This is a genomic window from Pseudomonas sp. Z003-0.4C(8344-21) (assembly GCF_900104975.1).
In the GTDB taxonomy this organism is placed as follows: Bacteria; Pseudomonadota; Gammaproteobacteria; order Pseudomonadales; family Pseudomonadaceae; genus Aquipseudomonas; species Aquipseudomonas granadensis.
Genome location: NZ_LT629756.1, coordinates 3,187,472 through 3,245,142, shown reverse-complemented (window position 1 = coordinate 3,245,142; position 57,671 = coordinate 3,187,472). Strand labels below are relative to the sequence as shown.

Below are 57,671 nucleotides of genomic sequence, written 5' to 3'. Positions count from 1 at the left end.
TAGCGATTACGCCAAGCGCAACGGCGGCAACTTCGAGGTCAGCGCCAAAGTCGATGGCAAGGACGTCAAACTGACGGTGACCGGCGTGTCCGCGCACTCCTCCGAACCCGAGTCCGGGGTCAATCCGGTGGCGCGCATGCTCGACTTCATCAATAGCGTTGATGGCAAGGTCGCGCTCAAGCACAACCACATCACCGACGCCGCCCGTTACCTCGCCGACAACTGGGGCCTGGATTATCTCGGCAACAAGCTCGGCGTCGGTTTCTCCGACGCGTTCATGGGGCCGCTGACCACCTCGCCGACCTTTGTTGGCATGGACGACGAGACCTTCAAACTGGCGGTCAATCTGCGTGTGCCGAAAGGCAAATCGCCGGAGAAACTGAAAACCGAAATCGCCGACAAACTTGCCGCCTGGAGCAAGAAAACCCACGTCGCGGTGGCGTTCGATTATTCGGTCGCGGCGCCGATGTACCGCAACCCCGAGGGTGAATGGGTCAAGGCGTTGCTGGCGGTTGCCACGGAAAACCTCGGCATGAAACACGAATTCGGCACCTCTGCCGGTGCAACGTCGGTGCATGAACTGCCTAACGGCGTGCAGTTCGGCCTGGCCATGCCTAACGTGAAATACACCGGCCACACCGATGGGGAGTTCAAGACCGTCGAGCAATTCCAGCTGGACCTGCAAATCGTCACCGAAATGATCGGCCGCATCGGCCAGTTGCCGAAACTCTGACCGACCTGCCGAACCCGCCGCAATGGTGGGTTCGGCGTTTTAATCGCCGCGTAAACCTGTGGGAGCCAGCCTGCTGGCGATGGCGGTGGGTCTGGCAATGGAAGTGCCGCCTGTGGGGACGCCATCGCTTGCAGGCAAGCTCCCACATCTGATCGCATTGTGTCAGTTGGAACCCGGATACCTGTGGGTGCCAGCCTGCTGGCGATGGCGGTGGGTCTGGCGATGAAAGTGTCCCAGTGCGGCCGCCATCGCTTGCAGGCAAGCTCCCACATTAGATCGCATTGTGTCAGTTGTAACTCGGATACCTGTGGGTGCCAGCCTGCTGGAGATGGCGGTGGGTCTGGCGATGAAATTGTCCCAGTGCGGCTGCCATCGCTTGCAGGCAAGCTCCCACAGGGATCGCGTGCACCACCAGGCCAGCAATCGAAAATCAAAAGCCCCTCACCCTAGCCCTCTCCCGGAGGGAGAGGGGACTGACCGTGGTGGATGCGAGAGCTATGCCGACGTGAGACACCGAGTCGTACGTAAATTCCAAATCCAACCCAAATCGGCCCCCTCTCCCTCGGGAGAGGGCTGGGGTGAGGGGCGAATCCACCACAAATCCCAAAGCCATGCGGCGCTTCTCACCACTCAACAATGAGCGCCAGCTCGAGTGCTTTTGATCTTGATCTTGCCTAACCAGCGACATCGGAAGGCTGAGTGTAGGGATTGATCCGGGCGTGGGAGCGCAGCGACCGTACGACGAAGTCGTAAACAGCGGAAGGAGGTGCAGCGAAGCAAACCGTAGCCGCTGCGCCCGGATCAATCCCGGAGCGAAGGGACCCGAGCCTGCGAGGGCCGAACGCAGGAGCAAGCGTTTTGGGTTACCTTTTTGGCGTTTGAAAAAGGTGACCCGCCGTAAGGGCGGAACCCTAAGCCGCCGTTACCGCAGCAACGGATATGTACCCAAACCAAAAAACTCACCGCCTGAAAGAAAGCCATCGCTTGCAGGCAAGCTCCCACAAAAATCCAATGCCCCCCTAACCGCGATCGTTGCACAAAAAGCAAAAGATCATTGCCCACAAACCTATTGATAGCCCCCTAACGAAAGGCGCACGCTAGAGGGCTGACTCGGGTCTTATATCATTCCGAATGATAGTTACCTTTGCTTCATTCGATTCGTGCCATCACACCCCGCCGAGCATCATCCGCCCATCTTCAATACTTTGGCGGATGCATCCATGGAACATTCACTCAAACATTTGCGCTTCCCGATGGCCCTGTTGGCCGTACTGGTGATGAGCGCCTGCGGCAAAACCCCGGAGACCACCGCTGCCATGCCCCCTGCAAAAGTCAGCGTGGCCAAGGTGCTGGAACAACCGGTCAATGAGTGGGACGAATTCACCGGGCGCCTCGAAGCGCCGGAAACCGTTGAAATCCGTCCACGGGTCTCCGGCCAGATCGATCAGGTAGCCTTCACCGAAGGCGCATTGGTCAAGAAAGGCGACCTGCTGTTCCAGATCGACCCGCGTCCGTTCCAGGCCGAGGTCCGCCGCCTCGAAGCCCTGGTCGCCCAAGCCCGCGCCACCGCCACCCGCAGTGAAAACGAAGCCGCTCGCGGCGAACGTCTGCGCACCAGCAACGCGATCTCCGCCGAACTGGCTGATTCGCGCACCAGCGCTGCCCAGGAAGCCCGCGCCGCCGTTGGCGCCCTGCAAGCGCAACTCGATCTGGCCAAACTGAACCTGAGCTTCACCCGCGTCACCGCGCCAATCAGCGGCCGCGTCAGCCGTGCCGAGATCACCGCCGGCAACCTGGTCACCGCCGACACCACTGCCCTGACCAGCGTCGTCTCGACCGACAAGGTCTACGCCTACTTCGACGCCGACGAGCGTGTATTCCTCAAGTACACCCAACTGGCCCGCAACGGTCAGCGCGGTACCACGACCCCGGTGTACATGGGCCTGTCCAACGAAGACGGCAACCCGCACCTGGGTCAGATGAATTTCGTCGACAACCAGGTCAACCCGAAAACCGGCACCATCCGTGGCCGCGCGGTGTTCGACAACACTGACGGCACCTACACCCCGGGCTTGTACGCACGGCTGAAACTGGTCGGCAGCGGCACCTACAACGCCATGCTGATCAACGACGAAGCCGTCGGTACTGACCTGGGCAAGAAGTTCGTGCTGGTGATGGATGCGGACAACAAAACCGCGTACCGCCCTGTCGAACTCGGGCCGAAAATCGAAGGCCTGCGCATCGTCCGCACCGGTCTGCAAAAAGACGACACGATCATCGTCAAGGGCCTGCAGCGGGTGCGTCCCGGCTCGCCAGTCACCCCTGAAGTGATTCCGATGGCCAGCGAGCAGACCCTCGCCGCCCTCGCCCAACAACGTCAAGCGCTGGAAGCCAGCAACCTGCCCAAAGTCGCCCCTGCCAAGGGTGCGTCGGGTTCGGCTGCGAAGCTGGCTGCTACGACCCCACGCGGTTAAGGGACGACAACTCCGATGAATTTTTCCCAATTCTTCATTTCCCGGCCGATCTTCGCAGCGGTGCTGTCGCTGCTGATCCTGATCGCCGGTGCGATCTCGCTGTTCCAGTTACCGATCAGCGAATACCCGGAAGTCGTGCCGCCCACCGTGGTGGTGCGTGCCAACTTCCCGGGTGCCAACCCCAAGGTCATCGGTGAAACCGTGGCTGCGCCGCTGGAACAAGCCATCACCGGCGTCGAGAACATGCTGTACATGTCTTCGCAATCGACCGCTGACGGCAAGATCACCCTGACCATCACCTTCGCCCTGGGCACTGACCTGGACAACGCGCAGGTGCAGGTGCAGAACCGCGTGACGCGCACCGAGCCGAAGCTTCCAGAAGAAGTGACGCGCATCGGTATCACCGTCGACAAGGCCTCGCCCGACCTGACCATGGTTGTGCACTTGACCTCGCCGGACAAGCGCTACGACATGCTCTACCTGTCCAACTACGCGATCCTCAACATCAAGGATGAGCTGGCTCGTCTCGGCGGTGTCGGTGACGTGCAACTGTTCGGTATGGGCGATTACTCGCTGCGTGTCTGGCTCGATCCGAACAAGACCGCTTCGCGCAATCTGACCGCAACCGACGTGGTCACTGCGATCCGCGAGCAGAACCGTCAGGTCGCTGCCGGCCAGCTCGGCGCGCCCCCTGCCCCGACCGCGCAAAGCTTCCAGCTGTCGATCAACACTCAGGGCCGTCTGGTCACTGAGGAAGAGTTCGAAAACATCGTGATTCGTGCCGGCGACGACGGTGAAATCACCCGCCTCAAAGACATCGCCCGCGTCGAACTCGGTTCCAGCCAATACGCTTTGCGTTCGCTGCTGAACAACCAGCCGGCCGTGGCGATCCCGATCTTCCAGCGTCCGGGCTCCAACGCCATCGATATCTCGAACGAAGTTCGCGGCAAGATGGAAGAGCTGAAGAAAGGCTTCCCGCAGGGCATGGACTACAGCATCGTCTACGACCCGACGATCTTCGTGCGCGGCTCGATCGAAGCGGTGGTTCACACCCTGTTCGAAGCGCTGATTCTCGTGGTGCTGGTGGTGATCCTGTTCCTGCAGACCTGGCGCGCCTCGATCATTCCGTTGGTGGCGGTGCCGGTATCGTTGATCGGTACGTTTGCGGTGATGCACCTGTTCGGTTTCTCGCTCAACGCCTTGTCACTGTTCGGTCTGGTACTGGCGATTGGTATCGTGGTGGACGACGCCATCGTGGTGGTGGAGAACGTCGAGCGAAACATCGAGCTCGGACTGACACCGGTCGAAGCGACCAAGCGGGCGATGCGTGAAGTGACCGGCCCGATCATTGCGACGGCGCTGGTGCTGTGTGCGGTATTCGTACCGGCAGCGTTCATTTCCGGCCTCACCGGGCAGTTCTACAAACAGTTCGCCCTGACCATCGCCATCTCGACGGTGATCTCGGCCTTCAACTCGCTGACCCTGTCGCCAGCGCTGGCCGCCGTCCTGCTGAAAAGCCACGACGCGCCGAAAGACCGCTTCTCGAAAGTGCTCGACAAAATCTTCGGTAGCTGGCTGTTCCGCCCGTTCAACCGCTTCTTCGATCGCGCCAGCCATGGCTACGTCGGCACCGTGCGCCGGGTCATCCGTGGCAGCGGCATCGCCCTGCTGCTGTACGCAGGCCTGATGGTGCTGACGTTCTTCGGTTTCTCCAGCACGCCGACCGGTTTCGTCCCCGGCCAGGACAAGCAATACCTCGTGGCCTTCGCGCAACTGCCGGACGCCTCGAGCCTGGACCGTACCGAAGACGTGATCAAGCGCATGTCTGACCTGGCGCTGAAACAGCCAGGCGTGGAAAGCGCCGTAGCGTTCCCGGGCCTGTCGATCAACGGCTTCACCAACAGCCCGAACGCCGGCATCGTTTTCGTCACCCTGAAACCGTTCGACGAGCGTAAAGACCCGAGCATGTCTGCCGGGGCAATCGCCGGGGCCTTGAACGGCCAGTACGCGAACATTCAAGAGGCGTACATGGCGATCTTCCCGCCACCGCCGGTACAGGGTCTGGGCACCATTGGTGGTTTCCGTCTGCAAATCGAAGACCGTGGCAACCTCGGTTACGACGAGCTGTACAAAGAAACCATGAACATCATCAACAAGAGCCACAACGTGCCGGAACTGGCCGGCCTGTTCACCAGTTACACCGTGAACGTGCCGCAGGTCGATGCTGCTATCGACCGCGAGAAAGCCAAGACCCACGGCGTGGCCGTCAGCGACATCTTCGACACCCTGCAGATCTACCTGGGTTCGCTGTATGCCAACGACTTCAACCGCTTCGGGCGCACCTATCAGGTCAACGTTCAGGCCGAACAACAGTTCCGCCTCGAATCCGATCAGATCGGTCAGCTGAAAGTACGCAACAACAAAGGCGAAATGATCCCGCTGGCGACCTTCATCAAGGTCAGCGACACCTCGGGTCCGGACCGCGTGATGCACTACAACGGCTTCATCACCGCAGAAATCAACGGTGCCGCTGCCCCCGGCTACAGCTCCGGCCAGGCCGAAAAAGCCATCGAGAAACTGCTCAAGGACGAACTGCCGAACGGCATGACCTACGAGTGGACCGACCTGACCTACCAGCAGATTCTGTCCGGCAACACCGCGCTGTTCGTGTTCCCGCTCTGCGTACTGCTGGCGTTCCTGGTGCTCGCTGCACAGTACGAAAGCTGGAGCCTGCCACTGGCGGTGATCCTGATCGTACCGATGACCCTGCTGTCGGCCATCACCGGTGTGATCATCTCGGGCGGTGACAACAACATCTTCACCCAGATCGGCCTCATCGTACTGGTGGGACTTGCATGCAAGAACGCGATTCTGATCGTCGAGTTCGCCAAGGACAAACAGGAAGAAGGCCTCGACCCGCTCGCCGCGGTGCTGGAAGCCTGCCGTCTGCGTCTGCGGCCGATCCTGATGACCTCCTTCGCGTTCATCATGGGTGTGGTGCCACTGGTGTTCTCCAGCGGTGCCGGTGCCGAGATGCGTCACGCCATGGGTGTGGCGGTGTTCTCCGGGATGCTCGGGGTGACCTTCTTCGGTCTGCTGCTGACGCCAGTGTTCTACGTGCTGATCCGTAACTTCGTTGAACGCAGTGAGGCCCGCAAGGCGGCCAAGGCGCACAACCTTCCAAAGCCACTGGAGGCGCATCAATGAGTCTGAAAGTCTTCCTGCCGAGCCTGTTGGTGCTGGCCCTCAGCGCCTGCGCCGTCGGCCCCGACTACAAGACCCCAGCCACGGAGGCGGCCAACATCACGGCCGCCACCGACGGCGCCGCCGGGCAAAAGAACTTCGACCGGTCGAAATTCGAAGGCATCTGGTGGCAGCAATTCGATGACCCGACCCTCAACCAGTTGGTCACGCAATCGCTGCAAGGCAACCGTGAACTGCGCGTAGCGTTCGCCCGCTGGAAAGCCGCTCGGGCGATCCGCGACGATGCCAGCAACGACGCGATGCCGACCATCACCAGCCGTGCCAGCAGTGACCTGGGCAAAGGCCAGATTCCCGGCCAGACCACCGACCGGGTCAACAGCGAACGCTACGATCTGGGCCTGGACATGGCCTGGGAACTGGACCTGTTCGGGCGCATCCAGCGCAATCTGGAAGCCAGCGACGCCGACCAGCAGGCGGCCGAAGCCGACCTGTATCAACTGCAAGTCACCATGATTGCCGAACTGGTCGACGCTTACGGGCAACTGCGCGGTGCGCAACTGCGCGAGAAGATCGCCGTGGCCAACCTGAACAACCAGGTAGAGTCACGCAAGATCACCGTCAGCCTGCGTGATGCCGGTGTCGGTGATCAGCTCGACGTGGAACGCGCCGATGCGCGCCTGGCCAACGTCGAAGCGACCGTGCCTCAATTGCAGGCGGAACAGGTGCGGCAGAAAAACCGCATCGCCACCCTGCTCGGTGAGCGCCCGGACAAGCTGACTGTTGACCTGAGCCCGAAAGACCTGCCAGCGATTGCCAAGGCCTTGCCGATCGGCGATCCGGGTGAACTGCTGCAACGTCGCCCGGACATTCTCAGCGCTGAACGCCAACTGGCCTCAGCCACGGCGCGCATCGGTGTGGCCAAGGCCGATCTGTTCCCACGCGTCAGCCTCAGCGGCTTCCTCGGTTGGACCGCCGGGCGCGGCTCGCAGATCGGCTCGTCGGCCGCCAACGCCTGGGCCCTCGGCCCGAGCATCACCTGGGCTGCGTTTGACCTCGGCAGCGTGCGCGCCCGCTTGCGCGGCGCCGATGCCGAAGCCGAAGGCGCCCTGGCGACCTATGAGCAGCAAGTGCTGCTGGCACTGGAAGAATCGGAAAACGCCTTCAGCGATTACGGCAAGCGTCAGCAACGGTTGATCTCGCTGATCCGTCAGAGTGAATCAAGCCGCAAGGCTGCCGACCTCGCTGAGATCCGCTACCGCGAAGGCACCACCGACTTCCTCGTACTGCTCGATGCACAGCGCGAGCGGCTGAACGCCGAAGACAGCCAGGCCCAAGCCGAAGTCGACCTGTATCGCGGCATCGTCGCGATCTACAAGGCCCTCGGCGGCGGCTGGCAGCCGGAGACCGTTGCCAGCAAATAACCGTTGTAACTGAGCTCCTTTGGTTGGCCGCAACCAACCAATTTTTTTGCCCCGCGTATCATTCGGTCGCGGGGTTTTTTTATGGTTTTTTTCAGCTGTTGTGATTTTGCTGGAGGTCGTGGTGGGTCAGTTTCAGTGGTGTCGGCTGACCGGCCGCCATCGCTTGCAGGCAAGCTCCTACATTTTGATCGCATTCTTTCAGTTGGGATGCGGTCGACCTGTGGGAGCCAGCCTGCTGGCGATGAACGATAACGCGGTAGGCCTGCAGATCCCCTCACCCTAGCCCTCCCGAAACGTCGGACCGCCCGTAGGGAGAGGGAACTGACCGGGGTGGATGAAAGAGATGCGCCAACGCGCAACACCGAGTCGAACTCAGGATTTGAACGGCCCCCAAATCGGCTCCCTCTCCAGGGGGAGAGGGCTGGGCGGGCGGCGTTCCGATGAGGGGCAGCCACACCACCAATCCAAAGCCGAACAACCGCTTCTAACCACTCAACAATGAGCGTTAGCTCGAGTGCTTTTGATCTTGATCTTGCCTAACCAGCGACATCGGAAGGCTGAGCGGAGGGATTGATCCGGGTGTGGGAGCGCAGCGACCGTACGACGAAGTCGTACACAGCGGAAGTAGGTGCAGCGCAGCAAACCGTAGCCGCTGCGCCCGGAGCGATCCCGCAGCGAAGGGACCCGAGCCTGCGAGGGCCGAACGCAGGAGCAAGCCTTTTCGGTTACCTTTTCGGCGTTTGGAAAAGGTGACCCGCCGTAAGGGCGGAACCCTAAGCCGCCGTGACCGCAGCAACGGATATGTACACAGCAACCCAAAAAACCAGCGCCTGAAAGAAAGCCATCGCTTGCAGGCAAGCTCCCACATCTGGAATGCATTCATCCCGGCAAACCCATGACTGCCTGACAAGCAGTATTCCTGTGAAACCTATTGCTGCCTGAAATGCAGTCCCCTGTGGGAGCCAGCCTGCTGGCGATGAGGCCGACGAAAAAGAAGAAAATCTGCTACCAATCCACTCCGCCGATTACTCCGCACGCTGCTTGGTGTTAAATAGGCGCCAGTCTTAACCTTGTCGCCTGAAGCCGTGCAACGAGAACTGCCATGAACAGCTATTGCTACAACGCCCAACCGCAAACGGCGGTGCGCGCATGATCGAAGTCACTGAAGTGTCCATTGCGCAATTGCGCGCCGCACTTGAATCCGGCCAGACCACCGCGGTCGAGCTGGTCGAGGCCTATCTGGCGCGTATCAACGCCTACGACGGCCCCGACACACCGACCGCGCTGAACGCCGTGGTGGTGCGCAACCCCGAAGCCTTGAACGAGGCCCGCGACTCCGATGCACGCCGCGCCAAGGGCCAGACCCTCGGCCCGCTCGACGGCATTCCTTACACCGCCAAGGACAGTTATCTGGTCAAGGGCCTGACCGCCGCGTCGGGCAGCCCGGCCTTCGCCGATCTGGTGGCCCATCGCGACGCCTTCACCATCGAACGCTTGCGCGCCGCCGGGGCGATTTGCCTGGGCAAGACCAACATGCCGCCGATGGCCAATGGCGGCATGCAGCGCGGCGTATATGGCCGGGCTGAAAGCCCTTACAACGCCGCCTACCTGACCGCGCCATTCGCCTCCGGCTCGTCGAACGGTGCCGGCACCGCCACCGCTGCGAGTTTCGCCGCGTTCGGTCTGGCGGAAGAAACCTGGTCGAGCGGGCGCGGCCCGGCGTCCAACAACGGCTTGTGCGCGTATACGCCATCGCGCGGGGTGATCTCGGTGCGCGGCAACTGGCCGCTGACGCCGACCATGGACGTGGTGGTGCCCTTCGCCCGCACCATGGCCGACTTGCTCGAAGTGCTCGACGTGGTGGTCGCCGAAGACCCGGACACCCGTGGCGACCTCTGGCGCCTGCAACCGTGGGTGCCGATCCCGCGCGTCAGCGAAGTGCGCCCGGCGTCCTACGCCGAACTGGCGGTTGACCGCGCAGCGCTGGCCGGCAAGCGTTTCGCCATTCCGCGCATGTACATCAATGCCGATCCCGAGGCAGGCACCAGCGAAGCCCCCGGCATCGGCGGCCCGACCGGCCAGCGCATCAACACCCGCGCCTCGGTGATCGAGCTATGGCAGCAGGCGCGTCAGGCGCTGGAAGCGGCCGGTGCTGAAGTGATCGAAACCGATTTCCCGCTCGTCTCCAATTGCGAAGGTGATCGCCCCGGCGCACCGACCGTGTTCAACCGCGGGCTGGTGTCGAAAGAGTTTCTGCATCATGAACTGTGGGACCTGACCGCGTGGGCCTTTGACGACTTCCTGCAGGCCAATGGCGACCCGAAACTCAATCGTCTGGTTGACGTCGACGGGCCGAAGATCTTCCCGCACGACCCGGGCACCCTGCCCAACCGTGAAGGCGATCTGGCCGCCGGCATGGACGAATATGTGCGCATGGCCGAACGTGGCATCACCCCGTGGAATGAAATCCCCACTGTCGCCGACGGCCTGCGCGGCCTCGAACAGACCCGGCGTACCGACCTCGAAGACTGGATGGACAACCTCGGCCTCGACGCCGTGCTGTTCCCCACCGTCGCCGACGTCGGCCCGGCGGACGCAGACGTCAACCCGGCCTCAGCGGATATCGCCTGGAGCAACGGCGTCTGGGTGGCCAACGGCAACCTCGCGATCCGCCACCTCGGCGTACCGACCGTCACCGTGCCCATGGGTGTCATGGCCGACATCGGCATGCCGGTCGGCCTGACCTTCGCCGGCCGCGCCTACGACGACTCCAGCCTGCTGCGCCTGGCCGCCGCCTTCGAATCCACCGGCAACAAACGCCAAATCCCCCCGCGCACACCGCCGCTGTCGGCCAAGGGGCAGTGAAGATCTTTATTTGAAAAGCGATCACTGTAGGAGCCAGCCTGCTGGCGATAGCTGACTTTCAGTCAATGAGCGGTTGAATGTTCAACCGCTATCGCTTGCAGGCAAGCTCCCACAGGTTTTGTGTTGTGCCTCAATAATCAGACATCCCCAAGATCCCTGTGGGAGCTGGCTTGCCAGCGATGACACCAGCAAATCCACCACCGCACTCAAGCCGACACCCGATCAAATGTAGGAGTGAGCCTGCTCGCGATGGCGGTGTGTCAGTCAATCTTATCGAGGCTGACACACCGCCATCGCGAGCAGGCTCACTCCTACAAGGTTCTATGTCATGGCTAGAACTGAGCACATCCGCCCAATCCCTCCCCCCGCAATTCCCCGATCATCCCGGCCAACCCCACCACCGCTGGCCACTGACCATGATCGACCGCGCCCCTTCGCGCCTCACCCTGCTTGCGCTGCTCTGCGGTCTGCACACCACCGCCCACGCCAGCGGTTTCTTCGACGATGCCAAAAGCCAGGTCCTGAGCCGCAATTTCTACCTGAGCAACGACTACCGCTCGCCCACGCCCTCCGGCAAAAACTACAAACAGGAGTGGGCTCAGGGCTTTATCGGCACCTTCTCATCCGGTTTCACCGAAGGCAGCCTCGGCTTCGGTATCGATGCCCACGCCTTCGCCGGGCTGAAACTGGACGGTGGCAGAGGCCATTCCGGAACCGGCCTGCTGCCAGTCGACAGCAACGGCCGCAGCGAAAACGACTACTCCAGCGCCGGCGGTGCGCTGAAACTGAAAGCCTCACGCACCACCCTCGCCTTCGGCGAAATGACCGTCGAGACGCCGGTGTTCGACACTTCCGACAAACGCCTGCAACCGGAATACGCCACGGGTTTTCTGCTCAACAGCGCCGAGTTCGACAACGTCAACCTGGTCGCCGGCCACTTCACCGCGTTCAAGAACCAGGATAGCTCCTCCGGCCACGGCGATTTCTACGGTTACGGCGCCAACACCGAGGCCGGCGGCATCAGCTTTGTCGGCGCGGACCTGTTCGGCGACGAGCCGCTGGGCGGCGCGCTGTACGCTTCGGAGCTGAGCGACACTTGGCACCAGTACTACGGCAACCTGCACTTCAAACAGTCCGGGCTGCTGCTCGACGCCAACCTCTACCACACCCGCGACACCGGCCGCGCACTGGCCGGCGAGATCGACAACACCGCGTTCAGCCTGTCCGGCAAATACGCCTTCGGCCCACACGCCGTTATGCTCGGCTGGCAACGCATCAACGGCGACACCCCCTTCGATTTCGTCGGCGGTGACTCGATCTACCTCGCCAACTCGATCAAATACGCCGACTTCAACGGCGCCAACGAACGCTCCTGGCAAGCCCGCTACGACCTCGACCTCGGCGCCTTCGGCATCCCCGGCCTGAAGTTCATGACCCGCTACGTCACCGGCAGCCACATCGACGGCACCCACGCCCCCAAGGGCGGCGCGTACAACCCGTTCGACGCCGACAGCGGCCAATACCAGCCACAGCAAGGCGATGGCGGCAAACACTGGGAACGCGATATCGACTTGAAATACGTCGTCCAGTCTGGCGCGGCCAAGGATTTGTCAGTGCAGCTGTCGCACGTCACCCACCGAGCGAATGAGGCGCAAGCCGGCGATGACATTGACCGGATTTATGTGGTGATCGAGTACCCGTTGGGCTTCTGACGGCTGCTTGATTTGAAATGCAATCAACCTGTGGGAGCCAGCCTGCTGGCGATAGCTGACCTTCAGTCAATTAGTGGTTGAATGTTCAACCGCTATCGCTTGCAGGCAAGCTCCCACAGGTTCTATGTGATGGCTGAATGTTCAGGCACACCCAAGTCCCCTGTGGGAGCCAGCCTGCTGGCGATGGCGGCAGGTCAGGCGCATCATTTGTGGCTGAACAACCGCCATCGCGAGCAGGCTCACTCCTACAAGGGTATTGGGCAAGTTCGCAAGGTTGGCGGCGGTTGACGGGTTTGGCCGCACTCCCTATCCTCGCGCCCTGTCACGACTCATTCGTGACCGGGTTTGACGGCCTGGACTTCTCATTACGCGCATAGCCTCTCTCTGCTCGTGCACCTTTGTGCTCGCTCATTGCATATGGTGACTGTGTGTGGGGCATCTTCGGATGCGCCGGGTTAGTGAGACCGGTCCGTCAACCTGCGCACAGTTGCCACCCATTCGTTTGACGGCGATCAAGTGGCAGCTCTCTTTAATTTTCAAAGAGATACCTCACTTATGAAACAAGCAAATACAACCTCGACTTCCTGCGACCACACTACTCAACATCCTTTCACCGTCCGCCCCAATATCCCCCTCCTCGACGCCCTCGAACACGCAGCCGTCTACCTCAACTGCGCCGAAGTCCTCGCCCATCAAGCGCCTACTGTCGCTCGCCCGGATCACAGCAGCTCCTTGCGCTGGGCCAGCCAGCAGATGCTCGCCAACGCCCGCGCCCTGATCGTGGCCTCCATCAACGGTCAGCAAGCCGCTCAGGCCAGGGTGGACGTATGAATGCCCATCTTTCGATGACCCACAACGAACACAGCATCCCCGTCCTGCTGGTCGCCACCGAAGCCCCGCTCGACGTCTTGCACAGCAGCGCCGCCAGCCGTTTTCTCGCCGTCACGCAAATGATGGAAAGCCTCGCCAGCCTGGCTATCGCCTCGGCCAAAGGCGCCGACGTGCAGCAACTGGCCCACGCCGCGGCGATGTTGCTGCGTGATGGTTGTGACGTGATGGATGTGCTGGGCCGGCAGATTCGTTTGCGGGTTTGATACCCGCAAGACGCAGCCTGCGGCAGCGCCTCAGAGATGAGCTGCCGCAGGCTGCGATCTTTAGCCGACGGACTACCGCCTGCACAACGGCTCGATGCTCGTTTGCGCACCAATAGTGTGATAATTTGCGCTCATTCGAACACCCGCTGGAGGCCCGAACATGGCAACCGTACGAAAAACCATTACCGTGACTGACCAGCAGGACCACTGGATCAAAGCCCAGATAGAAGCCGGTCATTACACCAACGACAGCGAATACATCCGCGATCTGATTCGACGCGAGCAGGAGCGAAACGCAGAATTGGAAACTGTCCGCGCCGCCCTTCGAGAAGGTGAATCGAGTGGAACACCTCGTTCCTTTGATCCCGAGGCATTCAAGAAAAGAATGTTGAGCGCGCATGGCTGAGTACCGCCTTACCCCCGCCGCCGAAATGGACCTTGAGACGATCTGGAGTTATACGGCACAACAATGGGGTCTGGATCAAGCCAATCGCTATATAGATATCATTACCGCAGCCTTTGAACAGCTTGCCGAGCGCCCCAGAACAGCACCGGCATGCGACGCTATTCGTCCGGGATATCGGCGCTGCAGTGTCGAGCGCCACATGATCTACTTTCGAATCACAGCCTATGGGATCGCAATCATCAGAGTCCTGCATGATCGGATGGAAGCGCAGCGTAATCTCTGACAAGGACTCGTATTTCGCCGGATACGATGGATTGCAGGTTTTGCGTCCCAAGCCTGGCGCATCACGGAAGGCTGGCGGCGCCGCTCAAACAAACTCGAAGGGGTAATCAACCTGTGGGAGCCAGCCTGCTGGCGATGGCGGCAGCTCAGGCGCATCATTTGTGGCTGAACAACCGCTATCGCGAGCAGGCTCACTCCTACAAGGGTATTGGGCAAGTTCGCAAGGCTGGCGACGGTTGACGGGTTTGGCCGCACTCCCTATCCTCGCGCCCTGTCACGACTCATTCGTGACCGGGTTTGACGGCCTGATAATCCAAGACGCACATTGTTTCCAACGTGCGCGCGCACTCCTGTGCCCGACGCGCTGCTCAATGGTGACTGTGTGTGGGGCATCTTCGGATGCGCCGGGTTCCTTGGACCGGTCCGTCAACCTGCACACAGTTGCCACCTATTCGTTTGACGGCGATGAAGTGGCGGTTCTCGACTTCCAAGAGGCTGCACCATGACCGAATCAACCACAAAGTCCACTCCCCGCGATCAAGTCACCCACCACCCTTTCACCGTCCACCCCGACATCCCCCTCCTCGACGCCCTGGAACACGCAGCCGTCTACCTCAACTGCGCCGAAGTCCTCGCCCATCAAGCGCCTACTGTCGCTCGCCCGGATCACAGCAGCTCCTTGCGCTGGGCCAGCCAGCAGATGCTCGCCAACGCCCGCGCCCTGATCGTGGCCTCCATCAACGGTCAGCAAGCCGCTCAGACCAAGGTGAAGGTATGAATGCCCATCTTTCGATGACCCACAACGAACACAGCACCCCCGTTCTGCTGGTTGCCACCGAAGCCCCGCTCGACGTCTTGCACAGCAGCGCCGCCAGCCGCTTTCTCGCCGTCACGCAGATGATGGAAAGCCTCGCCAGCCTGGATATCGCCTCAGCCAAAGGCGCCGACGTACAGCAACTGGCGCACGCGGCGGCGATGTTGCTGCGGGATGGTTGTGACGTGATGGATGTGCTGGGCCGGCAGATTCGTTTGCGGGTTTGATATATACCCAAATACAACCGCCAAAATACAAGCTGTGGGAGCGAGCCTGCTCGCGAAGGCGTTCGGCCAGACACTGAGAGTGTCGACTGGTACACCGGCTTCGCGAGCAAGCTCGCTCCCACACAGGACTGCGGATAGCGTTGAGTAAAACTGGCGGAAGGCAGCCGGAGTCGAACCTGCCCGGGAACGGATGCCGTCCCCAACCGGGTTTGAAGCCCGGCCGCGCCACCGGGCGCGATTGCCTTCCTTTGACTCATTGCGCGTTGGAGTTTGCCAGCGCGTTGTCGTAACGGATCTGCCGCGACTCGCCGATGCGCCGGGTCAGGCCCAGTCGGTCGAAGTACTCCAGATACTGAATACAGCGTTTGCGTCCCAAGCCTAGCGCATCGCGGAAGGTTGTCACCTGGATCTGCGGATTTTCCGCCGCCAGTGTCAGTAATACCTCTGCCATTCGGCGCAGTTGCGCGTCAGCCAGAAACAGGTCACGCACCACTTGATGCATCAGCCCAAGTCGCGCGCGTTTGCGCAGCAGCAGGCGTACGGCGGCGTCGTCATGGCCGAGCATTTTGGCGATGTCGCGGACCCACGGTGGGTCGAAGTCGGCGTTGTCGAACAGCGGCTGTATTTGTTGCCACAGGGTTTCGTCCTCGGCATTCAGGCGCACCTGATGTTCAGGCAGGTGCAGCCAGGGGCCGCTGCTGTGGATCGAGCCGGCGCTGAGCAGTTCGTCGAGCAGGCTGATAAACGTCGAACGCTCCAGCGCCAAACCACTGAAACGCCGCAGACGATCTCGGTCAGGCCCCATTTGGTCGGGTTCTTGTTCGTGGAATTGCGCGAGGCGTTGCAGCAGATTGAATTTCAGGTGCGCCCAGCGCTGCACGTTGAACAGCAGCGGGCCTTGGCGGGTGTCGATCAGGCGGACGTTTTGCGCTAACGACCACGATGCGCGCGGGCGATTGAACTGGCGTTCGAGGCGCTGCGGATCGAGCCCGCCAGCGCTGTGGTTGAGCAGTACCGGCAAGGCCTGTTCGAAGCTGTCGCTGCCGGCCAGGGTTTGCAGTTGCGCCAGACGTTCGGGGCTGCGGCGTTGCCGCGCCGGGGCGAACGGATCGAGGACCGTGCCGCCGCCCAAGGTGCGTTGCGCGCTGGCGTCACGCAGGATCAGCCGGTCGCCCTTGACCGCGTGTACCGGCGCATTGATCAACAATTGCGCGAACATGCGTTCGCCGGGGCTCAACCGTGGGCCTTCGAGCAAGGCAACTCGAGCGATCACGTCTTGGGTGCCGAGGTGTACGTGCACCGGGTGGAAGTGTTCGAAGGTGCGTTCGCCGGGCAGCAGTTGAAAGTCAATGTCGACCCGTTGCGTCGGCGCGTGCAGCCACTCGCTCAGCAGCCATTGGCCGCGATGGATCTGCGCCAGCTCCAGGCGCTCGCCGCTGAGGTTCAGCGCCACCCGTTGCCCGGCGTAAGCCTGTTCAGCGGGTTGATTCTGCGCGTGCAGGCCGCGCACGCGAACGATTTTGCCGGACGGCGCGAGGGTGAGTTTGTCGCCGACCGACACGGTGCCCGACAGCGCCGTGCCGGTGACCACAATCCCGGCGCCGGCCACGCTGAATGCGCGATCGATCGCCAGACGAAATCCCCCTTCGCCACTGCGCGCCTGCACTTCGTTTTGCGCCTGCACCAACGCCGCGCGCAACGCATCAACGCCCCGCCCGCTCACGCTCGACACGGTAAAGACCGGCGCGTCGGCAAACGGCCCCGGCGCGAGCAGATCCAGCACCTGGCGCTGCACCTCTTCCACCCTGCCCGCCTCGACCCGGTCGCATTTGCTGATCGCTATCACGGCGCGAGGAATGCCGAGCAGTTCGACAATCGCCAGATGCTCGCGGGTCTGCGGCATCACGCCGTCATCGGCCGCAACCACCAGCAACACCAAGTCGATGCCTTGCGCACCGGCGAGCATGTTGTGGGTGAATTTCTCGTGGCCGGGCACGTCGATGAACCCGCTCAGGCCGGCGCCGGGCTGCAGTTCGGCATAGAGATAACCGAGGTCGATGGTCATCCCGCGTTCGCGTTCCTGCGGGCGGCGGTCGCCGGTTTGCCCGGTCAGCGCTTGCAGCAGCGACGTCTTGCCGTGGTCGATGTGCCCCGCCGTGCCGACGATCACGGTGCGGCCTGCAACTGCGGCAGTTGCGCCAGCCACGCCGGCTCATCGTCGAGCTGACGCAGATCCAACCACAGCGCATCGTCGTCAATGCGCCCGAGCACCGGGATCGGCAAGGCGCGCAACGCGGCTTCGAGATTCAGCAGAGAGCGCCCGCGCAGGCGCTTGGACACCTGCGGGCGCATGCACAGCGCCGCACTCGGCAAACGCGCCACCGGTTGGCTGCCGCTGCCGATCATGCCCAGGGCCTCGACTGCGCTGACACTCCAAGTCTCACCCAGCATGTCAGCCAGCACCGGCTGCAACCGTGAAGCCTGGGCGAATATGTCAGCCTGCGGGCGGGTTAAAAGCCGCAAACTCGGCAGACGTTCAGCGAGGCGATCCGGGTCGCGATACAACCCGAGCACCGCCTCCAGCGCGGCCAGGGTCAACTTGTCCACGCGCAGCGCACGCTTGAGCGGGTTCTTTTTGATCTTAGCGATCAGTTCTTTACGGCCGACGATCAACCCGGCCTGCGGTCCGCCGAGCAGTTTGTCGCCGCTGAAGGTGACGATATCGGCGCCATCGAGCAGCGCCTGGCGCACCGTCGGCTCGGCCGGCAAACCCCAACGCGTCAAATCCAACAGGCTGCCACTGCCCAGATCCTCTAGCAATGGCAAGCCGTGCCGATGAGCCAATGCCGCGAGTTCAGCGGTCGGCACGCGAGCGGTAAAACCTTCGATGCTGTAATTGCTCGCATGCACGCGCATGATCAAACCGCTGCGCGGGCTGATCGCTGCTTCGTAGTCACGGGCGTGGGTGCGGTTGGTGGTGCCGACTTCGTGCAGGCGCACGCCCGCGCGGGCCATGATGTCGGGGATGCGGAAGGCGCCGCCGATTTCGATCAGCTCGCCGCGCGAGATGATGCCTTCCTTGCGCGCGCCGAGGCTGTTGAGGGTCAGCAGCACGGCGGCGGCATTGTTGTTGACCACGGTGACGGCTTCGGCGCCGGTCAGTTCGCGGATCAAACCTTCGATCAAATCGTCGCGATCACCGCGTTTGCCGCTGGCCAGATCGAATTCCAGATTCAGCGGATAACGTGCGGCACGCTCCACCGCTTCGATAGCTTCGTCCGGTAACAAGGCGCGACCGAGATTGGTGTGCAGCACCGTGCCGGTCAGGTTGAAGACGCGGCGCACCTGACTGCGCTGTTGTTGAATCAGGCGTTCGCCAACCCGGCCGGCGAGCACTTCAGGGCTGATTTCAATCGCCGAGAGTTGCCCGTTCAGGACGTCGCCACGAAGCTCATCGAGCAATTGCCGAAAGCTCGCCAGCAACGACTCACGCCCGTGGCGCTCAAGCAAAGCCACGCACGCCGGATGGCGCAAAAGCCCATCAATGGAAGGTAACCGCAGGGACATCCGCCACTCCTGGAGTCAATCGCTATCGCCCAAGAGTGTAGACGCTGCGGCTCATTCGTCTCCCGGCGCCAATAACAGATTCGGCGCCAGCCGTTGAAAGCCGTCCTGCGCCAGGCGCATGTCCAGCAGCAGACTGCCGAGGTCCGCCGACAACGCCTCGGCCTCGGCATCGTTTTCCAGATAGATCAGTTTCAGATAGCTGTTGCAGCCGGGGCAGACCTCTGCGCGCAACGGCGCCTGATTGGCAGCGTGGCGATCGTCCTCAAGGCTCAGATAGTCGAGGCCTTTGCTCGACTCGCAATACACGCACTTGACCCGCACCACATGCCATTCGCAGGCGCACAGCGAACACACCAGATAACGCAAGCCGTTGTGTTTGCCGCGATGGCGGATTACCCCGGCCATCGCCGGAGAACCGCACGCAGGGCATTGGCTAAGGCTGTCGCCGGGTTTCAGTTGCAGATGGGCGGCGCTGAGCAACCAGTGACTCCACGCCACTTGCAGCGCCGCGCCAAGGAATGGCACCAGTTGCGCCGGCACCAGTGAATACTGGCCGCTGACCAGAGCGACAGCCCAGGAACGCAATTGACCGGCGCTGGCGACCCGCAACGTCGTCACTGCCTCGATAACGGCGGGTTGTTCAGAAGGCTCATAACGCTGCAACAGCGCCGAAAGATAAGCCTGCCAGCCCTCCTCGCGCACCAAGGTGTCGGCGGCGAACGGCGGCAAGCCATGCTGCTGGCACGCCTCGATGCGTTGCTGATCAAATGGCGCGGTGAGCGGCGGATCATCGAACACCTGCTGCTGAACCCGGCATAACCCAGAAATCAAACGCAGATAGTCAGCCAGCGCATGCCCCTCGGCCAGTTGCTCGAGCCTTTGCGCGCGCAGCGCAAACAGGTTGCGCGGCGGCAGATACAAGAACGGCGGCGAACTGGCCGCCGCTTCGATTTCACCCGGTTCAAGAATAGTCGGCAAACGTCAGCCCTTTTTGCTGATGGAGCGCTCCGGCGCGTCCCTTGGATGCTCATCGCGAGTGAGGTCGCGATACCACAGCGCATGGTGTTTTTTCGCCCAGGCGCGGCTGACCCGGCCATGCAGCATGGCGTCGACCGAACCCTTGATCCACAGCCCGGCGTAGATGTGCACGATGATGCTCAGCACCAGGATGAACCCGGCCAGCGCATGCAAGAGCATCGCCCAGCGGATCACGCTGATGCCGAAGTACACGCTGAACCACGCGCGCCAGATCACCAGCCCGGTGAACAGCAACGCCAGCATGCACAGCAGTAAAGTCCAGAACAGCAGTTTCTGCCCGGCGTTGTATTTGCCCACTGGCGGCACGCTGTCTTCGTCGTTGACCATGACCCGGTTGATCCGCCGCAGCCACTGCCGATCGTTGGCGATGAAAAAGTTCGTGCGCCAAAAGCTGAACACCAGGCCAAGAAACAACACGAACATGGCGATGCCCATGTAGGGGTGCAGAATCCGCGTCCAGGTGCCGCCGCCGAACAGGTTGCTCAACCAGAACAGCGCCGGGTGAAACAGCGCCAGCCCGGACAGCCCGGCCATGAAAAACAGGATCGCCACCAGCCAGTGATTGGTGCGCTGGTTGGCGCTGTAACGCAGGATCGTCTTGTGGCTCATGGCCGCTCCTCCCCGCGTGGATCGTAGGTGTGCACCGCCGGGTCGACGACATGCACCGCGGTGTCGGGCGGCGTCGGCTGTTCATCTTCTTCGACGCGATTGGGGCCGACGCGTACATAGTGGAAGAAGCCGGCAATCACCGCCGCGCCCATCGCCAGCAGCGCCACGGGTTTGCTGAGGCCTTTCCACAAGTCCACCAGCGGACTGATCGCCGGGTGGTCCGGCAAACCGGCGTAGAGTTTCGGCGTGTCAGCGTGGTGCAAGACGTACATGACGTGGGTGCCGCCGACGCCTTGCGGGTCGTACAGACCAGCGTTGTCGAAGCCACGGCTTTTCAGGTCGACGATGCGTTCGGCGGCGTGCTCCTTCATGTCTTCCTTGGTACCGAAGACGATGGCGCCGGTCGGGCAGGTTTTCACGCAGGCCGGTTCCAGCCCGACCGCCACGCGATCGGAACACAACGTACACTTGTAGGCCTTGTGGTCCTTTTGCGAGATACGCGGAATGTTGAACGGGCATCCGGTGATGCAGTAACCGCAGCCGATGCAGTGATCCTGATTGAAATCGACGATGCCGTTGGCGTGCTGGATGATCGCGCCGGGGCTCGGGCATGCCGCGAGGCATCCGGGCTCGGCGCAATGCATGCAGCCGTCCTTGCGGATCAGCCATTCAAGGTTGCCAGCGTCGGTTTCGTGCTCGGTGAAGCGCATCAGCGTCCACGTGTCCGCGGTCAGGTCCTGCGGGTTGTCGTAGGTGCCGTGGTTGTGGCCGACCTCGTCGCGCAACTCGTTCCATTCCGAGCAGGCGACCTGACAGGCCTTGCAGCCGATGCACTTGGTGGTGTCGATCAGCTTGGCGACGGCGTCCTGATTGCGCACCGACGGCGGCACCGTGGTGGTGGCCGAGCGGGCAATGATGTCTTGGCTGGCCATTTATAAGGTCTCCACTAGAGCTTCTCCACATTGACCAGGAAAGACTTGGATTCCGGGGTCTGGGTGTTGCCATCGCCGAGGAACGGCACCAGCGTGTTGGTCAGGTAACCGTGGCGCGTCAGGCCGGTGAAGCCCCAGTGCAGCGGGATGCCGATCTGATGCACGATCTGGCCGTTGACCTGCAGCGGCCGAATCCGCTTGGTCACCACCGCCACCGCTTCGATAAAGCCGCGCTTGCAACTGACCCGCACGCGATCACCGGCGGCGATGCCCTTCTCTTTCGCCAGCACTTCGCCGATTTCGACGAATTGCTCAGGTTGCGCGATCGCGTTCAACTTGCAGTGCTTGCTCCAGAAGTGGAAATGCTCGGTCAGCCGGTAACTGGTGCCGGCGTAGGGGAAGTCCTTGGCCTCGCCGAGGCTTTCCCAGACCGAATCGAAGATCCGTGCCGCCGGGTTGCTGGTGGCTTTCTTGTTTTGCGGGTGCAGCGGGTTGATGCCGATCGGCGTTTCGAACGGCTCGTAGTGCTCGGGGAATGGCCCTTCGTTCATCTTGTCGACGGCAAAGAAGCGCGCCACACCTTCGGGGTTCATGATGAACGGGTTCATCCCGGCTTCCGGCGGCACGTCGGCCTTGTAGTCCGGCACGTCGGTGCCGCCCCAGGTTTTGCCGTTCCACCAGACCAGACGTTTTTTCGGGTCCCATGGCTTGCCCGCAAGGTCCGCCGAAGCGCGGTTGTAGAGAATCCGTCGATTGGCCGGCCACGCCCACGCCCAGCCCTGATGCTGGTGCATGCCGTAGGGGTCGGCGTTGTCGCGGCGGGCCATCTGGTTGCCGGCCTCGGTCCAGCTGCCGGCGAAAATCCAGCAACCGGAAGCGGTGCTGCCGTCATCCTTGAGCAAGCCGAACCCGGCCAGTTGCGTGCCGGCCTTGACCATCGCGCCGCTGGCATCAGTGAAGTCGGTTACCGCGCTGCCGTTGATTTCCTTGGCCAGTTCTTCCGGCGATGGTTCGTCGGCGATCTTGTACGGCCAGGACAGTTTCAGCAGCGGATCGGGGAATTTGCCGCCCTCGGTCTGGTAGCGTTTGCGCAAACGCAGGAACAGTTCGCTCATGATGCGAATGTCGGTCTGCGCTTCGCCCGGTCCATCGGCGCCCTTCCAGTGCCATTGCAGCCAGCGGCTGCTGTTGACCAGCGAGCCGTCCTCCTCGGCGAAACAGGTGGTCGGCAGGCGGATCACTTCGGTCTGGATCTCGGCGGTTTTCACGTCGTTGTACGGCCCGACGTTATTCCAGAACTCCGAGGTTTCGGTGGCCAGCGGGTCCATCACCACCAGCCATTTCAGCTTGGCCAGGGCGGCCATCACGCGGTTCTTGTCCGGCAGCGCGGCGATCGGGTTGAAGCCCTGGCACAGGTAGCCGTTCACTTTGCCCTGGCTCATCAGGTCAAACATTTTCAGGACGTCGTAGTTGGGAATGTCCAGTTTCGGCAAATGATCGAACAGCCAATTGTTCTCGGCGGTGGCGTTGGCGCCGTACCAGGACTTCATCAGGCTGACGTGGAATTTGCTGTAGTTCTGCCAGTACGAAAGCTGCCCCGGCCGGAGCGGCACTTGCGTGCGTTTGTGGATGAACTGGGCGTAATCCTGCTCGCTGTCGCTGGCCAAGGTCAGGTAACCGGGCAGCGCGTTGGACAGCAGACCGAGGTCGGTCAGGCCCTGAATGTTCGAGTGCCCGCGCAAGGCATTCACCCCGCCACCCGGCATGCCGACGTTGCCCAGCAGCAATTGCACCATCGCCGCGCTGCGGATGATCTGCGCGCCGATCGAGTGCTGGGTCCAGCCGAGGGCGTAGAGAATCGTCATGGTCTTGCCCGGCGTCGAGCACGTGGCGATCTCGTCCCAGATCTTCTGCATGGCGTCGACCGGCATGCCGCAGATCTGGCTGGCCAACTCGATGTTGTAGCGGCTGTAATGCTGCTTCATCAGTTGATAGACGCAGCGCGGGTCTTGCAGGGTCGGGTCGACCCGGACGAAGCCGTCCTCGGCGAACTCGTAACCCCAGCCGGACTTGTCGGTGTAGCTGCGTTTTTCCGCGTCATAGCCGCTGAAAATGCCGTCCTCGAAGCCATAACCGGCTTTGACGATGAACGATACGTCGGTGTAGTTGCGCACGTATTCGTGCTGGATCTTGTCGGTGGTCAGCAGGTAATTGATCAGCCCGCCCATGAAGGCGATGTCGGTGCCGGTGCGGATCGGCGCGTAATAGTCGGCCACCGAAGCGGTGCGGGTAAAACGCGGATCGACCACAATCAGCCGCGCAGCGTTGTGCGCTTTGGCCTCGGTCACCCATTTGAAGCCGCACGGATGCGCTTCTGCTGCGTTGCCACCCATCACCAGGATCAGATTCGCGTTGGCGATATCGGTCCAGGTATTGGTCATGGCACCACGGCCGTACGTCGGGGCAAGACTTGCCACCGTCGGGCCGTGTCAGACACGCGCCTGGTTATCGAACCCCAGCATGCCGAGGCTGCGAATCACCTTCTGGGTGATGTAGCCGGCTTCATTGGACGCCGCCGAGGCCGCGAGAAAACCGGTGCTCAGCCAGCGGTTCACCGTTTGCCCGTTGGCATTCTTTTCGATGAAATTGGCGTCGCGGTCGGTTTTCATCAGGTCGGCGATGCGATCGAGCGCCTCGTCCCAGCTGATTCGCGTCCACTCGCTGCTGCCCGGCTTGCGCACCTGCGGGTACTGCAAGCGGCCGGGGCTGTGAATGAAGTCGAGCAGGCCTGCACCTTTCGGGCAGAGGGTGCCGCGGTTGACCGGGTGGTCGGCGTCGCCCTCGATGTGAATGATGTTTTGCGCCACGTTTTTCCCGGCATCGCCCTGGCTGTACATGATCAAACCGCAGCCGACCGAGCAATACGGGCAGGTGTTGCGGGTTTCATGGGTGTGGGCGAGCTTGAAGTGACGCACCTGCTCGGCGAAGGCTGGCGTCGGGGCCATGCCCAACGCGCCCAGGCTTGAGCCTGCAAGGCCTATACCTGCGACCTTGAAGAACTGACGACGGCTGAGATCCATCGTGCACTCCTGATCAGGTGGAACCCGGTACTGGTGCCGGGTTTTATCTGGACAACCACGGTTGCGACGCCCTGGCGTCGACTTTTTCACTGTAGACAATCAGCGCAGCGCCCGGGTGAAAACCGACCGTCGGGTGTTTTTCTGCACGATTTGATGGCTTTGTACAAACTCTGTGGGAGCTGGCTTGCCAGCGATGGCGTCGGCACATTCAATATTGATGGTGCCTGATCCACCGCAATCGCTGGCAAGCCAGCTCCCACAAAGGTTGCAGGTGGCCGCGAGGATTTGTGTGCTCACGCAGGGTATGCGGCTTATCATGACGCCCCTGAACAACCCGCCTTCACGAGACCGCGCATGACTTTCGATTTTGATCAGGTATTCGACCGCCACCACACTGGCAGCACCAAGTGGAGCCGTTACCCGGCGGACGTTCTGCCGATGTGGGTCGCGGACATGGATTTCGCCGCGCCGCCGGTGGTGATCGAGGCCTTGCAGCAACGTTTGCTGCACCCGCTGGTGGGCTACAGCGTGGCGCAGGACAATCTGCGCGAAGCGATCATTACCGATCTGTGGAACAAGTACGCCTGGCAGGTCAAGCCGCAGGAGCTGATCTTCCTGCCGGGTGTCGAGTCCGGTTTCAACATGGCGCTCAAGGCATTGGTGCAGCCGCAGCAGAACGTTGTGGTGCAAGTGCCGAACTACCCGCCGCTGCGCCAGGCGCCGGGCCATTGGGGGTTGAACAAGGTCGAGCTGGAATTCGTCGTTCAGGCGGACGGCGGCTATGCAACGCCACTGACGGCGTTGCGTGATGCGCTGGTGGGCGGCGGCGCGCTGCTGCTGAGCAATCCGCACAATCCGCTCGGCAAGGTGTTTGCTGCTCAGGAGCTGCGTGATGTGGCTGATATCTGCATGGCGCAGGATGCCTGGATCATTTCTGACGAAATCCATGCCGAGCTGTGTTTTGACGGTCGCGTGCATGTTCCGACGGCATCGCTGAGCGCTGAGATCGCGCAGCGCACCATTACGCTGATGTCGGCGAGCAAGGCTTACAACATTGCCGGCCTGAAGACTTCGTTCATGATCATTCAGAACGCTGCGCTGCGTGAGCGCGTCAATCATGCTCGTTGCGGCATGGTCGACAGTGTCAATCCGCTGGGTATGGAGGCTACTCGGGTGGCGTACAGCGAAGGCGCGCCTTGGTTGGCGGAGCTGAAGGTTTATCTGCAGGGCAATCGCGACTGGCTGGTTGAGGCTGTGCGCAGTCGTTTGCCGGGGGTGACGATCGATGTGCCGCAGGGGACTTATCTGGCGTGGCTGGATTGTTCGGCGCTGGATTTGCCGGATCCGCAGCGGTTCTTTCTTGAGCAGGCGAAAGTTGGGTTGAGTGCCGGGGCGGATTTCAGTGATCGGCATCAGCAGTTTGTGCGCTTGAATTTTGGTTGCCCGCGGTCGTTGCTTGAAGAGGGCATTAGTCGGATGGAGCGTGCGCTGGCGCAGCGCGGTGCCTGATTCTTCGGTGATTTTCCTGAGCAGGTGATCTCCTGTGGGAGCTTGCCTGCAAGCGATGGCGGCCTTGTAGCCGCCCCATCACTTGTTGATGTACGCGGTTGATTTGTAGGAGTGAGCCTGCTCGCGATGGCTTTCTTTCAGGCGCTGATTTTCTGGTTGCTGTGTACATATCCGTTGCTTCGGGTGTTGCGGCTGGCGGTTTCGCCCTTACGGCGAGTCACCTTTTCCAGACGCCGAAAAGGTAACCGAAAAGGCTTGCTCCTACGTACGGCCCTCGCAGGCTCGGGTCCCTTCGCTCCGGGACCGATCCGGGCGCAGCGGCTACGGTTTGCTTCGCTGCACCTACTTCCGCTGTGTACGACTTCGTCGTACGGTCGCTGCGCTCCCACGCCCGGATCAATCCCTCCGCTCAGCCTTCCGATGTCGCTGGTTAGGCAAGATCAAGATCAAGAGCACGCGAGCTAACGCTCATTGTTGAGTGGTTAGGAGCGGGTGGTTGGCTTGGGATTGGTGGTGTGGCTGCCCTCACCCCAGCCCTCTCCCCCTGGAGAGGGAGCCGATTTTTGGGCTTTTCAGAATCTGAGTTCGACTCGGTATCCCTGGTCGGCGTATATCTCACATCCACCACGATCAGTCCCCTCTCCCTCCGGGAGAGGGCTAGGGTGAGGGGCTCTTGATTTTCGATTGATGGCCTGGTGGTACGCGCAATCCCTGTGGGAGCTTGCCTGCAAGCGATGGCGGCATGTCATTCAGCCTTTATTTCAACGGACACACCGCCATCGCCAGCAGGCTGGCTCCCACATTGGTTTTGCATGCATTCAAAGAAGACCCGCGCAAATCCGATCGAACTCACGGCAAATACCCCGGGTCAACCCGAGACACTTGCCTTGAAACGAAGGAGACCCTGCGATGAGCGACTATCCAAAACCACCCTTCCCCAAACAAGCCCAACCCGTGCCTGGCTCGCAGCGCAAGATGGAGCCGTATCCCGACTGCGGTGAGCAGAGTTATGTCGGTTCGGGCCGGCTGGCCGGCAAGATTGCGTTGATCACTGGCGCTGACAGCGGCATCGGTCGTGCGGTGGCGATTGCTTTCGCGCGTGAAGGCGCTGACGTGGCCGTGGCGTATCTGAATGAGCACGAGGACGCCAAGGAAACCGCGCGCTGGGTCGAGCAGGCCGGGCGTCAGTGTCTGTTGTTGCCGGGTGACATCGCCGAAAAAGCCCAGTGTCAGGCGCTGGTCGACAAGACTGTCGAGCGCTTTGGGCGTATCGATGTGCTGGTCAATAACGCTGCGTTCCAGATGACTCACGAGAATTTCGAAGAAATTCCCGACGAAGAATGGCTGATGACCTTCGATGTAAACATCACTGCGATGTTCCGCATCTGTCAGGCCGCGATCAAGCACATGCGCCCCGGTTCGTCGATCATCAACACCAGTTCGGTCAATTCGGACATGCCAAAACCGACCCTGCTCGCCTACGCGACCACCAAAGGGGCGATTGCCAACTTCACCGGTGGCCTGGCGCAGATGCTTGGGCCGAAGGAAATCCGCGTCAACAGCGTCGCGCCGGGGCCGATCTGGACGCCGCTGATTGTCTCGACCATGCCCGACGAAGAAGTGCAGAACTTCGGTGGCAGCACGCCGCTTGGTCGCCCCGGTCAACCGGTGGAAGTTGCGCCGATCTATGTGCTGCTGGCCTCGGATGAAGCCAGTTACATCACCGGTCAGCGCTACGGCGTGACCGGTGGCAAACCGATGCTTTGACCGCCGGCGAGAAAAACTGAACCCAGCGGCGTGGCGTGCCTCCATACCTTTAGAGCCCGACGGGCCAACAGGATCTGGAGGTCGTCATGTCCGCACCTATCGTCAAGCTGTTCACCCGACCCAACTTCGCCTGGACCGATATCCGCCGCGAAGAAGAAGCCCACCCCCGACACTACCTCGCGCACCTGCTGGTGCTGGCGCTGATTCCGGCCGTGTGTCTGTTCATCGGCACCACCTACGTCGGCTGGAGCCTGGCGGTCGGCGAGAACGTGCGACTGAGCACGGCCAGCGCCTTGCAGCTGTGCGTCCTGCTATACGTGACCATCGTTGTCGGCGTGGCGATCATGGGCGGTTTCATTCGCTGGATGTCGCGCACGTTTGACGCGCGGCCGACGCTCAATCAATGCATCGGTTTTGCCGCTTATACCGTGACGCCGTTTTTCGTCGCCGGCATTGCCGGGCTTTACCCCAGCCGCTGGCTGGCGATTCTGGTGCTCGGTGCTGCATCGATTTATTCGACGTTTCTGTTGTTTGTCGGGCTGCCGACGTTCATGCACGAGCGCAAGGAACAAGGCCTGCTCTACTCCGCCTCGGTGTGGGGCGTCGGTCTGCTGGTGCTGGTGACCCTGCTGGTATCGATGATTCTGCTGTGGTTCAACGTGCTCATTCCCGAGTACCTGCGCACGACCGCAGGTTGAGTCGATGAGTGTGTATACATTGATAATTGATGGCGGCCGCTCGTGAGTTTCACGGTGTGGGTCGCGGTGCTCGGCACCGTGTTGCTGACCCTGGCGCTGACCGCGTCGTACTTGCGCTGGATGCCGGTGACCACGTCGGCCGTGTGTTTGCTGCTGGGCATCGCCATCGGCCCGAGCGGCCTGAACCTTTTGAAACTGTCGCTGGAAAACGCCTCGCTGTGGATGGAGCACCTGACCGAAGTGGCAGTGCTGTTTTCCCTGTTTGTCTGCGGCCTGAAGCTGCGGTTACCGCTGACTGACAAGCGCTGGCGCATCGCGTTTGGCCTGGCCGGACCGGTGATGGTGCTGACAATTGCCGGGGTCTGCCTGCTGTTGCACTGGGGCCTTCAGTTGCCGTGGGGACCGTCGTTGCTGATCGGGGCGATTCTGGCGCCGACCGACCCGGTGCTCGCAGCGCTGGTGCAGGTCAACGATGCGCGGGATGTCGACGGCGTGCGCTTCGGCCTGTCCGGCGAGGCCGGTCTGAATGACGGCATCGCCTTCCCGTTCGTGATTCTCGGTCTGCTGTTGATTCACAGCGACAACGTCGCCGGCGAGTGGCAAGGCTGGCTGTTGCGCAGTGTGCTGTGGGCAGTGCCAGCGGGTCTGTTGACCGGTTACTGGATGGGTCGCGGTATCGGTCGCGTCACGGTGTTGCTGCGTATCCACAATGAAGACAGCACCCTCAGCCCCAATGATTATCTCGCGCTGGCGCTGATCGCTCTGGCTTACGTGGTTGCTGAAGCGATTGGCGGTTATGGCTTTCTCTCGGTATTCGCCGCCGGCCTGGGCTTGCGCCAGGTCGAAGTGAAGTCCACCGGCGTCAGCCAGCCGCCCGCCGAACATCTGGTGCAACCGGTGGTCGGCCATCAGAACGTCGAACCGCAACACGCGGTGCGTGGCGACACCGATGAACTGAAGAGCAGCCAATTGGCCGCCGGCATCATGATGGGCGACATGCTCGCGTTCGGCGGGCTGGTCGAACGGGCCATGGAAGTGTTTCTGGTGACCCTGCTCGGCGTGGTGCTCCTGGCGCACTGGGACTGGCGGGCGCTGCTGGTGGGCGGCGTGCTGTTCTGCCTGATTCGCCCGGCCTGCGTGGCGCTGATGCCATGGGGCACGCTGCTCAAGCCCCGTCAGCGGTTACTGATCGGCTGGTTCGGCATCCGCGGGATCGGCAGCCTGTTCTACCTGTTCTTCGCCTTGAATCATGGCCTGACCAACAACGTCGCCACGCTGTGTACTGACCTGACCTTGTCGGTGGTGGCGCTGAGCATCCTTGTGCACGGCATCAGCACCCAGCCAATCCTTGCGGGCTACGAACAGTACAAGAAACAAAAAAGCTGATTTTTTTCGTGGCGCTTTAACGGTTAATTGATCGAAGTTTTTTCTGCAAAAAAATGGATCCCCGCTTCGCTGTCAGCGGTCACACACATAACCGTCGCTGAGTGCATCACGCGGCGGCCCGGCAGGTTCGATTCCCCTGCGGCGCGACGCCTATGAAACGGAATCCTGAAGAAAAAGGTTACGGTCATGAAAGAACGTTCGACTCCTGCGCAAATCAAGGCTTGCAGAGCATTGGCTCTGGAACGCAACCGTCAATTGTTCGATAACGCCCACACCCTCAACCGCGCGGCCAACGCCATGCTGGAGGTGGAGAATCTGGATATGGAGCAGTTCGAGCATTACCGGGCTTTACGCAAGAAAGCCGATTTGTTGTTTGAGGATGCGATTGATCATCTGTGCGTGTTGAATGAGGATTTTCCGCCGATTCCTCAGGCGTCGCAGCAAACCCAGGCGGTTGAGCGCGAGCTTGAAGTGGCGAGTTGAGATTCAAAACCCCTCATCGGAACGCCGCCCGCCTAGCCCTCTCCCGGAGGGAGAGGGAACTGACCACGGTGACTAGTTGAATTGCGTCGACCTGAAATCCCGAGTCGAACACCAAATTTGAATCCCGTGAAGATCTGCTCCCTTTCCCCCTCTCCCCCCTGGGGGAGAGGGCTGGGGTGAGGGGGTACGATCTGAAGTCCACTACAAAATCCAAGCGAACAAAAAGCCCGAAACCATAAAGTCGGGCTTTTTTCGATTTCCAGCCATCATCCCCCCGGATTCGTCACCTGAATAAACACCGCATACCCCCCCAGCAATATCCAGAACGTCGCAAAGATCCACGGCGTACGCAACGAAAACAACAGCGACTTGCGATAGCCCTTGTGGCTCGATTCGACCTCGCTGAACAGCGGCGATTCGTCGTACGCCAGCCCCATCACCGGCTCAGCCTCCAATAACTGGCTTTGCTTGAAATGCCAGTGATCAATGATGTCGTACGCGGCGCGAATCCCCGGCCAGGCGTTCAGCGAGCTGAGCACGCCGAGCAGCGCCAGAAACGGCGGTACTACCAGAGTGAACAACTTGCCCCACTCCGGGTTGAGGTTGGCCATGCACGAGGCGAACGCAATCACCAGAAACGACTGCGCCGCCAGATAGGCGTCGGTGCGGTTGGCGAGGATGCTGGTTTCGTACTGGATTTCGCGCCGATAGAAATCCAGACGTTCCTTGGGCGAGCCGAACATCTTGGCGTTGTGTTCGGTCAGCGCCTCTTCTTCAGCACTGGGATGGGTCAATATGCGAGACAAAACAAACGCGCTCCGAGGTGGTTAAAAACCTTTCGAAACCCTCGGTGACGGACAAGTTCAGGCGAACTGACCAGCGCCTCATTTCATCGATTGCGCAATGATCGCCACGAGTCCCATCTGCGTGAATGGCTTGGGCAAGCGCGGCAGTTCGGCGGCGAAGCCTTCCAGGCGTTCGGCATAACCGGTGGCGAGGATGATCGGCAGGTCCGGTTTGAGCATACGCACGGCGTGCGCCAGTTGCGCGCCGCTCATTTTCGGCATGGCCATGTCGGTGATCATCAAGTCGATGACTTCGCCCTGATCGAACAGGCGCAACGCTTGTTCACCGGAAGTGGCACCGAGAACGCGATGACCGAGGTCTTCAAGCAGCAGGCTGGTGCTGGTCAATACCAGCGAGTCGTCATCGACCACCAGTACGCTGAGGCGTGGCACCGAAACCGGCGCAGCCGAGGAAAACTGCGGTTTGCTGGCGACGCCCTCGAGCGCCACCGGAATCCACAGCTCAGCCGTGGTGCCCTGGCCCTTTTCGCTCTTGAGCATGAAACGGCCACCGAGCTGTTCGATAAAACCGTGGACCATCGACAAGCCCAGCCCTGTGCCCTTGCCCAAGCCCTTGGTGGTGAAAAACGGGTCGCGGGCCGAAGCCAGCGTCTGCGCATCCATGCCCTCCCCGGTGTCGGTCAGGCTCAGACAGACGTAACGCCCGGCCGGCAACTGCGAATCGCCCAGCTCCAGCACCACCTGCGGCTGCGCGGTGATGGTCACCGTGCCGCCGTCAGGCATGGCGTCGCGGGCATTGGTCGCCAGATTGAGCAAGGCCAGTTCCAGCTGATTGTTGTCGGCCAGCACTGGCTGCAGATCGTCGGGAAAGAGCGTCTCGATGCGGATGCCCGGCCCCAGCGAGCTGCGCAGCAAACCGGTGATGCCCTGCACCAACTGGGCGATGTCGACCGATTCGGTCTTGAGTTCCTGGCGGCGCGCGAACGCCAGCATGCGCTGGGTCAGCGACACACCGCGCAAGGCACCCTGGGTGGCGTTTTCCAGCAGACGGCTGATTTTCGGGTCGGCACCCATGCGCTTTTGCACGATCTCCAGATTGCCGAGGATCACCGTCAACAGGTTATTGAAATCATGGGCAATGCCGCCGCTGAGTTGACCGATGGCCTGCATCTTCTGCGCCTGAAACAGCGCTTCACGGGTTTTTTCCAGTGCCTGGCGGGACTGATGGGCTTCGGTGATATCGCGGGTGATCTTGGCAAAACCCAGCAGAATGCCGGTATCGCCGCGAATCGCATCGACCACCACATGCGCCAGGAACCGCGTGCCGTCCTTGCGCATGCGCCAGCTCTTGTTCTCGAAACGACCTTCACGGGTGGCGATTTCCAGCGAGCGTTGCGGCTCGCCGAGTTCGCGGTCTTCAGGGGTGTAGAAGATCGAGAAATGCTGACCGATGATTTCTTCCGGCAGATAGCCCTTGATCCGCTGCGCGCCCTGGTTCCAGTTACTGACCCGGCCTTCGGGGCTGAGCATGTAGATCGCGTAATCGGTAACGCCCTGTACCAGCAGGCGGAACTGCTGTTCGCTTTGCTTGAGGGTTTCCTCGGCCATCTTGCGATCGGTGAGGTCACGGGTGATCTTGGCGAAGCCGAGCAAGCGGCCATCCGGGTCGATGATCGGGTCGATCACCACGTGCGACCAGAAGTTGGTGCCATCCTTGCGCACCCGCCAGCCCTCGCCTTCGAAACGCCCTTCGTTGATCGCCGTGTTCAGTGCGCGCTGCGGCAAACCGGCGGCGCGGTCTTCAGCGGTGTAGAACCGTGAAAAGTGTTCGCCGAGGATCTCCGCCTCTTCATAGCCCTTGAAGCGCTTGGCCCCGGAGTTCCAGCTGGTGATGATGCCGTCCGGGTCGATCATGTAGATCGCGTAATCGATCACCGAATCGATCAGCAGGCGAAAACGCATGTTCTCGATCACAGCGTCTTTAGTGTTTTCGCTCATCATGCTCACCGGCCGTTGTCATGAGCGAAATTATGCGGCAATCCGCCGATTTGGGAAGACGTGGTTTCATGATTGATTGCCCACCAGCGCGGCAATAGTTGCTTGATCCGGCTTTCGGCAAAGCGGTCATCGATCAACATGACCACGCCGCGATCCTCACGGGTACGTATGACCCGGCCAGCGGCCTGCACGACTTTTTGCAGGCCGGGGTACAAATAGGTGTAGTCATAACCGGCACCGAAGATTGCCGCCATGCGCCGTTTCAGCTGTTCATTGATCGGGTTGAGCTGGGCCAGCCCCAGTGTGGCGATGAACGCGCCGATCAAACGCGCACCAGGCAGATCGATGCCCTCGCCGAACGCACCGCCGAGCACGGCGAAACCGATGCCCTGGCTGTCTGCGGTGAATTGGTCGAGAAACGCCTGCCGCGCGCCTTCGACCATGCCCCGGGACTGTTGCCAAAGAGTGATGTGCGGATAACGCTCGGCCATCAGCGCCGCCACTTGTTGCAGATAATCGAAGCTGCTGAAGAACGCCAGATAATTGCCCGGGCGCTCACTGAACTGGCGTGCGATCAGTTCGACGATCGGTTCCAGCGACGCCTGACGATGGTTGAACCGGGTGGAAATGCGGCTGACGATCTGCACATCCAGCTGTTCGGCCTGGAACGGTGATTCGACGTCAATCCACACGGTATCGGCCGGTGTGCCGAGCAGATCGGCGTAATAGTTGCGCGGGCTGAGCGTGGCGGAAAACAGCACACTGCTGCGCGCCGCCGTCAGCCGTGGGCCAATGAACGCCGCCGGCACGACGTTGCGCAGGCACAGCTGCGACAGCGGTTTTTTGCGCTCGAGGTCGCGTTTGCTGATATCGAACAGGTAATGCGCGTCGTACAGCTCGGCCACGCGGGCAAATTGCAGCAGGTCGAAATAGAAGTTCTGCAAGCCACTGTCGAGGCCTTGCGGGTGTTCGTTGAGGTAGTCGCCGATGGCGGCACAACACAGCGAGATCGCCTGCAGAAGTTTTTCCGGCGCCTTGTCGTAGGCCTGATACGCCAGCGTTTGCGGCGCGTGCAGGGCGTTCCATTCGCGGTTCAGTCGCTGCAGGCTGTTCTTCAGCGGCGCGGGGGCGTTTTTACGCACGGTGCCCAGCACGAACTGATCAAGGCTGGCGCTGTACATCTGCCGGCCGCGCTCGACGAGGTTGTGCGCCTCGTCGGCGAGCACCGCGACTTTCCATTGGTTGAGCTGGGCGAGGCCGAACAGCAGCGCGCTGAAGTCGAAGTAATAGTTGTAGTCGGCCACCACCACGTCGGCCCAGCGCGCCATTTCCTGGCTCAGGTAATAAGGACACACCGCATGTTGCGCGGCCACTTCACGCATGGCGACTTGATCAAGCAAGCGCAAACGACTGGCCGCCTCGCGCGCCGCGGGCAGGCGATCGTAAAAGCCCTGGGCCAGCGGGCAGGAGTCGCCATGACAGGCTTTGTCCGGGTACTCGCAGGCCTTGTCGCGAGCGACCATTTCCAGGACCCGCAAGGGCAATGCCGGCGACTGCTTGAACAACACCTGGCTGGCATCCAGCGCCAGTTTGCGTCCCGGCGTCTTGGCAGTGAGGAAGAACACCTTGTCCAGTTGCTGCGGCGCCAGCGCCTTGAGCATCGGGAACAGCGTGCCGAGGGTCTTGCCGATGCCGGTCGGCGCCTGCGCCATCAGGCAGCGACCGGTGCTGACCGCTTTGAACACCGATTCGGCCAGATGCCGTTGGCCGGGGCGGAAATCCGTATGGGGAAACGTCAGTTGCTGCGCCGCCAGGTTACGCGCGTCGCGATGGGCCATTTCCTGCTCGGCCCAGAGCAGGAACAACGCGCATTGCTGCTCGAAAAAGCCTTTGAGGGTTTCGGCGCTGAACGACTCGACCAGACAGGTTTCCTTCTCGCTGACGATGTCGAAGTACACCAGCGCCAGATTGATCTGTTCCAGATCGAGTTTGCAGCACATCAACCAGCCATAGATCTTCGCCTGCGCCCAATGCAACTGGCGGTGGTTGGCCGGCTGCTTGTTCAGATCGCCGCGATAGGTTTTGACTTCTTCCAGGCAGTTGGCCGTAGGGTCGTAGCCGTCCGCCCTGCCCTTGACCTTCAACTGGCGGAACTCGCCTTCGAGCGCCACCTCGCTCTGATATTGCTCGCTGCGCCGCGACGCCACGGTGCGATGCCCGGCGATGCCTTCCAGCGCGGTGGGTGACGGGGTGAAACGCAAATCGAGGTCACCGCTCTTGGCGGTAAATTCGCACAGTGCGCGCACGGCGATGCTGTAGCTCAAGCGCTCTGCTCCGCCCATTGCACGTAACACACGGCTACCGGCATCTGGTGTTCGTGGCAGAACTCCAGCCAACGCAGCTGGTTGTCCTGCAATCGATCGCCGGGGCCTTTGACTTCGATCATTCGGTAGGTCTTGCGCTGCGGCCAGAACTGGATCAGATCGGGCATGCCGGCGCGGTTGGCCTTGATGTCGAGCAACAAGCGGTTGAACCAGTGTTTCAGATGTTCAGCCGGCAGGCAGGCCAGCGCCTGTTCCAGCAATTGCTCGTGCAATGCACCCCAGAACACGAACGGTGACTGAATGCCCCACTTGGCAACGAAGCGTTCGCGAATGGTTGCAGTGTAGCGGCCGTCGTCGAGCTCGCTCAGGCACGCCTGAAACAGCTCGGTGCGGCGCTGCTGAAAGTCTTCGTTGAGCAAATCCACCGGCCCGCGCTGGAACGGGTGAAAGAACGCGCCGGGCAATGGCGCGAAAATCGCCGGCCAGCACAGCAGGCCGAACAGCGAATTGATCAGGCTGTTTTCCACGTAATGCACCGGGCCTTCGTCATCGTGCAGGTGCGCCTGCACGTAATACTCGACGGACAACGTCGGATCGACTCTGGGTAAATGCAGATCCAGACGCTCGACCGCTCTCGCCGCTGCGCGTTTGAGCGGCGGCCCACCGAGCTTGCGCCGCAAGCGCGGCACGATACGCTGCAACCCCTGTTGCTCGGCGGCGCTTTCCGGGGCCTGCTGCGCGAGGGTCGCCAGTTCCAGCGCCAGCGGGTATTCGCCACTGCGCTCCAGCACGCGGATCATGCGCAAACGTGCGCCCGGATAGGCGCAATCGCCGTAGATGCTCAGGGCCAGGGCAAATTCGCTGATGCGCTCGCAATACTGGCCGATCTGAAACAACACCTTGCCGCGCCGCCGTTGCAGCCACGGGTTGTCGAAGTGCAGCGCGCTGACCTGCGCGACGATCACTTCAAGCGGCTCACCGGCCTCAAAGCGCAATTGGCATTGGTGCAGGAACAGGCAGGCGTCGACGTCGTCACGACTGCGCAGGCCGCGCGAGTCGGCGCAGAATTCGACCTTTTCGTAGGTAAAGATGCCGAGGTCGGCGAGGACGAATTCCGACCAATCCTGGTACAGATTGCCGAAGAACATCAGGCGCAATCGGTCGCACAGGTCCATCAGGGTCAGTCTGAACAGACGGTCGTCCAGTTGCGGCGCCCAGTCGCGCAGGCTGCGCGGCTCGCTGAACTGTTCGGCCAGTTGCGGTAACCAGTCATCCTTGCGTCCCTTGGGCTGCTCGATGGCAGCGCCGAACGCTTGCAGCAACTCGGCCTTGAGCAGCACATCGAACAACTCGGCGAGCGTCAGCGGCGCGTGTTCCTCGATCCAGCCGTGGGCCAGCAATGGCTGAGCCGCTTCAGCTATGTCGCCAATTTCCAGGTAATTGAGTTTGCCAGCACGAAAATGCACGCCCTTGCGCATGACCATCCGCACCAGCAAGCCCTGTGCCGGGCGCGGCAAGGCATTGAAGTCACAAATAAAGACATGCTCGCGATCGCTCATCACGTCCGCGTAACGAAGTCCAAGCCAATCAAGCACTTGGCGGAAGTTGTTAAGGTAATAGAACGGGTCGTCGAGGGGGTTGGCAGTCACGGAATTCAGGGCCATGGCGAAGCGGATACTGGTTATGCGTACAGATATCAGCTCTGCCCCGCCCGGCGCAAACGGAAAATGATCAATGGCATTTTTTTACCGGGGCCATCGAACTTTTCCGGTGCGGATGGCACCAACCGCGTTAGAAGCCGACAATGCTCGGCAGCACATGAATGAGGCACACGAGGTGGGTATGAAATTCAAGACACTGGGCATTCCTTTGGCCATCGCCGCAGCCCTGGCCCTGGGCGGTTGCTCGACCGCAACCGTCGTCACATTGCAGAACGGCACCCAGTATCTGACCAAGGACATGCCGAAGACCAAAACCGATGATGGCTTCTATGAGTTCGAAGACATCTCCGGGGCGAAAGTGAAGGTTCGTGCAGACGAAGTCGCCACCGTTCGCGAAGAAGACTGAAGGCTGCAAGCGGAGCTGCCGCACGAGGCAGCTCCAACGGCGCAATTACCGGGGCTGGCTCATGCCCGGAATGCTGTTGTCGCAACTGACATAGGTGCCGCCACGCCGGGCGAGTTCCTCTTGCAGGCGCCGGCAACGCGCCAGGTCCTGCTGCTCCATGCGATCGATGATCGGATTGCCGGTGGTTTGCGAGACCACCCCGTCGCCCAGGCGAAACGTTACGTAGGGTTGTTCGGGCTGGATCTGAAAACGGCTTTTTGCTTCGACAGGTTCGACGACCCTGACGTCTGCCGCGCTCGGCGATTGCTCGGTAGTCACGCCGTAACGGCTGAGAATCGAACTGTGAGGCAGATCGGCCCACGCACTGGCCGATCCCAGCGCCAATGTGACGAAACCGATATACCCCTTGAAACCTTTCACGTTTGAAACTCCTTGTGAATGTGATGATGCGCTCCTCAGCGGGAGCGAGCCTGCTCGCGAAGAGGACGGCCCGGCCAGCAATGACCCTGAGTAGAACGAATGAACAGGTAATGGCTTTAGGCCGCATTTTTGATAGTGCAGGGTTTTGAGTCAGAGAATGGTTATGGAGTCACTTTTGAAGCCGGGTTGGCAGTAATCGCCAGCAGGCTGGCTCCCACATAGGTTTTTCTTTGAATAGAGATCCCCTGTGGGAGCCAGCCTGCTGGCGATGGCGCCGTAACTGTCGCCGCAACACTTGGAAATGAGTAACATGTCCGGCCTCCCCGCAGCCCACGTTCTGCGCCTTGCCGAATAAGCCGATTCCATGCCCTTCGAACTCAGCGTTGACCTCACCACCCTGGCCATTCTGGCCGCTGTTGCCTTCCTTGCCGGTTTCATCGATGCCATCGCTGGCGGCGGCGGTTTGCTGACCACGCCCGCCCTGCTCACCGCGGGTCTGCCGCCGCATCTGGTGCTGGGCACCAATAAACTGAGTTCGACCTTCGGTTCGGCGACCGCCAGTTTCACCTTCTATAAGCGCAAACTGTTCCATCCGCGCCAATGGACCCACGCGATCGTCGGCACGCTGGTCGGCGCGCTGACCGGTGCCGTCGTCGCGCATTACCTGCCCGCCGAGTGGCTGAACAAGATGCTGCCGGTGATTGTCTTTGCCTGCGGGCTCTATCTGTTGTTTGGGGGCACGCCGAAGGCGCCGCTGGACAGCAACGCGCCGATCAAAAAGAAATGGCAATCAACCCAAGGCTTCAGCCTCGGCTTCTATGATGGTGTCGCGGGCCCCGGCACTGGTGCGTTCTGGACCGTGAGCAGCCTGCTGCTGTACCCGATCGATCTGGTCAAGGCCAGCGGCGTGGCGCGCAGCATGAACTTCGTCAGCAACATTGCGGCGCTGTCGGTGTTCATCTTTTCCGGTCAGGTCGACTGGATCATCGGCCTGTGCATGGGCCTGTCGGTGATGGTCGGCGCGTTCTTTGGCGCGCGCACGGCGATCAGCGGCGGCGCCAAGTTCATTCGCCCGGTGTTCATTACCGTGGTGCTGGGCTTGACCGTACGTCTAGCCTGGCAGCACTGGTTCAGCGTGGCCTAAGCGCCGCGCGACGTAGACGTCGATCAGATAACGGGCAATCGATTTCGACGCCGGCAGCGGCGGCAAGTCGTGCACGTTGAACCACTGGGCGTCTTCGATCTCGTCTTCCTGACAGACAATCTCACCGCCGGCGTATTCGGCATGGAAGCCGAGCATCATCGAATGCGGAAACGGCCAGCACTGGCTGCCCATGTACTGGATATTCTTCACTTCGATCTGCACTTCTTCGCGCACCTCGCGAATCAGGCATTCCTCGGCCGATTCGCCCGGCTCGGCGAACCCGGCCAGGGTGCTGTAGACGCCGGTGACGAAACGCGGTGAACGTGCCAGCAGCACTTCATCGCCCCGCGTGATCAGCACGATCATGCTCGGCGAGATCCGCGGGTAACTGCGCAGGTCGCAGGGCTGGCAATACATCGCCCGTTCGCGCGGCACCTGCGTCATGGGTTGCCCGCAATTGCCGCAGAAACGATGCTCGCGGGCATAGGTGCCGATCTGCGCGGCGTAACCGAGGACTTTGTAGATTGTGTGGTCGCCTTCGAGCATGAACGCGCGCAGACCTTTCCAGTTGCAACCCGGCACCTCGCTGGCACTGCGCAACTCGAACAGATACACCGGCTCGCCATCGAGATGGCCAATGCCATGCTCGGCGAGGATCGACAGGTCCTGGCGCTTGAGCCATTCGCGAGGAAACAGCGCGCCGTTGTCATCGAACAGAAAGCCTTCCGGGCTGCGCGCCACGGCCATGCCGCCGGGTTGATCGGTGTCGAGTACTGCAGTGGTCCAGCGAGCTGTCATGGTTTCTCAGTCCAGAAATTCGGGTTTCTGTTTGCTCATATGGGCGGCCATGGCCACGCGCAAGTCCGTGGATTGCAGCATGGCGGCGTTCCAGGTGGCAACGTATTCGAGGCCGTCGTCGATGCGATGGTCGCGCATGTAGCTGATCATTTCCTTGGTGCCGGTGACCGCGATCGGCGATTTCGAGGCAATCTCGCGAGCGATGTCGAACACGCCTTCGAGCAGTGCGTCCTTGTCGCTGTAAACGCGATTGACCAAGCCGATATTACGCGCCTCGTCAGCACCAAAGGTGCGACCGGTGTAAGCCAGTTCACGCAGCATGCCGTCACCGATGATCCGTGGCAACCGTTGCAAAGTGCCAACATCGGCAGCCATGCCGATATCGATTTCCTTGATCGAGAATTGCGCGTCCTCGGCGGCGTAGCGCATGTCGCAGGCAGAAATCAGGTCGATCGCACCGCCCAGGCAATAGCCCTGAACCGCGGCCAGCACCGGTTTGCGGCAATTGTCGACAGCATTGAACGAGGCTTGCAGGGCGAGAATCTTGCGCCGCAGCAGCCGCGCATTGCGCCCGACGTCCTTGCCCAGTTCATTGGCAACCCCGGCCAGCATCATCAAATCGATGCCCGAGGAAAAATGTTTGCCGTTGCCGCTGAGCACCACCACGCGCACTTCGTCGGTGTCATCGATCCACTGGAAAATCTCGATGATCTCGCTCCAGAACGCGGCGTTCATCGCGTTGATCTTTTCCGGGCGATTGATCTGCACATGGGCGATGTTATCGGCCAGTTCGACGCTGAAGGCGGAGTATTGAGACATGGCAGTGATCCTTTACCGGGCGTGAAATGAGGCCCGAACTATAACAAGGCATCACGGCGGCGGTTCGGCCAAATGCGGGACTGTCCTGAGTTTTGCTTTGCCTGGACCGGCCTCTTCGCGAGCAGGCTCGCACACAGGGGTATGGCATTCCATGTGTGGGAGCGAGCCTGCTCGCGAAGGCGTCCGCTCTATCAATAGAGATTCTCCGAGTTTTATGGCAATGGGGTCTTACTTCAGACCAATCCTGTACAGCGAACCTTTATCCTCATCGGTCAGCACATACAGATAACCATCCGGCCCCTGGCGCACATCACGGATTCGTTGATTCAGTTCGCCCAGCAAGCGTTCTTCGTGCACGACCTTGTCGCCGTCGAACTGCAAACGGATCAGCTCCTGCGTCACCAGCGCACCGATAAACGCGTTGTGCTGCCATGCTTTGAAGCGGTCGCCATCGTAGAACGTCATGCCGGTGACGCCCGGCGATTTTTCCCAGACATGGTGCGGGGCCACCGTGCCTTCGGCGGTTTTGCCCTGAGCTTCAGGAATGGGTTGCATCGAGTAATTGATGCCGTGGGTTGCCAGCGGCCAGCCATAGTTCTTGCCGCGCTCGATGATGTTTACCTCGTCGCCACCACGCGGGCCGTGTTCGTTTTCCCACAGCGTGCCGGTCCAGGGGTTGAGCGCGGCACCCTGCGGATTGCGCAGGCCATAGGCCCAGATCTCCGGCCGGACGCCGGATTGGCCGACGAAGGGATTGTCGTCCGGGACTTTGCCGTCCGGGTACAAGCGCACGACCTTGCCTTGCAGCTTGTCGAGATCCTGCGCGGTCGGCCGGTCGTTGTTCTCGCCCAAGGTGATGAACAGATAGCCGTCGCGGTCGAACACCAGCCGCGAGCCGAAATGATTGCTGACCGAAAGCTTTGGCTCCTGACGGAAGATCACTTTGAAATCCTTCAACGTCTTCAAGTCATCGGAAAGCCGCCCGCGCCCGACCGCCGTCCCGGCCTTGTTGCCGGCACCACCGCCTTCGGCATAGGACAGATAAACCAGCCGATCCTCCTTGAAGTCCGGCGACAGCACCACGTCCAGCAAACCGCCCTGCCCCTTGGCCCAGACCTGCGGCACACCGGAGATCGGCGCCGACAGTTTGCCGTCGTTGCCGACTACACGCAGATTGCCCGGCCGCTCGGTCACCAGCATGCCCTGGCGATCCGGCAGAAATGCCAGCGCCCACGGATGTTCCAGCCCTGCGGCGACGGTGGTGACTTCGAGGGTGCCCTGCTCGCTTTGCAGCTCTTTGGGCGCAGCGGCGAAGGCTGGCGCGCTGATCAGCGCACCGGCGCACAGTGTGGCTAAAAGGGTTTTACGCAACATGCACGATTCCTTTTGTTCGTTTCAGGGGCCGGCAGAGTACGGTTCTGCCGCTCAACGGTGGCTGTCTCCGCTGCGCGGAGGCGGGTTGGGAATGAAGGTCGGCGGGTGACTCGGCACCGAGCGAATCGGTTGGCCGTTGCCAATGCCACGGTTCTCGACGGTGGGCTGACGCGGCGTCGGAACGGTGTTGGGACCGCGCATCGGCGGTGTGCTCGGCTGGGTGCCTTGCATGCTGTTGGGATTGGCCCGGCGAATCGGGCTGTTGTACGGGTTATTGCTGTTGCCGGTGGGGGTCTGCGCCAGTAACAGGTCAGCATGGACCATACCGCCGCTGAGCAGCAGGGCAAAGATGCCAAGCATGATTCGCGTCATGACGCAGCCTCTCGATGAGCAAGGAATAGAGCCTTCGAGTCCACGCTACGCTGCAGGTTCGGATTTGTTAACCCACACGTCTTAAACAACATGTAACACAACTTGACCAAGTGGTTCCCGGCCCACGCATTCAGGGGAAACTTTCCGCCCGGCGCGCAGGTCATCCGATCATCACTCGGAGAACTGGCTATGGCTCGAGCAATCTGGAAAGGCGCGATCAGTTTCGGACTGGTTCACATCCCTGTCGCGCTGGTCTCGGCAACCTCGTCGCAGGGCGTGGATTTCGATTGGCTCGACAGCCGCAGCATGGAACCGGTGGGCTATAAACGGGTAAACAAGGTCACCGGCAAGGAAGTCACCAAGGAAAACATCGTCAAAGGCGTGGCCTATGAAAAAGGCCGTTATGTGGTGCTAAGCGAGGAAGAAATCCGCTCGGCGCACCCGGTGTCGACCCAGACCATCGACATCTTCTCCTTCGTCGACGCCGAACAGATTCCCCTGCAAAACATCGACACGCCGTATTACCTGGCCCCGGACAAGCGCGGCGGCAAGGTCTACGCCCTGCTGCGCGAAACCCTGAGCAAAACCAACAAAGTCGCCCTCTCCCGCGTGGTCTTGCACACCCGGCAGTACCTCGCCGCGCTGATGCCGGTGGAAGATGCGCTGGTACTGGTAAAACTGCGCTGGCCGCAGGAAGTGCGCAGCCTCGATGAACTGGCACTGGGCAGCGAAGTGACCAAGCCACAGCTGGCCAAGGGCGAACTGGACATGGCCAAACGCCTGGTAGAAGACATGAGCGGCGACTGGAGCCCCGACGACTACAAGGACGAGTTCGAAGACAAGATCATGGCGCTGGTCGAGAAGAAAGCCCATGAAGGCAAGATCGAAGATGTTGAAACAGTGGGCGGCGAGGAAGAACGTAAAACCGCTGACGTTATCGATTTGACCGAACTGCTCAAACGCAGCCTCGGCGGCAAGGCCCCGGCCAAGTCCAAGTCAAAACCGGCGGCCAAGGCGCCGGCGAAGCGGACGAAGAAGGCGTCTGGATGAGCAATAGCAAGCGAAATGAGGGCTGAAAATCAAAAGCCCCTCACCCTAGCCCTCTCCCCGAGGGAGAGGGGACTGACCGTGGTGGATGCGTGAGCTACACCGACCTGCGATACCGAGCCGAACGCAAAATTTGAAAAGCCCAAAGATCGGCCCCCTCTCCCTCGGGAGAGGGCTGGGGTGAGGGGAATCCAAAACAAATCCCAAGCCATGCGCCGCTTCTCACCACTCAATAGGCCGAGTGTCAGCTCGCCTGCTTTTGATCCTGGTCACCGGCGGTGTTGAAGGGATGAAGGCTGAAAATCAAAAGCCCCTCACCCTAGCCCTCTCCCCGAGGGAGAGGGGACTGACCGTGGTGGGTGCGAGAGCTACACCGACCTGCGATACCGAGCCGAACGCAAAATTTGAAAAGCCCAAAGATCGGCCCCCTCTCCCTCGGGAGAGGGCTGGGGTGAGGGGAATCCAAAACAAATCCCAAGCCATGCGCCGCTTCTCACCACTCAATAGGCCGAGTGTCAGCTCGCCTGCTTTTGATCCTGGTCACCGGCGGTGTTGAAGGGATGAAGGCTGAAAATCAAAAGCCCCTCACCCTAGCCCTCTCCCCGAGGGAGAGGGGACTGACCGTGGTGGGTGCGAGAGCTACACCGACCTGCGATACCGAGCCGAACGCAAAATTTGAAAAACCCAAAGATCGGCCCCCTCTCCCTCGGGAGAGGGCTGGGGTGAGGGGCGAATCCAAAACAAATCCCAAGCCATGCGCCGCGTCTCACCACTCAATAGGCCGAGTGTCAGCTCGCCTGCTTTTGATCCTGGCCACCGGCGGTGTTGAAGGGATGAAGGCTGAAAATCAAAAGCCCCTCACCCTAGCCCTCTCCCCGAGGGAGAGGGGACTGACCGTGGTGGATGCGAGAGCTACACCGACCTGCGATACCGAGCCGAACGCAAAATTTGAAAAGCCCAAAGATCGGCCCCCTCTCCCTCGGGAGAGGGCTGGGGTGAGGGGAAAATCCACCACAAATCAAAAGCCAACCACCCGCTTCTAACCACTCAACAATGAGCGTTAGCTCGAGTGCTCTTGATCTTGCCTGACCAGCGACATCGGAAGGCTGAGCGGAGGGATTGATCCAGGCGTGGGAGCGCAGCGACCGTCTGGCGCAGCCAGACACAGCGGAAGTAGGTGCAGCGAAGCAAACCGTAGCCGCTGCGCCCGGATCGATCCCGCAGCGAAGGGACCCGAGCCTGCGAGGGCCGAACGCAGGAGCAAGCGTTTTGGGTTACCTTTTTGGCGTTTGAAAAAGGTGACTCGCCGTAAGGGCGAAACCCTAAGCCGCCGTTACCGCAGCAACGGATATGTACCCAGCAAAAACCAGCCCGTGATCAGATCAGAATGAAGATCGCCAACAACCCAGCAAAAATCGCCCACTTCTCCAGGTAATAACGCGTACGGTTACGCTTCTTCAGCTCCTTGCCCCGCAACCGAATCTTGTAGATCCGCGCAAACAAACGGTTAATGCCACCCGTACGATCCCCCGCATCATTCGGCGCACCCGCCGCCGACATCACCGTACGACTGAACCAGCTATTGAACGCCGCCGCCCAGCGATACTTCATCGGCCGCTCAATGTCACAAAACAGAATGATGCGATTCTGGTCAGTGGTGTTTTCCGCGTAATGAATAAACGTCTCGTCGAACATCACCGCCTCGCCATCGCGCCAGTGATAGCTCTCACCGTCAACGTTGATGTAGCAACCGGCATCGTTAGGCGTATCCAGGCCCAAGTGATAGCGGTACGAACCGGCATACGGATCGCGATGACGCACCAGTTTCGAACCCGGTGGCAGTTCGGCAAACATCGCCGCCTTGATCGAGCCAATGCTCTGCACCAGTTCAGTGGTGCGCGGGCAGAGCTTCATCGCCGAAGGATGGCTCTCGCCGTACCACTTCAGATAGAAACGCTTCCAGCCGCTTTTGAAGAACGAGTTGAAACCCACGTCATCGTACTGGTTCGAGCGTTTGATCTCACCGGCACGCAACAGATTCTGACCTTCTTCGCGAATCTCCTCCCAGTGAGCCTGCAACGGGCTCAGGTCGGGAAACTCGCTCGGGTCGAGATAAGGCTGGTTCGGCTTTTTCGAAAACAGATAGAGGAAGCAATTGATCGGCGCGAGAAACGTCGAGTGGTCGCTCAGTTGTCGACCGAGCTTGTGCCGCACACGCCCACGCAGGTGAACGTAGGCAATCGAAACGACATAGATAGCAGCAATGATGAGTTTCACGGAAATCGTCACACGTCAGAAGTGAACAAACTGCGCGCCGGGTGGCCGAAGGCCCAGCGCCTTGTGCAGCGGTCTGAATACAAAGTGGCACGTCCTTGAGCCCACGCCGCCATCCGGCGTCGGTGAAAGGTGGCATTTTAGCCACAGTTTGTAACCGATTGTGAACCTTCATCTGTGAAAAACTGTCACGCGCAGCGCCACGCGCCGATAACGCCGGCATCGCGCCTTCATTGAAAACTACATGATGGCGCCAGCAGTCCATCGCCGGCGCTCGGATTGACTGATCAATAACGATAAACCGCCGCCGCCCCGGTTTCAGTCGGCATCGAACGCAAGGTGTTCAGTGTCTCGTGAGTAAACGGTTGAATCCGGGCCATGACGACACTCCTTACTCTTTCTCCAGGTCAGCTTGTTTGGCGAGAAACTCGTCTTCGAGCATGGCGTCGATTTCCGCTGGCGAATCCTCGCGGACCGGCGGTGCCGTGAGGCGTCCGGTCGACTCAACGCGCGGTGACAAGCGCCCCACCAGATGCTCCAGCGCATGGGCGATTTTTTTCGCCGCGCCGGCGACGGCCAGTTCCAGACTCTCGGCATGGTGGCTGGCCGACAGCGAACTGTGCCCTTTGGGGTGCGCTTCGATCTGGCAGCGTTTGTCTTGCGCGCCGGCCTTCTGCGCATTGACGTCGCCGACATGAATCTCGAGACGGGTCAGAAACGAGGTATAGCGGTCCAGTTCATCGACCACCGTACTGCCCACCCACTCCTGCAGTTCGGCGCTGCCTTCGATATGGTTGCTGTCTACTTGTACTTGCATGGTGAAATACTCCGCGTGCTCTGGGCTTGAGGGCAGTCAGCAGTTCCCCGGGGGGATGCCGTCCTTGTTGAAGTCCTTCAAGCGTTCGCGCTCCTGCTCGGTGGAATGCGCCGGCACGGTGTCGTTCGGTTGGTTGTTCGGTTCGTCGGGTTGATCGTTCTTTTCTTCAGTCATGATGACGCTCCCATGGGTAGCTGCCGCGTGCGGCGGTTGCTCAAGCTGTCGCTCTTCGTGCCCCCTCGGGAATTGCAGCCATGAGGTTTTCAGGCAATCGCGCTGTTCGCGCGCAAGGCTCTCGAGGGTAAATTCCCGGGCTTGGTCAGCAGCGTTCTTCAGTAGCTGCCAGTCGTCCCGAGTGATCCATTCGTGCAGCAGCAATTCGTCGGCACGCTGGATCAACGTGTGGTGATAATCCTCGGGAAAATCCAGCCGATAAGCGTCGTCCTCCAGCAACAGACGCCACGCTTTCAGTTCCATTTCAAGATCGGTCTCACTCACGATAGTGTCCTTCTCGGGTCGGTGGTTTACCTCGCCAGGCAAGGTAAACCACGCATTGCACTTCGCTCAGCTCACTTGCTCGAGCAGGTCTTTGCGGATGAACTCGCGGACCGTGGCCAAGTGGGTTTCTTCTTGCTCCAGCGCATGTTTAAAGCGTTTGGCAATCAGCGGATGACCGCCCTTCTGCGCCAGCTCGATCAGCAATTCCCAGGCGGCGTTGTCTTCGAGTTCGATGGTCAGGATCGCACTCATCGACTGCGACACCGTGGTGCGCGGGTCGGTCAGCACTTGCAACACGCCCATCGCCTTGACGCCGGCCACGTCCGCGCACGGCGTCATGGCGGTGGGGTCGCCGCCGAGGGTTTCGATGGCTTCGCGCACGATGTTCATGTGTTCGAGTTCTTCAGCCTGGATCTGCCGCAACGTGTCGACCAGCGCCGGATCGGCACCGGGCGCCGAGGTGGCCTTGGCGACCATTGCCTCATACAGGCGCACGCCGGTGCGTTCGAAGGCCAGGCGTTCGCCAAGTTTGTCGATCAGCACTTCCGGGGCCTTGCCGATGGTTTTGTCCAGCGCGGTCTTGAGCATGCCTTTGGTGGTGCCCGGTGCCGGCACCGAGCCGATCAGGTCTGCCTCGCGAATCGCCCGTTCACGTTCAGCGGTGTAGTCGCTCATGTCGCCCGGGACATCGGCCGGGAACATACGAGTCGCCTCCAATTGGCGAGCGGTGTCCTGCGGCGAGGTCTGAATGCCGGTGCGATTGGTGCCGATGGTGACTTGAGGTTCGCTCATTGCTGTTCTCCCACTTCGTTGAGTTCCGTGCCCGGTTTGAAGGTGTAGCCGGCCGAGGCGATGTTGGCGGGCACTCCCTCGCTGTTGAGTTGCGCGCGGTAATCAAGGGAAGGTCGTGCTTCGCGCTCCTTGGGCACGTAGTCGATGCCATGCGCGCGCAGGTCGACTTCCCGCGACAGGGTTTCGCGGACGAAATCACGCTGGCTCTTGAACTCGATCATCCGTGGCAATGGTCCGGCGAGCACTTCGGCGGGGTCGCGTCGTTCGTACTTCTTGAACAGTTCGCAGGCCAGGTTGAGGTGCCCCAGCTCGTAGTCGACGTAGCGCTCCCACAGCGCTTTGAGGCGTGGGTTCTCTTCCTGCTCGGCGCAACTGGCGTAGGTGTAGACCTCCATCGCTTCGTGGACCAGCCACTTCTCCATGAACGTTTCGGCAGGATCCTGCAACGAGCCGTACTGGGTGACGTGCTGTTCTTCGACCGAGGCGATCTCGGCATACAGCGCGCGGGCTACCGGATCGGCAAACAGCGGGCCGATGTTCATGTAGTAATCGTGGGTCTGGTATTCGGCGCCGGTGATCAGCGCCGCGTGGATCTTGGTGATCAGCGCGGCGTTGTCTTTTTCGTAGTTGTCGCGCAGGTCGTCACCAGGGGCGCGGTGATGCTCGCTGGTCGGCCGACCGGGCACGAGATCGGTGTAGCCCTGGAGGATGTTGTTGGCGTCCTTGCCTTCGAGCCGATCGAGCATGGCGGCGTAGCGATACAAATGATCGAAGTCTTCGAGCAGGCCAAACCGGTAGGTCTGCGCCTGATACGGATCGGGCTCGTTCTGCGCGACGGCAGCGGTGACCTCGATCGCCACCTGCTCATAGGCCACCGTGGTTTCCAGTGGCGAATGATCCGCCGAGAGCAGCCAGTTGATCGAAGTCATCTGGTGCTGCTCGGCGCGGCGAATCTGTGCGAGCGGCAGTTGCAGTTCCTTGTGAAAGCGCGCGCCGAAATGCTTGAGTCGCAGCGCGTCGGACTCCACCCCGTTCATCAAAATCACCCGTACACGGGTAAACGCGTCGTCATCGAGCTTGCTGATCGGTTTGCCGGCCAGCTCGCGCCAGGTGAACGTCTGCTTGTCCAACGGCGTGCCTTTGTTGTCCAGCAGGTTGTCAATTTTTGTCATCTGTTGCTCTCCTCAATCAGTCAACACGCAACGCCTCGCGAGGCACGCTGTGAAAAATCGACTGCGCCAGTCATGCGCCCATTCCTCTGTTTCGACGGATGGCGTCCTACAGCGCAACGGCCGTATTGAAAGGCTTGCGGTCTCATGGTGATGACCATAAGAGCGAGGAAAAACATCGATTTACTTGCGCTGAAACCCGATGAGCGGCGCAGTACCGCGCTCAGACATCAAGCGCAGCGAGGCTGGCAAAACCCGCACAATGCTCAACGCTCATGCAGCATCGCCTGCATCTGCCAGAGCGTGCGAAATCGCCCTTGGCGCAGGCGCAATTCATCCGGCGGGCCGTCTTGCACGATCTCGCCTTGTTCCAACACCAGCACGCGGTCGAAGCCGGCAATGGTCGAGAGCCGGTGCGCCACGGCGAGCACCGTTCTGCCACGCATCAGGTTGGCTAACGCGCGCTGGATAATCGCTTCGGAATCGGAATCCAGCGCCGAGGTCGCCTCGTCCAGAATCAGGATCGGCGCGTTCTTGAGAAACGCGCGCGCCAGCCCCAGGCGCTGACGCTGGCCGCCGGAAAGCGTGACGCCGCGTTCTCCGACCGGCGTGTGGTAACCCTCGGGTAAGGCCTGCACGAACTCATCGCAGAACGCTTGCCGGGCGGCATCGATGATTTGCTCCTCGGTGGCGTGGGGCTGGCCGTAGCCGATGTTTTCCAGAATGCTGCGATTGAACAACGCAGGCTCCTGCGGCACGACGGCGATCTGCCGGCGCAAGCTGTCCTGGCTGACCGAACGGATGTCCCGATCGTCGATGAGGATCACGCCGCTTTGCACGTCATCAAGCCGTTGCAACAGGCTGAGCAAGGTGGATTTGCCCGAGCCCGAGGTGCCGGCGATGCCAACACTCTGCCCCGGCGGTATTTCCAGAAACAGGTGCTTGAACACCTGACAACCGTCCGGATAGGCATAGCTGACGTCGAGCAGTTTGATGCCGCCGCGCGTCGGTGCCAGTTCCTCCGGCGTGTCGCTGAGTTCGTGGGGTTGCGCGATGATGCTCAGGGTTTCGGCAATCACGCCCATTTGCTGGCTGGCATCGACCAGCGCCAACGCCAGATCGCGCGAACCGTGAAGAATGCGAAAGGTCAGCGCGCTGACCATCACCACATCGCCCGCCGTCACCTGGCCCTGCCGCCATAACAGGATGGCCCAGCCCAACATCGCTCCGGCCATGATCGACAGGCAGACATCGTGCAGCACACGGGCCTTTTCCAGATAGATCCAGCTGCGTCGATGGGCAGCGGCCTCGATGCCGATCTCGCGCTCCAGCCGCTGACGCTCACGCTCGCGTCCGGAAAACGCCTTGATGGTCCAGACATTGGAGACCAGATCGACGATCTCGCCACCGACCCGTGCCGACTGCGAGGCGAACGCGATATGCCGGTGCCTGCCGCGCACCCCGACCATCGTCAGCAACGCCGCCACCAGCAACACGCAGACGATCAACGCCAGCGCCATGGAATCGCGCACCGAAAACAGCACCACCACCGCGCCGAGGAAATCCACGCAGGGCGGCACGATGCGCCACGCCATACCGCCGTAGACGACATCGGCGGCGCCACCGGCCGCCGCCACCCGGTTGGCCAGCGAGCCGCTGAAGTGCCGTTTGAAATAGCGCATCGGGTGGCCGGTCAGGTGATGAAACAGATCCACACGCAGATCCGCACAACTGCCGACCACGGTGTAGCAGCCGACCCAGCCGCCGAGTCGCCACAACACGTTTTCCAGCACGATCAATGCAATGAACAGGCTGAACGCGCGCCACACTTGCCCGGCCTGTGACTCACCGGCCATCGCATCGACCAGCAGTTTCATGCCGTACTGCACCGCCACCGCGCAGCACGCAGCACCGATCACCAGCGCCAACATGGTGCTGAAGTGAAATGGCCGCACCCTGACATAACGCCACAAGAACGCACTCGCCGAGGCCGGCAATGGCTCATGACGCAAATGCTGAAAACTCATCGCGGCCACCGCTTGTCAGCCAGATGCAGCTGCTCGCCGATGCGCTCGGGCACTTGCACAAGCTCAACACACAACGGATGAAAACCCGCGCGCTGGCCCTCGCCATCGGGATAGCCGAAAACTCCGGTCGGACAGTAACGGTCATCATCCCAGCCGGGGTAATCGAGAAACGGGTACCAGCAAATGCCCTGCACCGGCACGCCACGCGCGAGCGCGATTTGCACCTGCTCGACGATATAGCGCAGCCACGGCACGCGCTCGGTGTCCTCCGCCCCGGTTTCCGAGATCAGCAGCGGTCGCTGATAACGCTGATGCAGTTCTTTGAGCATGCCGGCCAGCGGCCGGTAATCGCGTTCACCGCGGTGGATTCGCGCCCCTTCGAAAAACCACTGGTTATGCGGGTAAAAGTTTGCACCGATGATGTCCAGGTAATGTTCCTGCCCGCCCAGTCCAGGCCATTGCCGCCCGGCCAGCAAGTCCCAGGCTTCGAACTGCGCCAGGCGATATCGCTCGGCGTTTTCCAGCTCGTCGCTGCGCCGCGAGCCGGAGATGACGTTGATCAACGGGTCGCACTGGACGAAACGCGCGGCCGGCGCCTGTTCGCGAATCGCCTCGATCGCCGCGATGCTCGCTCGAACCAACTGATGTTTGAGCTCTTGCCCGCGCCCGTGAGCACCGGGGTTGAAATAGCCGACATCACCGCCGGCCCAACTCCAGAAAGAGATTTCGTTGATCGGCGAATAGAACGGCACGCTGACCCCTTCATCGCTCATCAGTCGCGCCGCGGCACCAGCAAAACGGGCGAAGCGCTCGACAAACGCCGGCTGCCAGATATCCAGATCATCCGGATAGCCGTAATGGCACAAGTCCCAGACCACTTGCAGTTGCGCGCCTTGCGCCGCTTTGAGCATCGGCAGAAAACTGCCCCAGTCATATCGGCCGGGGCTGCTTTCGATCAGATGCCAGCGCAACCCGTCCCGTGCGCAGCGGATGCGCAGATCGGCCAGTTGCCGATAGTCCTTGTCTGCCCACTGCGCGTGGCCGGTGCTGCTGAGCAGATCCAGCCGTCGACCATCGCGGCGGCGCTGACTGGAACATTCGTAACCGGCCATCACAAAGCTGTCAAACAGCGCAGCGGGCTCGAGTCCGTCACCCTTCGGCTGCGCGGTCATCAGGCATCCAGCCTCGCCTCATCGGGCAGCGTCTGGCTTTGCGCTTCGATATCGCGATACAACGCCAACGCCTGCCCGACGACCTGGTCCATGTTGTAGTACTTGTAAGTGCCCAGCCGCCCAAGAAACGTCACGTTCGGGGTTTGCTCGGCGAGCGCCCGATAGCGTTTGTACAGCTCGGCGTTTTCCGGGCGTGGCACCGGGTAATACGGGTCGCCGTCGTCACAGGGAAACTCATAGCTGATGCTGGTGCTCGGGTGCGTCTGACCGGTGAGATGCTTGTACTCGGTGATCCGCGTGTACGGCACCTCGGGGTCGGGGAAATTCACCACGGCGACCGGTTGATAGCGTTCCTGCTCCAGCGTCTGATGCTCGAAGCGCAAGGAGCGGTACGGCAAACGCCCCAACTGAAAGTCGAAGTACTCGTCGATCGGCCCGCAGTAAATGACGTGCCGGTACTTCACCACATCGCGCACGTGCTTGAAGTCCGCGCTCAGCAACAGATCGATTCGCGGGTGATCGAGCATCCGCTCGAACATTTGCGTGTAACCGTGCAGCGGCATGATCTGGAACGTGTCGGTGAAGTAGCGGTCGTCCTCGTTGGTGCGCGTCGGCACCCGCGAGGTGACCGATTTGTCCAGCGCCGATGGATCGAGCCCCCACTGTTTTCGCGTGTAGCCGCGAAAGAATTTTTCATACAGCTCACGGCCGATCTGGTTGACCACCACGTCTTCGGAGGTGCGAATCGTCGCAACCGGTTCGGCGCGCTCGGCCAGAAACTGTTCCGCCTCGACCGAGTTCATCGACAAACCGTAGAGCGCATTGAGCGTACTCAGGTTGATCGGGATCGGCACCAACTGGCCGTCAACCCTGGCCAGCACTCGGTGCTCGTAAGGACGCCACTCGGTAAAACGCGACAGGTAATCGACGATGCGCTGCGCGTTGGTGTGAAAAATGTGCGGACCGTAGCGGTGCACCAATACGCCCGCGGCATCGTAATGGTCGTAGGCATTGCCGGCGATATGGTCGCGGCGATCGATCAGCAGCACGTGGCGGCCGAGGCCTTCGGCCAAACGTTCGGCGATGACACTGCCGGCAAACCCGGCGCCGACGATCAAATAGTCATAGACCCCACTGTCGGTCTGACTGGATGGGCCGGATCTGGCCGCTTCAAGGGTTATCTGAGACATTCGATCTGCTCCTTCATGAAGCGGCAAGTGTTGTCCCACGACATGCCCGCGATAGCGGCGTCGGCGCGTTGTACAAATTCATCGGTGCCTTTGAGCGGCAGCGCGCGCTCGATCGCTTCGATGAACGCCCCGGCCGTATCGGCAATGAACACCGCCCCGCTCTCCCCGTAGCCGCTGATCACATCGTGGATCGGTGTCGATACCACCGGACAGCCGCCAGCGAGATATTCCGGGGTCTTGGTCGGGCTGATAAAACGAGTGGAAGCGTTGAGGGCGAACGGCATCAGCGCCACGTCCCAACCGCTGAGATAGGCAGGTAGTTCGGCGTATTGCTTCGCCCCCAGATAATGAATGTTCGGCCGACGTGGCAGGGTCTGCGGATCGATCTTGACCACCGGCCCGACCAGCACGATTTGCCAATCGGCACGTTGCTGCGCGACCTGGTCGATCAGGTCGATATCGAAGCGCTCATCGATGACACCAAAAAAACCCAGGCGTGGCCGTGCGATCAGGGCCTGATCCGCTGGTTCCGGCACATCCTGGCGCGCCACTGCGAAGTGTGCGATATCGACGCTGCTCGGCACCGGATAAGCATTGCCATGCTGGCGCTGCTTGACCTCCCACAGACTGACGCCGCCGGTGAAGACCACGTCTGCCCGGCCCATCAGCAAGCGCTCCATGTCGATCAATTGCGCCGGCGCGCCCATGAACGCCGACAGCTCATCCATGCAGTCGTAGATCGTGACTTGCGCATCGAGGTGATCGGTAAATGCCAGGCTCATCGGGGTGAAATACCAGAGCAGCAGATCGCCCTGCTCACGCCCGACAAGCAGTTGGTCGAGCAAGGCTCGTTGCGCTGACACCACGGCTTCGTGATCGAGACCTTCGGGCACATGCGGGACCGCCACTTGTATGCCTGCGACGGGCGTTGACGTTTCCAGCCAGGGACTCTCACTACCGGACACCAGCGGTTCTTCAAAAAAAATCACATCGTAGTGCTGTGCCAGACGCGACATCACATGCTGCGGTCGCTGAAAAACAAAACCCCAGCGCAAATGCGACAGGCACACCAGCGTGGGGCGGGTTTGCGTCGCCAGCTCGACGAGCTTTTGCGCATTCAGAATCGGCGACTGTCCGGGTTGTTCGGCAAGGTTCATGGCACGGTCCTTTTCAAGAGAAGGAAAGACGACTCAGGATCGAGCCATCGGGCCGTAACACCCGTGAAACAGCAGGTGTCCGGCTTCTCTCGATGAGTCCGTACGGCTCTTGATCGTTGGAAACGTGGCGTTCACGAGGCGTTCACACGAACAATAATCGCAGCCGATGAACTGCACATACCGGCTGGCAAACCGGCTTGAACTCCGCCCAAAAAAAGCTCCCTACCTTTCAACAGGCATCACTGCGAGAGTCGCGGATGCCATCGAAAAACCAAGATGATCGAGGGCGGGCGCATGATTCTGATAACGGGTGGTGCGGGCTACATCGGTGCGCATGTCGCGCTGGAGTTGCTGGCCAGGAACGAGGACGTGCTGATTCTGGACAATCTGTGCAACAGCCAGCGCTCGGCGATCGAGCGCATCAGCACGCTGGCCGGGCAGCGACCGGGGTTCATTCAGGGCGATGTGCGCAATCGGCGTTTGCTCGACACGCTGCTGCGCGATTATCCGATCGATGCCGTGGTGCATTGTGCCGGGCTGAAGGCTGTCGGCGAAAGCGTTCACGAGCCGTTGCGTTACTACGACAACAATGTCGGCGGCAGCCTGACCCTGTGTCAGGCGATGGCGCAGGCCGGGGTTTTCACCTTGGTGTTCAGCTCATCGGCCACGGTGTATGGCGACTGCTGCACGATGCCGATCAACGAATCCTGCGCCACCGGGCAACCGACCAATCCTTATGGTATGTCGAAGCTGATGGCCGAAAACATCATGCAGAGTGTTGCCAGCTCCGACCCGCGATGGTCGATAGGCCTGCTGCGCTACTTCAACCCGATCGGTGCCCACCCTTCCGGTCTGTTAGGCGAAGCGCCGCTGAACATGCCGAACAACCTCCTGCCCTTTCTGCTTCAAGTTGCCAGCGGGCAACGTGAATACCTCTCGGTGTTCGGCAACGATTACCCGACAGCGGACGGCACCGGAGTGCGCGATTACATTCATATCGTCGACCTGGCGCAGGGACACCTTTGCGCGCTCGACGCATTACGCGAGCGCAGCGGTGTGAACATCTGGAACCTGGGCACCGGACGAGGTTACTCGGTGCTGGAGCTGGTCAAGTCTTTCGAACAGGTCAGCGGCGTACCGATTGCGCTGCAGTTCAAGGCCCGGCGGCCGGGCGATGTCACCTGTTGCTGGGCCGATCCGCAAAAAGCCGCTGACGAACTGGGCTGGCGGGCCAGTCGTTCATTGCAAGACATGCTGACCGATGCGTGGCGATGGCAATGCAGTCAACTTGAAACCGAGTGGATCAGAGAGGCCAATTGAAACCTGCAGCACCCGCCAAAGCAGATCACAGCAATGTGCGTTGGCTGGTCGCGTCGCCATACAACTGCCTTGTTGATTATGCGACAATGCGCGCAATGTCCAACATATGACCCCCGCATGCATCGCTCAGCAGCCTGGCCACACCGGCCAATGGTTGCTGGCGAAGCATGCGCGTTGGCGCAACTCAAGCTCGGATCGGGCGGAGCCGGCAAAGCTCCAGGTTGGTATCAAGTCGGTATCAGGCACACATGACCCGCTCCAAACCATTGATAGGTAAGGTAATTGATCTCCACAGCTAACATCACGATGCAGTTCGGCGCCAAGCCGCTCTTCGAAAACGTTTCGGTCAAGTTCGGCGCGGGCAATCGCTACGGTCTGATTGGCGCCAACGGTTGCGGCAAGTCGACCTTCATGAAAATCCTCGGCGGCGACCTCGACCCGTCCGGCGGTCAGGTCATGCTCGAACCGAACGTGCGTCTGGGCAAGCTGCGCCAGGATCAGTTCGCTTACGAAGAATTCACCGTGATCGACACCGTGATCATGGGCCACGAAGAGCTGTGGAAGGTCAAGGCCGAGCGCGACCGCATCTATTCGATGGCGGAAATGACCGAAGAAGACGGCATGGCCGTCGCCGAGCTGGAAACCGAGTTCGCCGAGATGGACGGCTACACCGCCGAATCCCGTGCCGGTGAACTGCTGCTGGGTCTGGGCATTCCGCTGGAACAGCATTTCGGCCCGATGAGCGAAGTTTCGCCAGGCTGGAAACTGCGCGTATTGCTGGCGCAGGCGCTGTTCTCCGATCCGGAAGTGCTGTTGCTCGACGAACCGACCAACCACCTGGACATCAACACCATTCGCTGGCTGGAAAACATCCTGACCCAGCGTAACAGCCTGATGATCATCATCTCCCACGACCGTCACTTCCTGAACAGCGTGTGCACGCACATGGCTGACCTGGATTACGGCGAGCTGCGTCTGTTCCCGGGCAACTACGACGAGTACATGACCGTGGCGACCCAGTCCCGCGAGCAACTGCTGTCGGACAACGCCAAGAAGAAAGCGCAGATTTCCGAGCTGCAATCGTTCGTCAGCCGCTTCTCGGCCAACGCCTCGAAAGCCAAGCAGGCGACCTCCCGCGCCAAGGCGATCGACAAGATCCAGCTGGCCGAGGTCAAGCCTTCGAGCCGCGTCAGCCCGTTCATTCGTTTCGAACAGAACAAGAAGCTGCACCGTCAGGCGGTGATGGTCGAGAAGATGGCCAAGGGTTTCGACGGCAAGCCGTTGTTCAAGGATTTCAGCTTCCAGGTTGAAGCCGGCGAGCGCGTGGCGATCATCGGCCCGAACGGTATCGGTAAAACCACCCTGCTGCGCACCCTGGTCAACGAGCTGACCCCGGATGCCGGTACCGTCAAATGGACCGACGCCGCGGAACTGGGCTACTACGCTCAGGACCACGCGCACGATTTCGAAGACGACGTGACCCTGTTCGACTGGATGGGCCAGTGGACTCAAGGCGAGCAGATGATCCGTGGCACTTTGGGCCGGATGCTGTTCTCCAACGACGAGATCCTCAAGTCGGTCAAGGTCATTTCCGGTGGTGAGCAAGGCCGCATGCTGTTCGGCAAGCTGATCCTGCAAAAGCCGAACGTGCTGATCATGGACGAACCGACCAACCACCTCGACATGGAATCGATCGAAGCGCTGAACCTGGCGCTGGAAAACTACCCGGGCACGCTGATCTTCGTCAGCCACGACCGCGAGTTCGTCTCGTCGCTGGCCACACGC

Annotated in this window: 49 protein-coding genes and 1 tRNA gene (2 of these 50 running past the window's edge); 24 read left to right on the top strand and 26 right to left on the bottom strand. The window is 61.0% G+C overall.

Features of this window, described 5'->3' with window-relative positions; genetic code table 11:
* The 14 genes from BLU24_RS14840 to BLU24_RS14785 form a co-directional block, all read left to right on the top strand.
* A protein-coding gene (locus BLU24_RS14840; RefSeq protein WP_093101476.1) for a dipeptidase crosses the window boundary here: on the top strand, positions 1-733 show its 3' end. 1,007 nt of this gene lie to the left of the window's left edge; 733 of the gene's 1,740 nt are visible here — the last part of the coding sequence; its start codon lies off the left edge, out of view; the stop codon is at positions 731-733.
* A 1,220-nt stretch (positions 734-1,953) separates the two neighbouring features.
* Positions 1,954-3,207, top strand: a complete 1,254-nt coding sequence (gene mexE / locus BLU24_RS14835; protein WP_093101474.1) for a multidrug efflux RND transporter periplasmic adaptor subunit MexE — start codon at positions 1,954-1,956, stop codon at positions 3,205-3,207.
* A 15-nt stretch (positions 3,208-3,222) separates the two neighbouring features.
* The gene (locus BLU24_RS14830; protein ID WP_093101472.1) at positions 3,223-6,414 is read left to right on the top strand and encodes an efflux RND transporter permease subunit; all 3,192 of its coding nucleotides are present in this window, start codon (positions 3,223-3,225) and stop codon (positions 6,412-6,414) included.
* Positions 6,411-7,832, top strand: a complete 1,422-nt coding sequence (locus BLU24_RS14825) for an efflux transporter outer membrane subunit (RefSeq protein WP_090283548.1) — start codon at positions 6,411-6,413, stop codon at positions 7,830-7,832. The genes BLU24_RS14830 and BLU24_RS14825 overlap by 4 nt, the downstream gene beginning before the upstream one ends.
* 1,149 nt (positions 7,833-8,981) lie before the next feature.
* Positions 8,982-10,697: an amidase gene (locus tag BLU24_RS14820; protein WP_093101469.1), complete on the top strand. Its 1,716-nt coding sequence runs from the start codon at positions 8,982-8,984 to the stop codon at positions 10,695-10,697.
* A gap of 416 nt (positions 10,698-11,113) precedes the next feature.
* Entirely contained in the window at positions 11,114-12,409 is a 1,296-nt protein-coding gene (locus BLU24_RS14815; protein ID WP_093101467.1) for an OprD family porin, read from the top strand.
* Between the two features lie 81 nt (positions 12,410-12,490).
* Positions 12,491-12,697, top strand: a complete 207-nt coding sequence (locus BLU24_RS27640; protein WP_157720851.1) for a hypothetical protein — start codon at positions 12,491-12,493, stop codon at positions 12,695-12,697.
* A gap of 267 nt (positions 12,698-12,964) precedes the next feature.
* Positions 12,965-13,240 carry a DUF3077 domain-containing protein gene (locus tag BLU24_RS14810; RefSeq protein WP_093101465.1) on the top strand — a complete coding sequence of 92 codons (276 nt, stop codon included), beginning with the start codon at positions 12,965-12,967 and terminating at the stop codon, positions 13,238-13,240.
* Positions 13,237-13,503, top strand: coding sequence for a short-chain dehydrogenase (locus BLU24_RS14805; protein ID WP_093101463.1), 267 nt, complete (start codon positions 13,237-13,239; stop codon positions 13,501-13,503). Before BLU24_RS14810 ends, BLU24_RS14805 begins: the two co-directional genes overlap by 4 nt.
* A gap of 160 nt (positions 13,504-13,663) precedes the next feature.
* Entirely contained in the window at positions 13,664-13,909 is a 246-nt protein-coding gene (locus BLU24_RS14800) for a type II toxin-antitoxin system ParD family antitoxin (protein WP_093101461.1), read from the top strand.
* Positions 13,902-14,192: a type II toxin-antitoxin system RelE/ParE family toxin gene (locus BLU24_RS14795; RefSeq protein ID WP_093101459.1), complete on the top strand. Its 291-nt coding sequence runs from the start codon at positions 13,902-13,904 to the stop codon at positions 14,190-14,192. Before BLU24_RS14800 ends, BLU24_RS14795 begins: the two co-directional genes overlap by 8 nt.
* Positions 14,193-14,305: 113 nt before the next feature.
* The gene (locus tag BLU24_RS28090; RefSeq protein WP_269458766.1) at positions 14,306-14,431 is read left to right on the top strand and encodes a hypothetical protein; all 126 of its coding nucleotides are present in this window, start codon (positions 14,306-14,308) and stop codon (positions 14,429-14,431) included.
* Positions 14,432-14,693: 262 nt separating this feature from the next.
* A complete protein-coding gene (locus tag BLU24_RS14790) occupies positions 14,694-14,969 on the top strand; it encodes a DUF3077 domain-containing protein (protein WP_093101457.1) in 276 nt (91 codons plus the stop codon).
* Positions 14,966-15,232, top strand: a complete 267-nt coding sequence (locus tag BLU24_RS14785) for a short-chain dehydrogenase (protein ID WP_093101455.1) — start codon at positions 14,966-14,968, stop codon at positions 15,230-15,232. Before BLU24_RS14790 ends, BLU24_RS14785 begins: the two co-directional genes overlap by 4 nt.
* Before the next feature lie 151 nt (positions 15,233-15,383).
* Here BLU24_RS14785 and BLU24_RS14780 read toward each other — a convergent pair.
* From BLU24_RS14780 to fdnG, 7 genes are all read right to left on the bottom strand, one after another.
* Positions 15,384-15,479: transfer RNA gene (locus BLU24_RS14780), tRNA-Sec, on the bottom strand.
* A gap of 6 nt (positions 15,480-15,485) precedes the next feature.
* Positions 15,486-17,402 (bottom strand): selenocysteine-specific translation elongation factor, encoded by a 1,917-nt coding sequence (gene selB, locus BLU24_RS14775; protein WP_093106702.1) that lies wholly within the window; start codon positions 17,400-17,402, stop codon positions 15,486-15,488.
* Complete coding sequence (selA, locus tag BLU24_RS14770) at positions 17,399-18,799, bottom strand: L-seryl-tRNA(Sec) selenium transferase (protein WP_093101453.1); 1,401 nt, start codon at positions 18,797-18,799, stop codon at positions 17,399-17,401. The genes selB and selA overlap by 4 nt, the downstream gene beginning before the upstream one ends.
* A 51-nt stretch (positions 18,800-18,850) precedes the next feature.
* Positions 18,851-19,777: a formate dehydrogenase accessory protein FdhE gene (gene fdhE, locus BLU24_RS14765; RefSeq protein ID WP_093101451.1), complete on the bottom strand. Its 927-nt coding sequence runs from the start codon at positions 19,775-19,777 to the stop codon at positions 18,851-18,853.
* A gap of 3 nt (positions 19,778-19,780) precedes the next feature.
* A complete protein-coding gene (locus BLU24_RS14760) occupies positions 19,781-20,446 on the bottom strand; it encodes a formate dehydrogenase subunit gamma (RefSeq protein WP_093101449.1) in 666 nt (221 codons plus the stop codon).
* Entirely contained in the window at positions 20,443-21,378 is a 936-nt protein-coding gene (gene fdxH / locus BLU24_RS14755) for a formate dehydrogenase subunit beta (RefSeq protein ID WP_093101447.1), read from the bottom strand. Before fdxH ends, BLU24_RS14760 begins: the two co-directional genes overlap by 4 nt.
* A gap of 14 nt (positions 21,379-21,392) precedes the next feature.
* Positions 21,393-24,458 (bottom strand): formate dehydrogenase-N subunit alpha, encoded by a 3,066-nt coding sequence (fdnG, locus tag BLU24_RS14750; RefSeq protein ID WP_157720850.1) that lies wholly within the window; start codon positions 24,456-24,458, stop codon positions 21,393-21,395.
* Between the two features lie 354 nt (positions 24,459-24,812).
* Here fdnG and BLU24_RS14740 point away from each other — a divergent pair, with 354 nt between their 5' ends.
* The 4 genes from BLU24_RS14740 to BLU24_RS14725 all read left to right on the top strand — a co-directional run bounded on the left by BLU24_RS14740 (position 24,813) and on the right by BLU24_RS14725 (position 29,818).
* Positions 24,813-25,967: a MalY/PatB family protein gene (locus tag BLU24_RS14740; RefSeq protein ID WP_093101443.1), complete on the top strand. Its 1,155-nt coding sequence runs from the start codon at positions 24,813-24,815 to the stop codon at positions 25,965-25,967.
* Between the two features lie 909 nt (positions 25,968-26,876).
* A complete protein-coding gene (locus BLU24_RS14735) occupies positions 26,877-27,734 on the top strand; it encodes an SDR family oxidoreductase (protein WP_090283578.1) in 858 nt (285 codons plus the stop codon).
* A gap of 86 nt (positions 27,735-27,820) precedes the next feature.
* Complete coding sequence (locus tag BLU24_RS14730; protein WP_093101441.1) at positions 27,821-28,432, top strand: Yip1 family protein; 612 nt, start codon at positions 27,821-27,823, stop codon at positions 28,430-28,432.
* Positions 28,433-28,474: 42 nt separating this feature from the next.
* A complete protein-coding gene (locus BLU24_RS14725) occupies positions 28,475-29,818 on the top strand; it encodes a cation:proton antiporter (RefSeq protein ID WP_090283582.1) in 1,344 nt (447 codons plus the stop codon).
* Between the two features lie 23 nt (positions 29,819-29,841).
* Here BLU24_RS14725 and BLU24_RS27635 read toward each other — a convergent pair whose 3' ends face one another.
* Positions 29,842-30,006, bottom strand: a complete 165-nt coding sequence (locus tag BLU24_RS27635; protein WP_157720849.1) for a hypothetical protein — start codon at positions 30,004-30,006, stop codon at positions 29,842-29,844.
* On the opposite strand from BLU24_RS27635, the gene BLU24_RS14720 reads away from it, so the two are divergent.
* Positions 30,005-30,301, top strand: coding sequence for a hypothetical protein (locus tag BLU24_RS14720; protein ID WP_093101439.1), 297 nt, complete (start codon positions 30,005-30,007; stop codon positions 30,299-30,301). The genes BLU24_RS27635 and BLU24_RS14720 overlap by 2 nt on opposite strands.
* Positions 30,302-30,567: 266 nt before the next feature.
* On the opposite strand, the gene BLU24_RS14715 is transcribed toward BLU24_RS14720, so the two are convergent.
* The 4 genes from BLU24_RS14715 to BLU24_RS14700 all read right to left on the bottom strand — a co-directional run bounded on the left by BLU24_RS14715 (position 30,568) and on the right by BLU24_RS14700 (position 37,093).
* Positions 30,568-31,107 carry a hypothetical protein gene (locus BLU24_RS14715; protein ID WP_090283586.1) on the bottom strand — a complete coding sequence of 180 codons (540 nt, stop codon included), beginning with the start codon at positions 31,105-31,107 and terminating at the stop codon, positions 30,568-30,570.
* Between the two features lie 78 nt (positions 31,108-31,185).
* Complete coding sequence (locus BLU24_RS14710; RefSeq protein WP_093106699.1) at positions 31,186-33,105, bottom strand: hybrid sensor histidine kinase/response regulator; 1,920 nt, start codon at positions 33,103-33,105, stop codon at positions 31,186-31,188.
* A gap of 5 nt (positions 33,106-33,110) precedes the next feature.
* Positions 33,111-35,429, bottom strand: coding sequence for an ATP-dependent DNA helicase (locus BLU24_RS14705; protein ID WP_093101437.1), 2,319 nt, complete (start codon positions 35,427-35,429; stop codon positions 33,111-33,113).
* Complete coding sequence (locus tag BLU24_RS14700) at positions 35,426-37,093, bottom strand: VRR-NUC domain-containing protein (protein ID WP_172833273.1); 1,668 nt, start codon at positions 37,091-37,093, stop codon at positions 35,426-35,428. Before BLU24_RS14700 ends, BLU24_RS14705 begins: the two co-directional genes overlap by 4 nt.
* Before the next feature lie 178 nt (positions 37,094-37,271).
* On the opposite strand from BLU24_RS14700, the gene BLU24_RS14695 reads away from it, so the two are divergent.
* Positions 37,272-37,496: a YgdI/YgdR family lipoprotein gene (locus BLU24_RS14695; protein WP_090283590.1), complete on the top strand. Its 225-nt coding sequence runs from the start codon at positions 37,272-37,274 to the stop codon at positions 37,494-37,496.
* A 45-nt stretch (positions 37,497-37,541) separates the two neighbouring features.
* Here the strand turns inward: BLU24_RS14695 and BLU24_RS14690 are convergent, their stop codons facing one another.
* Positions 37,542-37,916: a hypothetical protein gene (locus BLU24_RS14690; RefSeq protein WP_093101435.1), complete on the bottom strand. Its 375-nt coding sequence runs from the start codon at positions 37,914-37,916 to the stop codon at positions 37,542-37,544.
* A 364-nt stretch (positions 37,917-38,280) separates the two neighbouring features.
* Here BLU24_RS14690 and BLU24_RS14685 point away from each other — a divergent pair, with 364 nt between their 5' ends.
* A complete protein-coding gene (locus BLU24_RS14685) occupies positions 38,281-39,060 on the top strand; it encodes a TSUP family transporter (protein ID WP_090283594.1) in 780 nt (259 codons plus the stop codon).
* Here BLU24_RS14685 and nudC read toward each other — a convergent pair.
* From nudC to BLU24_RS14665, 4 genes are all read right to left on the bottom strand, one after another.
* Positions 39,028-39,858: an NAD(+) diphosphatase gene (gene nudC, locus BLU24_RS14680; protein WP_093101433.1), complete on the bottom strand. Its 831-nt coding sequence runs from the start codon at positions 39,856-39,858 to the stop codon at positions 39,028-39,030. The genes BLU24_RS14685 and nudC overlap by 33 nt on opposite strands.
* Before the next feature lie 6 nt (positions 39,859-39,864).
* Complete coding sequence (locus BLU24_RS14675) at positions 39,865-40,677, bottom strand: crotonase/enoyl-CoA hydratase family protein (protein WP_093101431.1); 813 nt, start codon at positions 40,675-40,677, stop codon at positions 39,865-39,867.
* Between the two features lie 228 nt (positions 40,678-40,905).
* On the bottom strand, positions 40,906-42,051 hold the full coding sequence (locus tag BLU24_RS14670) for a PQQ-dependent sugar dehydrogenase (protein WP_093101429.1): 1,146 nt from the start codon (positions 42,049-42,051) through the stop codon (positions 40,906-40,908).
* 51 nt (positions 42,052-42,102) lie between these two features.
* Positions 42,103-42,423, bottom strand: a complete 321-nt coding sequence (locus tag BLU24_RS14665) for a hypothetical protein (RefSeq protein WP_093101427.1) — start codon at positions 42,421-42,423, stop codon at positions 42,103-42,105.
* Between the two features lie 189 nt (positions 42,424-42,612).
* Between BLU24_RS14665 and ku the strand changes: the two genes are divergently transcribed.
* Positions 42,613-43,473: a non-homologous end joining protein Ku gene (gene ku, locus BLU24_RS14660; RefSeq protein ID WP_093101425.1), complete on the top strand. Its 861-nt coding sequence runs from the start codon at positions 42,613-42,615 to the stop codon at positions 43,471-43,473.
* Between the two features lie 1,374 nt (positions 43,474-44,847).
* On the opposite strand, the gene lpxO is transcribed toward ku, so the two are convergent.
* From lpxO to BLU24_RS14610, 9 genes are all read right to left on the bottom strand, one after another.
* Positions 44,848-45,747 (bottom strand): lipid A hydroxylase LpxO, encoded by a 900-nt coding sequence (gene lpxO / locus BLU24_RS14655; protein ID WP_090283607.1) that lies wholly within the window; start codon positions 45,745-45,747, stop codon positions 44,848-44,850.
* A gap of 388 nt (positions 45,748-46,135) precedes the next feature.
* Complete coding sequence (locus BLU24_RS14650; protein WP_090283609.1) at positions 46,136-46,561, bottom strand: HPF/RaiA family ribosome-associated protein; 426 nt, start codon at positions 46,559-46,561, stop codon at positions 46,136-46,138.
* A gap of 36 nt (positions 46,562-46,597) precedes the next feature.
* The gene (locus tag BLU24_RS27795; RefSeq protein ID WP_172833226.1) at positions 46,598-47,059 is read right to left on the bottom strand and encodes a hypothetical protein; all 462 of its coding nucleotides are present in this window, start codon (positions 47,057-47,059) and stop codon (positions 46,598-46,600) included.
* Positions 47,060-47,125: 66 nt separating this feature from the next.
* A complete protein-coding gene (locus BLU24_RS14635) occupies positions 47,126-47,851 on the bottom strand; it encodes a DUF892 family protein (RefSeq protein WP_093101423.1) in 726 nt (241 codons plus the stop codon).
* Positions 47,848-49,023 carry a hypothetical protein gene (locus tag BLU24_RS14630; RefSeq protein WP_090283611.1) on the bottom strand — a complete coding sequence of 392 codons (1,176 nt, stop codon included), beginning with the start codon at positions 49,021-49,023 and terminating at the stop codon, positions 47,848-47,850. The genes BLU24_RS14635 and BLU24_RS14630 overlap by 4 nt, the downstream gene beginning before the upstream one ends.
* 263 nt (positions 49,024-49,286) lie before the next feature.
* Positions 49,287-51,047 carry an ABC transporter ATP-binding protein gene (locus tag BLU24_RS14625; protein WP_093101421.1) on the bottom strand — a complete coding sequence of 587 codons (1,761 nt, stop codon included), beginning with the start codon at positions 51,045-51,047 and terminating at the stop codon, positions 49,287-49,289.
* Positions 51,044-52,219 carry a beta-glucosidase gene (locus BLU24_RS14620; RefSeq protein WP_093101419.1) on the bottom strand — a complete coding sequence of 392 codons (1,176 nt, stop codon included), beginning with the start codon at positions 52,217-52,219 and terminating at the stop codon, positions 51,044-51,046. The genes BLU24_RS14625 and BLU24_RS14620 overlap by 4 nt, the downstream gene beginning before the upstream one ends.
* Positions 52,219-53,409 carry a UDP-galactopyranose mutase gene (gene glf, locus BLU24_RS14615; protein ID WP_093101417.1) on the bottom strand — a complete coding sequence of 397 codons (1,191 nt, stop codon included), beginning with the start codon at positions 53,407-53,409 and terminating at the stop codon, positions 52,219-52,221. Before glf ends, BLU24_RS14620 begins: the two co-directional genes overlap by 1 nt.
* Positions 53,397-54,566: a glycosyltransferase family 1 protein gene (locus BLU24_RS14610; RefSeq protein ID WP_093101415.1), complete on the bottom strand. Its 1,170-nt coding sequence runs from the start codon at positions 54,564-54,566 to the stop codon at positions 53,397-53,399. Before BLU24_RS14610 ends, glf begins: the two co-directional genes overlap by 13 nt.
* 294 nt (positions 54,567-54,860) lie before the next feature.
* Here BLU24_RS14610 and galE point away from each other — a divergent pair, with 294 nt between their 5' ends.
* Together galE and BLU24_RS14600 are read left to right on the top strand one after the other, a co-directional pair.
* Positions 54,861-55,886 (top strand): UDP-glucose 4-epimerase GalE, encoded by a 1,026-nt coding sequence (gene galE / locus BLU24_RS14605; protein WP_093106689.1) that lies wholly within the window; start codon positions 54,861-54,863, stop codon positions 55,884-55,886.
* 282 nt (positions 55,887-56,168) lie between these two features.
* Positions 56,169-57,671, top strand: the 5' portion of a protein-coding gene (locus BLU24_RS14600) for an ABC-F family ATPase (protein WP_090283621.1). Its footprint extends 84 nt past the window's final position; 1,503 of the gene's 1,587 nt are visible here — the first part of the coding sequence; its start codon is at positions 56,169-56,171; its stop codon lies off the right edge, out of view.

Coding starts and splice junctions, on each gene's coding strand:
- BLU24_RS14695 (WP_090283590.1), top strand. CDS start 37,272: ATGAAATTCAAGACACTGGGCATTCCTTTGGCCATCGCCGCAGCCCTG.
- BLU24_RS14760 (WP_093101449.1), bottom strand. CDS start 20,446: ATGAGCCACAAGACGATCCTGCGTTACAGCGCCAACCAGCGCACCAAT.
- BLU24_RS14610 (WP_093101415.1), bottom strand. CDS start 54,566: ATGAACCTTGCCGAACAACCCGGACAGTCGCCGATTCTGAATGCGCAA.
- BLU24_RS14790 (WP_093101457.1), top strand. CDS start 14,694: ATGACCGAATCAACCACAAAGTCCACTCCCCGCGATCAAGTCACCCAC.
- BLU24_RS14805 (WP_093101463.1), top strand. CDS start 13,237: ATGAATGCCCATCTTTCGATGACCCACAACGAACACAGCATCCCCGTC.
- galE (WP_093106689.1), top strand. CDS start 54,861: ATGATTCTGATAACGGGTGGTGCGGGCTACATCGGTGCGCATGTCGCG.
- glf (WP_093101417.1), bottom strand. CDS start 53,409: ATGTCTCAGATAACCCTTGAAGCGGCCAGATCCGGCCCATCCAGTCAG.
- BLU24_RS14625 (WP_093101421.1), bottom strand. CDS start 51,047: ATGAGTTTTCAGCATTTGCGTCATGAGCCATTGCCGGCCTCGGCGAGT.
- BLU24_RS14665 (WP_093101427.1), bottom strand. CDS start 42,423: ATGACGCGAATCATGCTTGGCATCTTTGCCCTGCTGCTCAGCGGCGGT.
- BLU24_RS14730 (WP_093101441.1), top strand. CDS start 27,821: ATGTCCGCACCTATCGTCAAGCTGTTCACCCGACCCAACTTCGCCTGG.
- BLU24_RS14700 (WP_172833273.1), bottom strand. CDS start 37,093: ATGGCCCTGAATTCCGTGACTGCCAACCCCCTCGACGACCCGTTCTAT.
- BLU24_RS14825 (WP_090283548.1), top strand. CDS start 6,411: ATGAGTCTGAAAGTCTTCCTGCCGAGCCTGTTGGTGCTGGCCCTCAGC.
- BLU24_RS14810 (WP_093101465.1), top strand. CDS start 12,965: ATGAAACAAGCAAATACAACCTCGACTTCCTGCGACCACACTACTCAA.
- BLU24_RS14630 (WP_090283611.1), bottom strand. CDS start 49,023: ATGACAAAAATTGACAACCTGCTGGACAACAAAGGCACGCCGTTGGAC.
- fdxH (WP_093101447.1), bottom strand. CDS start 21,378: ATGGCCAGCCAAGACATCATTGCCCGCTCGGCCACCACCACGGTGCCG.
- BLU24_RS14620 (WP_093101419.1), bottom strand. CDS start 52,219: ATGACCGCGCAGCCGAAGGGTGACGGACTCGAGCCCGCTGCGCTGTTT.
- BLU24_RS27640 (WP_157720851.1), top strand. CDS start 12,491: ATGTTCAACCGCTATCGCTTGCAGGCAAGCTCCCACAGGTTCTATGTG.
- BLU24_RS27635 (WP_157720849.1), bottom strand. CDS start 30,006: ATGACCGTAACCTTTTTCTTCAGGATTCCGTTTCATAGGCGTCGCGCC.
- selA (WP_093101453.1), bottom strand. CDS start 18,799: ATGTCCCTGCGGTTACCTTCCATTGATGGGCTTTTGCGCCATCCGGCG.
- ku (WP_093101425.1), top strand. CDS start 42,613: ATGGCTCGAGCAATCTGGAAAGGCGCGATCAGTTTCGGACTGGTTCAC.
- BLU24_RS14795 (WP_093101459.1), top strand. CDS start 13,902: ATGGCTGAGTACCGCCTTACCCCCGCCGCCGAAATGGACCTTGAGACG.
- BLU24_RS14815 (WP_093101467.1), top strand. CDS start 11,114: ATGATCGACCGCGCCCCTTCGCGCCTCACCCTGCTTGCGCTGCTCTGC.
- BLU24_RS14670 (WP_093101429.1), bottom strand. CDS start 42,051: ATGTTGCGTAAAACCCTTTTAGCCACACTGTGCGCCGGTGCGCTGATC.
- BLU24_RS14830 (WP_093101472.1), top strand. CDS start 3,223: ATGAATTTTTCCCAATTCTTCATTTCCCGGCCGATCTTCGCAGCGGTG.
- BLU24_RS14635 (WP_093101423.1), bottom strand. CDS start 47,851: ATGAGCGAACCTCAAGTCACCATCGGCACCAATCGCACCGGCATTCAG.
- BLU24_RS14785 (WP_093101455.1), top strand. CDS start 14,966: ATGAATGCCCATCTTTCGATGACCCACAACGAACACAGCACCCCCGTT.
- mexE (WP_093101474.1), top strand. CDS start 1,954: ATGGAACATTCACTCAAACATTTGCGCTTCCCGATGGCCCTGTTGGCC.
- BLU24_RS14740 (WP_093101443.1), top strand. CDS start 24,813: ATGACTTTCGATTTTGATCAGGTATTCGACCGCCACCACACTGGCAGC.
- BLU24_RS14820 (WP_093101469.1), top strand. CDS start 8,982: ATGATCGAAGTCACTGAAGTGTCCATTGCGCAATTGCGCGCCGCACTT.
- BLU24_RS14685 (WP_090283594.1), top strand. CDS start 38,281: ATGCCCTTCGAACTCAGCGTTGACCTCACCACCCTGGCCATTCTGGCC.
- BLU24_RS14735 (WP_090283578.1), top strand. CDS start 26,877: ATGAGCGACTATCCAAAACCACCCTTCCCCAAACAAGCCCAACCCGTG.
- BLU24_RS14675 (WP_093101431.1), bottom strand. CDS start 40,677: ATGTCTCAATACTCCGCCTTCAGCGTCGAACTGGCCGATAACATCGCC.
- nudC (WP_093101433.1), bottom strand. CDS start 39,858: ATGACAGCTCGCTGGACCACTGCAGTACTCGACACCGATCAACCCGGC.
- BLU24_RS14650 (WP_090283609.1), bottom strand. CDS start 46,561: ATGCAAGTACAAGTAGACAGCAACCATATCGAAGGCAGCGCCGAACTG.
- BLU24_RS14720 (WP_093101439.1), top strand. CDS start 30,005: ATGAAAGAACGTTCGACTCCTGCGCAAATCAAGGCTTGCAGAGCATTG.
- BLU24_RS14710 (WP_093106699.1), bottom strand. CDS start 33,105: ATGAGCGAAAACACTAAAGACGCTGTGATCGAGAACATGCGTTTTCGC.
- BLU24_RS14800 (WP_093101461.1), top strand. CDS start 13,664: ATGGCAACCGTACGAAAAACCATTACCGTGACTGACCAGCAGGACCAC.